This is a genomic window from Nonomuraea purpurea (assembly GCF_042650645.1).
Classification (GTDB): Bacteria; Actinomycetota; Actinomycetes; order Streptosporangiales; family Streptosporangiaceae; genus Nonomuraea; species Nonomuraea purpurea.
The window spans coordinates 113,715-169,041 of sequence record NZ_JBHSBI010000009.1; the positions used below are offsets into that span (position 1 = coordinate 113,715).

At 69.2% G+C, this 55,327-nt stretch carries 56 protein-coding genes, 3 tRNA genes and 1 pseudogene (1 of these 60 running past the window's edge); 26 read left to right on the forward strand and 34 right to left on the reverse strand.

The window, feature by feature from the left end; translation table 11 throughout:
- Position 1, forward strand: a 1-nt sliver of a protein-coding gene (locus ACFOY2_RS19215; RefSeq protein WP_379529424.1) for an ATP-binding protein. It extends 590 nt beyond the left edge of the window; a 1-nt sliver of its 591-nt coding sequence is all that appears in the window; its start codon lies beyond the left edge, outside the window; its stop codon straddles the left edge of the window (only 1 of its three bases is visible, at position 1).
- Between the two features lie 65 nt (positions 2-66).
- Positions 67-318, forward strand: a complete 252-nt coding sequence (locus ACFOY2_RS19220) for a hypothetical protein (protein WP_379529425.1) — start codon at positions 67-69, stop codon at positions 316-318.
- A gap of 237 nt (positions 319-555) precedes the next feature.
- Here the strand turns inward: ACFOY2_RS19220 and ACFOY2_RS19225 are convergent, their stop codons facing one another.
- Positions 556-1,584: a hypothetical protein gene (locus tag ACFOY2_RS19225; protein WP_379529426.1), complete on the reverse strand. Its 1,029-nt coding sequence runs from the start codon at positions 1,582-1,584 to the stop codon at positions 556-558.
- A 53-nt stretch (positions 1,585-1,637) separates the two neighbouring features.
- On the opposite strand from ACFOY2_RS19225, the gene ACFOY2_RS19230 reads away from it, so the two are divergent.
- Positions 1,638-2,420, forward strand: coding sequence for an endonuclease/exonuclease/phosphatase family protein (locus ACFOY2_RS19230; RefSeq protein WP_379529427.1), 783 nt, complete (start codon positions 1,638-1,640; stop codon positions 2,418-2,420).
- A 117-nt stretch (positions 2,421-2,537) separates the two neighbouring features.
- Positions 2,538-3,665, forward strand: coding sequence for a DUF418 domain-containing protein (locus ACFOY2_RS19235; protein ID WP_379529428.1), 1,128 nt, complete (start codon positions 2,538-2,540; stop codon positions 3,663-3,665).
- A gap of 96 nt (positions 3,666-3,761) precedes the next feature.
- Here ACFOY2_RS19235 and ACFOY2_RS19240 read toward each other — a convergent pair whose 3' ends face one another.
- The 3 genes from ACFOY2_RS19240 to ACFOY2_RS19250 all read right to left on the reverse strand — a co-directional run bounded on the left by ACFOY2_RS19240 (position 3,762) and on the right by ACFOY2_RS19250 (position 7,027).
- Positions 3,762-4,529, reverse strand: a complete 768-nt coding sequence (locus ACFOY2_RS19240) for a sirohydrochlorin chelatase (RefSeq protein ID WP_379529429.1) — start codon at positions 4,527-4,529, stop codon at positions 3,762-3,764.
- Between the two features lie 181 nt (positions 4,530-4,710).
- The gene (locus ACFOY2_RS19245; protein ID WP_379529430.1) at positions 4,711-5,643 is read right to left on the reverse strand and encodes an SPFH domain-containing protein; all 933 of its coding nucleotides are present in this window, start codon (positions 5,641-5,643) and stop codon (positions 4,711-4,713) included.
- A 58-nt stretch (positions 5,644-5,701) separates the two neighbouring features.
- Positions 5,702-7,027 carry an MFS transporter gene (locus ACFOY2_RS19250; protein ID WP_379529431.1) on the reverse strand — a complete coding sequence of 442 codons (1,326 nt, stop codon included), beginning with the start codon at positions 7,025-7,027 and terminating at the stop codon, positions 5,702-5,704.
- A 93-nt stretch (positions 7,028-7,120) separates the two neighbouring features.
- Here ACFOY2_RS19250 and ACFOY2_RS19255 point away from each other — a divergent pair, with 93 nt between their 5' ends.
- The 4 genes from ACFOY2_RS19255 (at position 7,121) to ACFOY2_RS19270 (ending at position 10,634) form a co-directional block, all read left to right on the forward strand.
- Positions 7,121-7,801: a GntR family transcriptional regulator gene (locus tag ACFOY2_RS19255; protein ID WP_379529432.1), complete on the forward strand. Its 681-nt coding sequence runs from the start codon at positions 7,121-7,123 to the stop codon at positions 7,799-7,801.
- 88 nt (positions 7,802-7,889) lie between these two features.
- On the forward strand, positions 7,890-8,837 hold the full coding sequence (locus ACFOY2_RS19260; protein WP_379529433.1) for a hypothetical protein: 948 nt from the start codon (positions 7,890-7,892) through the stop codon (positions 8,835-8,837).
- A gap of 5 nt (positions 8,838-8,842) precedes the next feature.
- The gene (locus ACFOY2_RS19265) at positions 8,843-9,802 is read left to right on the forward strand and encodes a hypothetical protein (protein ID WP_379529434.1); all 960 of its coding nucleotides are present in this window, start codon (positions 8,843-8,845) and stop codon (positions 9,800-9,802) included.
- Between the two features lie 202 nt (positions 9,803-10,004).
- Complete coding sequence (locus ACFOY2_RS19270) at positions 10,005-10,634, forward strand: alpha-ketoglutarate-dependent dioxygenase AlkB (protein ID WP_379529435.1); 630 nt, start codon at positions 10,005-10,007, stop codon at positions 10,632-10,634.
- Positions 10,635-10,646: 12 nt separating this feature from the next.
- On the opposite strand, the gene ACFOY2_RS19275 is transcribed toward ACFOY2_RS19270, so the two are convergent.
- The 4 genes from ACFOY2_RS19275 to ACFOY2_RS19290 all read right to left on the reverse strand — a co-directional run bounded on the left by ACFOY2_RS19275 (position 10,647) and on the right by ACFOY2_RS19290 (position 14,673).
- Complete coding sequence (locus ACFOY2_RS19275) at positions 10,647-11,528, reverse strand: alpha/beta fold hydrolase (protein ID WP_379529436.1); 882 nt, start codon at positions 11,526-11,528, stop codon at positions 10,647-10,649.
- Positions 11,529-11,623: 95 nt separating this feature from the next.
- Positions 11,624-12,508 carry a D-alanyl-D-alanine carboxypeptidase family protein gene (locus ACFOY2_RS19280; protein ID WP_379529437.1) on the reverse strand — a complete coding sequence of 295 codons (885 nt, stop codon included), beginning with the start codon at positions 12,506-12,508 and terminating at the stop codon, positions 11,624-11,626.
- A gap of 135 nt (positions 12,509-12,643) precedes the next feature.
- On the reverse strand, positions 12,644-13,822 hold the full coding sequence (locus tag ACFOY2_RS19285) for a glycosyltransferase family 4 protein (RefSeq protein WP_379529438.1): 1,179 nt from the start codon (positions 13,820-13,822) through the stop codon (positions 12,644-12,646).
- Positions 13,819-14,673 carry a sulfotransferase family protein gene (locus ACFOY2_RS19290; protein WP_379529439.1) on the reverse strand — a complete coding sequence of 285 codons (855 nt, stop codon included), beginning with the start codon at positions 14,671-14,673 and terminating at the stop codon, positions 13,819-13,821. The genes ACFOY2_RS19285 and ACFOY2_RS19290 overlap by 4 nt, the downstream gene beginning before the upstream one ends.
- A gap of 181 nt (positions 14,674-14,854) precedes the next feature.
- Here ACFOY2_RS19290 and ACFOY2_RS19295 point away from each other — a divergent pair, with 181 nt between their 5' ends.
- On the forward strand, positions 14,855-15,550 hold the full coding sequence (locus ACFOY2_RS19295; RefSeq protein WP_379529440.1) for a DUF6348 family protein: 696 nt from the start codon (positions 14,855-14,857) through the stop codon (positions 15,548-15,550).
- Between the two features lie 20 nt (positions 15,551-15,570).
- Here the strand turns inward: ACFOY2_RS19295 and ftrA are convergent, their stop codons facing one another.
- Positions 15,571-16,539 carry a transcriptional regulator FtrA gene (gene ftrA / locus ACFOY2_RS19300; RefSeq protein ID WP_379529441.1) on the reverse strand — a complete coding sequence of 323 codons (969 nt, stop codon included), beginning with the start codon at positions 16,537-16,539 and terminating at the stop codon, positions 15,571-15,573.
- Between the two features lie 95 nt (positions 16,540-16,634).
- On the opposite strand from ftrA, the gene ACFOY2_RS19305 reads away from it, so the two are divergent.
- Positions 16,635-17,093: a rhodanese-like domain-containing protein gene (locus ACFOY2_RS19305; protein WP_379529442.1), complete on the forward strand. Its 459-nt coding sequence runs from the start codon at positions 16,635-16,637 to the stop codon at positions 17,091-17,093.
- Between the two features lie 97 nt (positions 17,094-17,190).
- Positions 17,191-18,252 carry a LacI family DNA-binding transcriptional regulator gene (locus ACFOY2_RS19310; RefSeq protein WP_449290136.1) on the forward strand — a complete coding sequence of 354 codons (1,062 nt, stop codon included), beginning with the start codon at positions 17,191-17,193 and terminating at the stop codon, positions 18,250-18,252.
- On the opposite strand, the gene arfA is transcribed toward ACFOY2_RS19310, so the two are convergent.
- The gene (arfA, locus tag ACFOY2_RS19315) at positions 18,239-19,732 is read right to left on the reverse strand and encodes an arabinosylfuranosidase ArfA (RefSeq protein WP_379529443.1); all 1,494 of its coding nucleotides are present in this window, start codon (positions 19,730-19,732) and stop codon (positions 18,239-18,241) included. The two genes, ACFOY2_RS19310 and arfA, sit on opposite strands and share 14 nt — an antisense overlap.
- 253 nt (positions 19,733-19,985) lie before the next feature.
- Between arfA and ACFOY2_RS19320 the strand changes: the two genes are divergently transcribed.
- The 3 genes from ACFOY2_RS19320 to ACFOY2_RS19330 are packed head-to-tail and all read left to right on the forward strand — an operon-like array spanning position 19,986 to position 23,067.
- Positions 19,986-21,317: an extracellular solute-binding protein gene (locus tag ACFOY2_RS19320; protein ID WP_379529444.1), complete on the forward strand. Its 1,332-nt coding sequence runs from the start codon at positions 19,986-19,988 to the stop codon at positions 21,315-21,317.
- Positions 21,317-22,237: a carbohydrate ABC transporter permease gene (locus ACFOY2_RS19325; protein WP_379529445.1), complete on the forward strand. Its 921-nt coding sequence runs from the start codon at positions 21,317-21,319 to the stop codon at positions 22,235-22,237. Before ACFOY2_RS19320 ends, ACFOY2_RS19325 begins: the two co-directional genes overlap by 1 nt.
- A complete protein-coding gene (locus tag ACFOY2_RS19330; protein ID WP_379529446.1) occupies positions 22,234-23,067 on the forward strand; it encodes a carbohydrate ABC transporter permease in 834 nt (277 codons plus the stop codon). The genes ACFOY2_RS19325 and ACFOY2_RS19330 overlap by 4 nt, the downstream gene beginning before the upstream one ends.
- A gap of 89 nt (positions 23,068-23,156) precedes the next feature.
- Here ACFOY2_RS19330 and ACFOY2_RS19335 read toward each other — a convergent pair whose 3' ends face one another.
- Both ACFOY2_RS19335 and ACFOY2_RS19340 read right to left on the reverse strand, forming a co-directional pair.
- Positions 23,157-23,957: a hypothetical protein gene (locus ACFOY2_RS19335; protein ID WP_379529447.1), complete on the reverse strand. Its 801-nt coding sequence runs from the start codon at positions 23,955-23,957 to the stop codon at positions 23,157-23,159.
- A 166-nt stretch (positions 23,958-24,123) separates the two neighbouring features.
- Positions 24,124-24,714: a hypothetical protein gene (locus tag ACFOY2_RS19340; protein ID WP_379529448.1), complete on the reverse strand. Its 591-nt coding sequence runs from the start codon at positions 24,712-24,714 to the stop codon at positions 24,124-24,126.
- A gap of 288 nt (positions 24,715-25,002) precedes the next feature.
- Here ACFOY2_RS19340 and ACFOY2_RS19345 point away from each other — a divergent pair, with 288 nt between their 5' ends.
- Together ACFOY2_RS19345 and ACFOY2_RS19350 are read left to right on the forward strand one after the other, a co-directional pair.
- A complete protein-coding gene (locus tag ACFOY2_RS19345; protein WP_379529449.1) occupies positions 25,003-25,416 on the forward strand; it encodes a YciI family protein in 414 nt (137 codons plus the stop codon).
- A gap of 43 nt (positions 25,417-25,459) precedes the next feature.
- Positions 25,460-26,698 carry an RNA polymerase sigma factor gene (locus ACFOY2_RS19350; RefSeq protein WP_379529450.1) on the forward strand — a complete coding sequence of 413 codons (1,239 nt, stop codon included), beginning with the start codon at positions 25,460-25,462 and terminating at the stop codon, positions 26,696-26,698.
- Positions 26,699-27,135: 437 nt separating this feature from the next.
- On the opposite strand, the gene ACFOY2_RS19355 is transcribed toward ACFOY2_RS19350, so the two are convergent.
- The 4 genes and pseudogenes from ACFOY2_RS19355 to ACFOY2_RS19370 form a co-directional block, all read right to left on the reverse strand.
- On the reverse strand, positions 27,136-29,349 hold the full coding sequence (locus tag ACFOY2_RS19355; RefSeq protein WP_379529451.1) for an SUKH-4 family immunity protein: 2,214 nt from the start codon (positions 29,347-29,349) through the stop codon (positions 27,136-27,138).
- A gap of 139 nt (positions 29,350-29,488) precedes the next feature.
- Positions 29,489-30,022, reverse strand: coding sequence for an NUDIX domain-containing protein (locus ACFOY2_RS19360; RefSeq protein ID WP_379529452.1), 534 nt, complete (start codon positions 30,020-30,022; stop codon positions 29,489-29,491).
- Positions 30,009-30,929, reverse strand: coding sequence for a hypothetical protein (locus ACFOY2_RS19365; RefSeq protein WP_379529636.1), 921 nt, complete (start codon positions 30,927-30,929; stop codon positions 30,009-30,011). Before ACFOY2_RS19365 ends, ACFOY2_RS19360 begins: the two co-directional genes overlap by 14 nt.
- 129 nt (positions 30,930-31,058) lie before the next feature.
- A pseudogene (locus ACFOY2_RS19370) lies at positions 31,059-31,427 on the reverse strand (helix-turn-helix domain-containing protein); the annotation flags it as partial.
- Positions 31,428-31,609: 182 nt separating this feature from the next.
- Between ACFOY2_RS19370 and ACFOY2_RS19375 the strand changes: the two are divergent.
- Both ACFOY2_RS19375 and ACFOY2_RS19380 read left to right on the forward strand, forming a co-directional pair.
- A complete protein-coding gene (locus ACFOY2_RS19375) occupies positions 31,610-32,065 on the forward strand; it encodes a hypothetical protein (protein ID WP_379529453.1) in 456 nt (151 codons plus the stop codon).
- Between the two features lie 109 nt (positions 32,066-32,174).
- Complete coding sequence (locus tag ACFOY2_RS19380; RefSeq protein ID WP_379529454.1) at positions 32,175-32,696, forward strand: hypothetical protein; 522 nt, start codon at positions 32,175-32,177, stop codon at positions 32,694-32,696.
- A 202-nt stretch (positions 32,697-32,898) separates the two neighbouring features.
- On the opposite strand, the gene ACFOY2_RS19385 is transcribed toward ACFOY2_RS19380, so the two are convergent.
- Both ACFOY2_RS19385 and ACFOY2_RS19390 read right to left on the reverse strand, forming a co-directional pair.
- Entirely contained in the window at positions 32,899-33,384 is a 486-nt protein-coding gene (locus tag ACFOY2_RS19385; RefSeq protein WP_379529455.1) for a YxiG-like protein, read from the reverse strand.
- Between the two features lie 10 nt (positions 33,385-33,394).
- Entirely contained in the window at positions 33,395-34,174 is a 780-nt protein-coding gene (locus tag ACFOY2_RS19390; RefSeq protein WP_379529456.1) for a hypothetical protein, read from the reverse strand.
- A gap of 922 nt (positions 34,175-35,096) precedes the next feature.
- Here ACFOY2_RS19390 and ACFOY2_RS19395 point away from each other — a divergent pair.
- Together ACFOY2_RS19395 and ACFOY2_RS19400 are read left to right on the forward strand one after the other, a co-directional pair.
- Positions 35,097-35,612: a hypothetical protein gene (locus ACFOY2_RS19395; RefSeq protein ID WP_379529457.1), complete on the forward strand. Its 516-nt coding sequence runs from the start codon at positions 35,097-35,099 to the stop codon at positions 35,610-35,612.
- Between the two features lie 804 nt (positions 35,613-36,416).
- Entirely contained in the window at positions 36,417-36,584 is a 168-nt protein-coding gene (locus tag ACFOY2_RS19400; protein WP_379529458.1) for a hypothetical protein, read from the forward strand.
- A gap of 221 nt (positions 36,585-36,805) precedes the next feature.
- Here ACFOY2_RS19400 and ACFOY2_RS19405 read toward each other — a convergent pair whose 3' ends face one another.
- From ACFOY2_RS19405 to ACFOY2_RS19445, 9 genes are all read right to left on the reverse strand, one after another.
- Positions 36,806-37,000 (reverse strand): hypothetical protein, encoded by a 195-nt coding sequence (locus ACFOY2_RS19405; RefSeq protein WP_379529459.1) that lies wholly within the window; start codon positions 36,998-37,000, stop codon positions 36,806-36,808.
- Between the two features lie 395 nt (positions 37,001-37,395).
- A complete protein-coding gene (locus tag ACFOY2_RS19410; RefSeq protein WP_379529460.1) occupies positions 37,396-37,668 on the reverse strand; it encodes a hypothetical protein in 273 nt (90 codons plus the stop codon).
- Positions 37,669-37,809: 141 nt separating this feature from the next.
- Positions 37,810-38,415, reverse strand: a complete 606-nt coding sequence (locus ACFOY2_RS19415) for a DUF5753 domain-containing protein (protein ID WP_379529461.1) — start codon at positions 38,413-38,415, stop codon at positions 37,810-37,812.
- Entirely contained in the window at positions 38,331-38,666 is a 336-nt protein-coding gene (locus tag ACFOY2_RS19420; RefSeq protein WP_379529462.1) for a helix-turn-helix domain-containing protein, read from the reverse strand. The genes ACFOY2_RS19415 and ACFOY2_RS19420 overlap by 85 nt, the downstream gene beginning before the upstream one ends.
- Positions 38,667-38,679: 13 nt before the next feature.
- A complete protein-coding gene (locus ACFOY2_RS19425; protein ID WP_379529463.1) occupies positions 38,680-39,198 on the reverse strand; it encodes a DUF6879 family protein in 519 nt (172 codons plus the stop codon).
- Between the two features lie 499 nt (positions 39,199-39,697).
- Positions 39,698-39,772 (reverse strand) — tRNA-Val (locus tag ACFOY2_RS19430).
- A gap of 1 nt (position 39,773) precedes the next feature.
- Positions 39,774-39,847, reverse strand: a tRNA-Cys gene (locus ACFOY2_RS19435).
- Positions 39,848-39,873: 26 nt separating this feature from the next.
- Positions 39,874-39,945: transfer RNA gene (locus tag ACFOY2_RS19440), tRNA-Gly, on the reverse strand.
- Between the two features lie 42 nt (positions 39,946-39,987).
- The gene (locus ACFOY2_RS19445; RefSeq protein WP_379529464.1) at positions 39,988-40,623 is read right to left on the reverse strand and encodes an ACT domain-containing protein; all 636 of its coding nucleotides are present in this window, start codon (positions 40,621-40,623) and stop codon (positions 39,988-39,990) included.
- 83 nt (positions 40,624-40,706) lie between these two features.
- On the opposite strand from ACFOY2_RS19445, the gene dusB reads away from it, so the two are divergent.
- Positions 40,707-41,816 (forward strand): tRNA dihydrouridine synthase DusB, encoded by a 1,110-nt coding sequence (dusB, locus tag ACFOY2_RS19450; protein WP_379529465.1) that lies wholly within the window; start codon positions 40,707-40,709, stop codon positions 41,814-41,816.
- Positions 41,817-41,872: 56 nt separating this feature from the next.
- Here dusB and ACFOY2_RS19455 read toward each other — a convergent pair whose 3' ends face one another.
- The gene (locus tag ACFOY2_RS19455) at positions 41,873-42,652 is read right to left on the reverse strand and encodes a phytanoyl-CoA dioxygenase family protein (RefSeq protein WP_379529466.1); all 780 of its coding nucleotides are present in this window, start codon (positions 42,650-42,652) and stop codon (positions 41,873-41,875) included.
- A 41-nt stretch (positions 42,653-42,693) separates the two neighbouring features.
- Here ACFOY2_RS19455 and ACFOY2_RS19460 point away from each other — a divergent pair, with 41 nt between their 5' ends.
- Positions 42,694-43,764, forward strand: a complete 1,071-nt coding sequence (locus ACFOY2_RS19460; protein ID WP_379529467.1) for a helix-turn-helix domain-containing protein — start codon at positions 42,694-42,696, stop codon at positions 43,762-43,764.
- A 243-nt stretch (positions 43,765-44,007) separates the two neighbouring features.
- Here the strand turns inward: ACFOY2_RS19460 and ACFOY2_RS19465 are convergent, their stop codons facing one another.
- A complete protein-coding gene (locus tag ACFOY2_RS19465) occupies positions 44,008-44,502 on the reverse strand; it encodes a DUF2087 domain-containing protein (RefSeq protein ID WP_449290137.1) in 495 nt (164 codons plus the stop codon).
- Positions 44,503-44,519: 17 nt separating this feature from the next.
- Between ACFOY2_RS19465 and ACFOY2_RS19470 the strand changes: the two genes are divergently transcribed.
- The gene (locus tag ACFOY2_RS19470; protein ID WP_379529469.1) at positions 44,520-45,083 is read left to right on the forward strand and encodes a hypothetical protein; all 564 of its coding nucleotides are present in this window, start codon (positions 44,520-44,522) and stop codon (positions 45,081-45,083) included.
- A gap of 160 nt (positions 45,084-45,243) precedes the next feature.
- Here the strand turns inward: ACFOY2_RS19470 and ACFOY2_RS19475 are convergent, their stop codons facing one another.
- From ACFOY2_RS19475 to ACFOY2_RS19485, 3 genes are read right to left on the reverse strand one after another with little or no spacing between them, the layout of a single operon-like run.
- Positions 45,244-47,742 (reverse strand): DEAD/DEAH box helicase, encoded by a 2,499-nt coding sequence (locus tag ACFOY2_RS19475; RefSeq protein ID WP_379529470.1) that lies wholly within the window; start codon positions 47,740-47,742, stop codon positions 45,244-45,246.
- A 44-nt stretch (positions 47,743-47,786) separates the two neighbouring features.
- Positions 47,787-48,284, reverse strand: a complete 498-nt coding sequence (locus ACFOY2_RS19480; protein WP_379529471.1) for a GNAT family N-acetyltransferase — start codon at positions 48,282-48,284, stop codon at positions 47,787-47,789.
- Between the two features lie 25 nt (positions 48,285-48,309).
- Positions 48,310-49,581: an acyltransferase family protein gene (locus ACFOY2_RS19485; protein ID WP_379529472.1), complete on the reverse strand. Its 1,272-nt coding sequence runs from the start codon at positions 49,579-49,581 to the stop codon at positions 48,310-48,312.
- Between the two features lie 200 nt (positions 49,582-49,781).
- On the opposite strand from ACFOY2_RS19485, the gene ACFOY2_RS19490 reads away from it, so the two are divergent.
- On the forward strand, positions 49,782-51,017 hold the full coding sequence (locus ACFOY2_RS19490) for a sensor histidine kinase (protein ID WP_379529473.1): 1,236 nt from the start codon (positions 49,782-49,784) through the stop codon (positions 51,015-51,017).
- Positions 51,008-51,655 (forward strand): response regulator transcription factor, encoded by a 648-nt coding sequence (locus ACFOY2_RS19495; protein ID WP_357815992.1) that lies wholly within the window; start codon positions 51,008-51,010, stop codon positions 51,653-51,655. Before ACFOY2_RS19490 ends, ACFOY2_RS19495 begins: the two co-directional genes overlap by 10 nt.
- 129 nt (positions 51,656-51,784) lie before the next feature.
- On the opposite strand, the gene mihF is transcribed toward ACFOY2_RS19495, so the two are convergent.
- A complete protein-coding gene (gene mihF / locus ACFOY2_RS19500) occupies positions 51,785-52,090 on the reverse strand; it encodes an integration host factor, actinobacterial type (RefSeq protein ID WP_043641121.1) in 306 nt (101 codons plus the stop codon).
- Positions 52,091-52,581: 491 nt separating this feature from the next.
- The gene (locus ACFOY2_RS19505; RefSeq protein WP_379529474.1) at positions 52,582-53,844 is read right to left on the reverse strand and encodes an ROK family protein; all 1,263 of its coding nucleotides are present in this window, start codon (positions 53,842-53,844) and stop codon (positions 52,582-52,584) included.
- A gap of 23 nt (positions 53,845-53,867) precedes the next feature.
- Between ACFOY2_RS19505 and ACFOY2_RS19510 the strand changes: the two genes are divergently transcribed.
- A complete protein-coding gene (locus ACFOY2_RS19510; protein WP_379529475.1) occupies positions 53,868-55,211 on the forward strand; it encodes an MFS transporter in 1,344 nt (447 codons plus the stop codon).
- The last annotated feature ends 116 nt before the right edge of the window (positions 55,212-55,327 follow it).

The following is a 55,327-nucleotide window of genomic DNA, read 5'->3' on the forward strand; positions in this document are numbered from 1 at the left end:
ATGACCTCGCATGGGCAGGCTGGCGGGCCTGGTCGGATGCCGCCTGGGTGTTCTGGCACTCATGTCATGCCGCCCGCGTCGCATTGCGAGCTGTTGGAATGGACCGTTCCGGAACAGTCGGAGCCCGACGGGCGTGTCCTGCGGCGGACATGCGACTGCAAAGGGATCTTCTTCGAACTGCGACTGGTGGGCGACTGGGTGGTCATACGCCGGACTTGCCGTGAAAAGGGCGGCAACGTGATCGCGGAGACCGAGCGATGGCACGCCGGAGTGGCGGCGGCGCTGTGGAGCGCCTTGCTGATGGGCCACCTCAGATGAGGCTGGTTCGTGTCGAGCCCGGATGAGTCGCCGAACTTCGTCAAGTAGAAGGCCCGCGAGATGTTTCCGCCGTCAATCCGCTCCTCCAGCTCCTTGAGCAGTTCAGCTCCAGGACCGGGGAGTACGCGTGACTTATCAGCCAACGGTGCATGACCCTGGACGCGGATGGCGACATCGTTTGCAGGTCACGATCTTGGACGCCGGGGCATGACGGGGCAGCCCTCGGTCCGTCAGCCGTTAGGTGCTACGCGGCTTGAGATCCGCGTGTTTCAGCTCGGTGATGATGCGGTTGGCGCGACTGTGCAGCTGGTGGGCCTCGGACGGCTCGATATGGGCCAGGAGTTGGAGCGCCATCACGCGGAAGCGAAGCAGGCCTGCGTCGCCGGCCTGCTCGGCGGCGGCGCGGGCGTGGTGGATCGCGCGGTCGCGGTCGCCGAGCTTCCAGTGGCAGTACGCCAGCCCGTGATCGCGCCGGAACAGCGCAAAGGCAGCGGGGCTGTGGACGTTGATGGATCGATACAGCCGTGCCGCGGCCAGCAGACGCGGTTGCGGCCCGGCGTGGATCAGGCGATACGCGCGCTGGTCGGCCCAGCGCGCGTGATAGCAGTCCCGTTCGCCGCCGGGTGGCAGCCGCGCGACCTGCGCCCGCGCCCGCGCGAGGGCTTCGTCGGCGTGGGCCGCCTGACCGGCGTCCATCTCCAGCCGGGCCTCAAGCAGTGCGGACTCGACCTGCGCGGCCACGGCCATGTGCGCCGTCTTGAACCCGTGCCCCGTATCGGCCATGTGCGCGGTATCGACCACGTACGCCGTTTCGGCGGCATGCGCCAACCGCAGCCGGGCGTCTTGGGGGTTGCGTCGGCGCAGAGCGACCGAGGCCAGGCCGAGGTGGCCCCAGCAGGCGGCGGGCGACTCGGCGATTGGCGGCCGATCCCACAGCCGCAGCTGTGCCTCGCGCAGCGACAGCGGCAGGTCCGCGAAGCGGCCGTGGTACCGCCCCATCCAGCGCGCGGTGTCGTCGAGCGGTTGCGGCACGCCGAAGTAGTGCAGCAGCCAGCGCCCGTACTGCCCGCCGGATGCGTTGCCCCGGCTCCTGAGACGGCGCAGCCCGCGTTCGATCGTTCCCGGATCAATCGGCAGCCCCGCCCATGGCCCGGCGCGCCGCATGAGCGTGTGGGTCAGCGCGGTCCACCCGCCGTGCTCCTCCGTCAGGTGTTCGAGGTAGCGCTGCCAGGTGCAACCCATCGGGGAGGTTTCGCTCACTGCCATGTCCGTAATCGTGTCCTACCATGCTCCCGGGCCAGATCACTACCGTACGCCGCATGACGACCTTCACCGCCGTGACCTACAACGTTCTCGCCCAGTCCTTCGCGCACCCCGATCGCTACCCCCTCTGCCCTCCCGAGGCCCTCGACCCGGCCTACCGCCACCCCCTGTTGCGCACCCGCGTTGAGGGACTCGCCGCCGACCTGCTGTGCCTGCAAGAGCTTGAGCCCGCGATCTATGAGGGCCTGCGCGCTCGCCTGGAAACCACCCATGACGCGGCGTACGTGCAGCGCAGCCACCGCCCCGACGGCCTGGCCGTCTTCGCCCGGCGTTCCCTGTTCGGGGGATTCGAACACCATGAGCTGCACTTCGGGGCGCAGCGTCGCCGTGGCAACGACTTGGCGCTGATCGTCCGGCTTACCCTCGATGGCTTGCCGCTTCACATCGCGTGCACCCACCTGGCATGGCAACCCGAGTCGACGCCGCGCGGCGAGCATGTCGGCTACTGTCAGATGCTCGAACTCCTCGCGCACCGCGACGCCACGGCCCCGGACGACACCTGGATCTTCGCCGGCGACTTCAACGCCATATCGCAGAGCATCGTCATCGCGGCCGCGCTGGAGCTGGGGATGGACGAGAGCTGCCGCAGCCAGCGACCGTGGGACACCTGCGCCATCAACGGCCGACGGCGCAAGCTCGACTACCTGCTGTTCTCCACGGGACGACTTGAGCCGCGCCCCGGTGTTCTGCCCCAGCTCTTCCGCGATACCGCACTGCCGTCCCTGACCGAGCCCTCGGACCACCTGCCGCTGCGCGTCGACTTCTCGCCAATCCCGTGACCAGGGGAGGGGCGTGCGGGTTGACCAAAGATGTAAGGCCGTACATCGATGGATGTACCCCCTAATTCGATCGCCGGGACGATCGAGGCGGCCCTTCCAGGCGGCAGCCTTGACAGGGTGAGCAGACGGATTGACGCACTCGACGTCCTACGCGGCGTGGCCATCATGGGCACGCTCGGCACCAACATCTGGATCTTCACCGCGCCGGGCGGCCCCACGGAGTTTCTCCAGTTCGGGGGCGGGGCCGGAGCGGCGGAGACGTTCCTGCGGTTCCTGTCCAACGGCAAGTTCCTCGGCCTGCTGACCCTGCTCTTCGGCGTCGGTCTCGAACTGCAGTACCGCAGCGCGGTGCGCAAAGGCATGACCTGGCCCGGCAGGTACCTCTGGCGGGCGACGCTGCTGTTCGTCGAGGGCGCCCTGCACTACGTCCTGATCTTCGAGTTCGACGTGCTGATGGGCTACGCGATCACCTCGATGATCGTCGCGTACCTCGTGGGCCGCAGCTCCCGCGTCGTCACGGCCTGGATGGTCGTCGCGGGATCGTTGCACGTCGCGATGGTCTCCGTGCTCACGCTGGCGCTGCTGACGACTCCGAACGGCGGGAGCATGCCGGGGACCTATCCCCAGGGCAGCTGGCTCGACCAGGTTCACGGCCGTCTGCAGAACGTGCTGCTCTTCCGTTCGGAACTGGTCTTCATCGTGCCGATGGGCATCGTGCTGTTCCTGCTCGGCGTCCGTCTCATGCGCGCCGGCGTCTTCGAGGAGCATGGCGCGGGCCTGCGCAGGAAGCTGATCGTCGTCGGCCTCGGCTTCGGCGTGCCTGCGAACCTGGCCACCTCCTTCGCGGGGTCCGGCTGGTTCGCCGTCGACCGCTACCTCCTCGCGCCGCTGGTCGCCCTGGGCATGCTCGGGCTGGTCACCTCGATCGTGCTCGGACTGCGGGGCGAGCCGGGGGTGGTCAGGAACGCGATCACGAACGTCGGGCGTACCGCGCTGTCCTGCTACGTCTTCCAGAACCTGGCGGCCAGCGTGGTCTGCTATGGCTGGGGCCTGGGCCTGGCGAGCCGGTTCGACGCGCTGCGGCCCTGGTGGGTGCCGGTGGTGTGGGCGGCGATCTGCCTGCTGTTCGTGGCGTTGTCGTCGCTGTGGCTGCGCCGCTTCAGCCGGGGGCCGCTCGAACTGGCCTGGCAGTGGGCCTACCAGGCCCCGTTCAAGAAGCGCGCCGTCACCACCCCGGTGGGCTGACCACCGCGACGTCGGCGCATGTCGGCCTCCATGAGGTCACGGAGGCCGAGGTGTGCGCGGACGGCGACGCGAGTCAGGTGATCTCGACCAGCCTTGTCACGTCGCGAGCTGACTCCCGTAGGCTCGCGCGACGAGCTCCGCGATCGAGCTGTGCGCGCCGAGCGGCTCACCGTGCCCGGCGTTGACCGCGGCGGCGGCCTGGACGACGAGGTCGCGCGGGGCCTCGTGGCCGATCATGCAGGGGGCGATGGCCAGACGCTCGGCGCCCGCCGCGCGCAGGCGCTGCGCCGCGACCGCGATGCCCGGCTCGCTGTCCAGCGAGGCGGAGACGACAGGCAGCGTGAGTCTGGAGGCCAGCAGCACCGCGGTGGCCTGCACGGCGTGCACCGCCCGCTCGCCGCCCACGGTGGCGAGGATGACGGCGTCCACCGGGCTGGAGACGTTCAGCAGGCGGACGCGGTCGGCCCTGGCCAGGCCGCGCTCGGCCAGCTTGATGTGCAGCGCCTCGGCCAGCAGCGGGTGCGGCCCGAGCGCCTCGGTCACCACGGCGCCGGAACCGGAGGCCGCCACGGCCTTGCCGATCTCGGCCAGGACGATCGGGTCGTCCCAGGTGAGCAGCGGCACGACGACGGCGTCGCGACCGGAGGGCAGGGAGTCTGCCAGGTCGGTGACGCTGGTCAGGCGTACCTCGATCTGGGGGTTGTCGACGCGTACCACTGCCGCGATCTCTTCGGCCACGCCCGAGGCGTCGCCTGGGGTGGCGAGCACGAGCACGGGGGCGTCAGGCGGCAGGGAGGTGGGCACGGGACGGCGGTGACGACCGCCGCCCGGCCGGGGGGAACGTTCACGTACAGGCAGGCTCACAGGCGGGCATTTTATGCGCATTCGGTGGCGGTTGTTCTGGGAATCGATGGCGATTACGTCACAACCCAGTACCTATGCTCGAGACCACTTCGTGATCACCAAATAACGTGACTTATCGGCATAAATCGGACCACCTGAAGGTCGCCGAGACGACGGCCTGACGCGCGGCCTGACGCGCGGCCTAACGCGAGGGCACGACCACCGCCTGCGGGTTGCCTGGGGCGTACACGGTGATGCCCTGCGGCAACGACTTGAGCTTGTCGATCTCGGCGCAGGCCGGGCACTTGTCGTAGCCGTCCTGCCTGGCCCGGTTGGCGTCCGCCTCGGCCTCGGCCTGCTCGACCTTGGCCTGGGCCTCCGAGACGGCCGCCGTGGCGGCCAGCGAATCGTTGACCGCCTGCTGCACCTCCTGCGGCAGCGTCACCTTGGCCAGCGTGAAGCGCAGCCCGGTCAGGAACGGCCCGCCCAGCGTCGTGGGCAGGTCGCGCGCCAGCGAGGCGTTGACCGCGTTCTGGACCCTGATGATGCTGGCGTTGCTGTCGCTCGCCTTGAGGTCCGTTTCCTTCAGCAGCGAACAGGACGGCACCAGTTCGGCGCAGCGCATGGCGCCGATCTGCCCGCGCAGCGCGTTGTCGACCACGGGACGGACGGCCTGGCCGAAGAAGGCGGACCAGCCGTCGTCTCCGTCCCACGCGTAGAGCGCGCGGTCGTCCTGGGCGCGGTAGGTGCGGGTGCCGTACTTGTCGTCGAACGTCTTCAGCGTCTCGTGGTCGGTGTTGAGCTGGAAGTACAGGGTGCCTTCGATGCCGAGGTTGACGCCGTCGCTGCTCGGCACGGTCACCACGTCCACGCCGAGCGTGGTCGCCCGCTTGGCGTCGGCGGTGATGGTGTAGAAGCGCTGCTGCGCCGGATAGAGGTGGAGCGACGACCACATGCCGGTCCAGGTCAGGCCGGAGCCCGGGTCGATCACCTGGCGTACTTTGTTGTCGTCGAACAGGCCGCCGTCGCGGACGACGGCCGCCTCACCGCCGCTCGTGCTCTTCAGCCCCCCGATGCCCCCGATGAGCAGGGGGACGGCGAGCAGCGCGGCGATGACGGCAAGGGCGATTCTCATCCGATACCCTTCCGCGCGGGCGGCGTTGGCAGCCGCCGCCCGCGACTTTCGCGGCGATTCAGGCGAACGGCCCCACGTGGCGGGGAACCGTGGTCTCCGCCGGCTCGGCGGAGAGGTCGACGTCGCGGGTCTCCGGGGCGATGGCCAGGCCCAGGGCGGTGATCGCCAGGGCGATGACCACGTAGACCGACACCGCGATCGTGCTCTGGAAGCTCTTGAAGAGCTGCAGCGCGATGATCGGCGCCAGCGCGCCGCCGACGATGCCGGCCACCTGGTAGCCCATCGAGGCGCCGCTGTAGCGCAGGCGCGTGCTGAACAGTTCGGCGATGAACGCGGCCTGCGGGCCGTACATCGCCGCGTGGGTGATCAGCGCGACCACGGCCGCCAGCGTGATCAGCGGGAAGGATCTGCTGTCGAGCAGCGGGAAGAACGCGAACGCCCACACCGCCGCGCCCACCACGCCCGCGAGGTAGACCGGGCGCCTGCCCAGCCGGTCCGACAGCGCGCCGAACAGCGGGATCAGCGCGAGTTGCAGCGCCGAGCCGATCAGCACCGCGTTCAGTGCGACCGAGCGGTCGAGCCCGAGCGTGCCGGTGATGTAGACGATGATGTAGGCGGTGAAGATGTAGAAGGCCACGTCCACCCCGATTCGGGCGGTGAACGCAGACAGCAGCGCGCGCGGGTGCGTGCGCAGGACCTCCACCAGCGGCATCCTCGCCTTGGCACCCTGCTGCTCGACCTCGGAGAACAGCGGCGACTCGGTGACCTTGAGCCGCACCCACAGGCCCACGAACACCAGCACGCCCGACAGCAGGAACGGCACCCGCCAGCCCCACGACAGGAACGCCGCGTCGGACTGGAAGAAGGACAGCAGCGTCAGCAGGCCGGTGGCCAGCACGTACCCGGCGGGCACGCCGACCTGCGGCCAGCTCGCGTTGAAGCCGCGCCGCCGGCCGTCGCCGTGTTCGAGCGACATGATCACGGCGCCGCCCCACTCGCCGCCGAGCCCCATGCCCTGCACGAACCTGAGCAGCGCCAGCAGGATCGGCGCGGCCACGCCGACGCTCGCGTAGCCGGGCAGCACGCCGATGAGGAACGTCGAGACGCCCATCAGCAGGAGCGTCACCACCAGCACGGTCTTGCGGCCGGCCCGATCGCCGAAATGGCCGAACACGACGCCGCCGAGCGGCCGGGCGATGAACGCCACGGCGTTGGTGGTCAGCGACGCCAGTGTCGCGTTGAACGGATCGAGAGACGGGAAGAACAACTTGGGGAAGACCAGGGTCGCCGCGGTGGTGTAGAGGAAGAAGTCGTACCACTCCAGCGACGTGCCGATCAGGCTGGCGAGGATCACCCGCCGGGTTTGTTGCGTGGAGCCTGACATCCGATCGCTCCTTGAGTTGAAGAGGGATAGCTCTCAACATAAGAATCGTTGAACAATTCGACAAGAGGTTTGCTCCATGATTCCCTGTTAAATGTGGATAACGAGGTCGCTGATCTTTCCCAGGATCGGCCCCGGCTGGGGCGCAGCAGCACGGCAGAGCGGGTGGCCGACATCCTGCGCGACCGCATCAGCGAGGGCTTCTTCCGCCCAGGCCAGCGGTTGTCGGAGGAGGCCATCTCCGAGGCGCTCGGCGTCTCACGCAACACCCTGCGCGAGTCGTTCCGGCTGCTCGGCCACGAGAGGTTGCTCGACCACAAGCTCAACAGGGGCGTCTTCGTCCGCCTGCCCTCCGTCGAGGACGTCGCCGACCTCTACCGGGTGCGCCGCGTGCTGGAGGGCGCGGCGGTGCGCCGCGGCCCCTCCGAGCGGGCGCTGGCCGTGATCACAGAGGCCGTGCGCGACGCGGAACGGGCCGCCGACCAGGACGACTGGCAGGGCGTCGGCACCGCCAACATCCGCTTCCACCAGGCGCTCGTCTCGCTGAACGAGAGCCCGAGGATCGACGAGGCCATGCGCCAGCTCCTGGCGGAGCTGCGGCTCGTCTTCCACGTCATGGAGAACCCGCGCGCCTTCCACGAGCCGTTCGTCGACCGCAACCGCACGCTGCTCGGGCTCATCGAGTCGGGCAGCCCCGACAAGGCCGCCGCCTACCTGGACGACTACCTCGACCACGCGGAACGGCTGCTCGTCCACGCCTATGAGCCGAACCGCTGACGCGGCCCGCCTCGCGGGTGTGGCCGACCTGTGACCAACCCAACACATCGCGTCGGTGTCTAACGGGGTGAGCGAAAGGATCTCACCCATGAGGCACTCCTCAGCGACCGTGGCGCTCCTGGCGTCGGCGGTCATCGGCGGGCTGGGGCTCACACCCGTCGCCGCCCACGCCCAGAGCGCACCACCGGTGGCCCGCGCGGCCTGGATCAAGAGCTGCAAGGAGACCCCGTGCGGGCGCTGGCAGCTCGTCCTGCGGGACGGCAGGACCGTCCCCGTGCGCGACGCCGCCGCCACCAAGCCCCGCAGCGAGGAGCCGGGCGCGTTCGCGATCAGCGCGAACGGCCGCGTGCTCGCCTACGAGCGGACCGGCGACCACCGCGTGGTCGTTCAGCGCGTCGGCGGCGGCCGGCTCAGAGAGCTCCCCAAGATCTCCGGCGACTACGGCCTGACCCTGTCGCCCGAGGGCGGCAAACTCCTGATCGACTACTTCGACGAACCCGAACGCCGCCCGTCCAAGGTGATCACCGTGGCGACCGGCAGGACGACGACGCTGCCGGCCGCGGAGACGCCGTACGGGTTCAGCGCCGACGGCGACGAGGTGCTGACCACGCGCCGGCAGGCCGACAACACCACGGCCATGTACGCCCGCGGCCTCGAAGGCGGCACGCTTCGTCAGACGCCGCCCCAGGTGGTCGCGGGCGCCCTCACCTTCGCGCTGGCCGCCGACGGCAAGACGGTGGCCGTGTTCACCTCGGGCGACGCCGAGACCAGGCGGCCGCCCCGGGTGCGGACCTACGACCTGGAGACCGGGGCGCTGTCGGAGGCCGCGGACCTGCCCTTCAAGACCGAGGCGCCGCCGGACGTCGCCGTGTGGGACGCCGACGGGCGGCTCACCGTGACAGAGCGCGTCGGCGAGGACGGCGAACCGACGGTGGTACGGGTGCTCACCGTCGACCCCGCCTCCGGCGCCGCCACGCAGAGCGACAGATATCGGCTCACCAAGTCCCGCTACGGGGCAGTCATGGCTGGGGAGTGACGCACATGAGAACCACGATCCTCACGACGACGCTGGCGGCCGGCCTGCTGCTGGCCCTGACCCCGTCGGCCGCGCAGGCGAACCCGCACCACTCCGACAGCATCCGCTACGCCTCAATCAAGGGCTGCGCGGACAAGAACGGCGCCGAGTTTCCCTGCGGCCCGTGGCGGCTCGTCATGCACAGCGGCAAGCAGACCATCCTGGACGACGCCCAGGGCGTCGCCCGCAAGAAGAACGGCGAATCGGGCCGCTACTACCAGGCGCCGATCGCGGTCAGCGGGAACGGCCGGAGCATCGCGTACTTCACCAAGTCGGGACGGCCGGCCGTGCGGACCGTCGGCGGAGGGGTGAAGGTGTTCGCCAAGGACGCCCTGCCCCGGGTGGACCAGTGGAAGGTGTCCTTCGACCTGTCCGACGACGGCGCCAAGCTGGCCGCCGTCATCGAGAACGCCCCCACGCGGATCTTCGACACGGCCACCGGCGAACGGCTCGGCACCGTCCCGTCCCGGGCGACCCTGATGGGCTTCAGCGGCGACGGGGACGAACTGCTCACCTCCATCGAAGCCGACGAATCGGTCACCGACCTGGTCGTCTACAGCGACCGCGGCCGGCGACTGGCGCGGGCGACGCCACCGCAGGTCATCGGGGTCAACGGCCCCCAAGCCCTGGCAGCCGACGGCCGGACCGTCGCCGGCGTGGTCACCGGGAGCAAGCCGGAACTGGTGACGTACGACGTGGAGGACGACCGGATCATCGACCGCAAGAAGATCAAGCTGCCCGAGGGCGCCGTCAACATGATCGACTGGACCGGCGACACCCAGGTGACCCTCCACCTGACCCGCGAGGTGTCCGGCTCGACCCGGATGACGATCGTCCAGATCGACACGGAGACGGGCGCCGTCAAGGTCCGCGACCGGTACACGCCCCTCAAGGACTCGTTCGTCTTCGCGGCCTGCGGCGGCTGAACCCGCCGCCGCCCGTGTCGGGACGTTAGGACGGCTCCCCCTGCGGGAAGAATTTCGACGATTACGCTGAGTCGGCATTTCGCCCGCTCAGACGAGCCCGGCCCGTACGGACTGCGTACCGCGCAGGCCGGGCTCGCACTCCCCGACGGTCGTCGGCCACCCACTCGAATGAGTGTTTGAAGTGTGGCATACACTCGGCCCTATGAAAGCCGCGTTCCAAGCATCTCTGCTCGACCTCGACGCGGAGCTCGGGGTCGAGCCGCTCGGCGGCGCGGTCCGCAGGACCCACCTCGGCCGGGGCGCGTGGATCGACCTCTGCCCCGGCTGGTTGTCGGGGGCCGACACGCTGTTCGAACGGCTGGCGGAGGGCGTGCCGTGGCGGGCGGAGCGGCGGCGCATGTACGACCAGGTCGTGGACGTGCCCCGGCTGCTGAAGTTCTACGACGAGGGCGAGCCGCTGCCCGACCCGGTGCTCGACGACGTCAGAGGCATGCTCAACGCGTACTACGAACAGGAGCTGGGGGAGCCGTTCCGTACGGCCGGGCTCTGCTTCTACCGTGATGGGCGCGACAGCGTGGCCTGGCACGGCGACACGATCGGACGGGGCGGCACCGAGGACACCATGGTCGCCATCGTCTCGGTCGGCAGCCCCCGGCCCCTCCTGCTGCGCCCGCGCGGCGGCGGCCCGTCGATCCGGCGCGATCTGGGGCATGGCGATCTGATCGTGATGGGCGGTAGCTGCCAGCGGACGTGGGAGCACGCCATCCCCAAGACCGCCCGTCCCGCGGGGCCGCGCATCAGCATCCAGTTCCGCCCCCGCGGCGTCCGCTGACCGGCCGTTCGACTACCCCAAAGGATCGACACCGTCCATGGCCAGGAAGTCGGTGATGAGCCGGTTCACGCGGTCCGGCGTCTGACGGCTGGACCAGTGGCCGACGCCCGCGAGCACTTCCAGCCGGCAGCCGGGGATCAGCGCGGCGGCGGCCCTGGTGCGTTCCGGGTGCACGCCGATGTCCTTGTCACCCTGGATGAGCAGCGTGGGGGTGGTGATCTCGGGCAGGCGCGGGCGGAGGTCGACGCGCATCCGGAGGGGCCCGATGGAGGCGTTCTGCCAGTCGGAGGAGCCTCCGCCCGCCTCGCCGACCTCCTCGGCGATCTCGTCCACGACGTCGTCGAAGTCCCACACGGGCCCGGCGAACAGCGCGCGGCGGGCGAACTCGGCGATCCGCGCCCTGCTCCTGAACGCCGCCGTGGGCAGCGTCCTGTTCAGCAGGGGCAGCTTGGCGGTGAGCCAGAGCAGTTGGTGCACGCCGGGCGGGAAGGACAGGATTCCGGCCGGGGCGAGCGCCACCAGCCGCTCCACGCGTTCCGGATGGTCGATGGCGTAGGCGAGGGCGAGCGCGCCACCCTGGGAGAGCCCCACCAGGGTGGCCGAATCGAGGCCGAAACGGTCGAGGACCTCGGTGACGCAGCCCAGCATGCGCTCGTGCGTGGCCCTGCCGCTCCAGGGGTGGCTTCTGCCCTGCTTGGGCCAGTCGAGGGCGAGCACCTGGTGCCGTTGCGCGAGGACGGGGATGAGGTGGCGCCAGCTCAGCAGCGCGTTGTCCACGCCGGCGCCGCTGAGGAGCAGCACGGGGGAGCCGTGGTCGCCGGCGCTGTAGACGTGCAGCCTGCCTTCTGGGCAGGGCAGGAACGTGCTGCGCAGGTCGTCGGGCGGCTGGGTCATCCCTCACCCCTCCCGGCCCCGGCCTCCGCGCCGGCGTCGGAGAGTGCGGGGCGTGTGGGGGAAGTCACGTTTCCGGACGATACCGTCATCGGCCGTCAGGCGGCCTGCCGGGTCGCTCCCCAGGACAGCAGCTCCTCGGCCGTGGTGAAGCGCCGGCTGGAGACCGACTCGTCGAGCAGCACCCCGACCAGCCGCCGCCCGTCGTGCTCGCCCGCGAACGCCAGGCAGAACCCCGCCGCCCGCGTGAACCCGGTCTTGAGCCCGATCGCCCCCGGCGTGCCCAGGAGCCGGTTGGTGTTGCGCCAGCTGTAGGAGCGGTGCTCGCCGTCGGCGTCCACGCTGTGGCGGGCGGTTCCGGCCACCTTCTTGATCAGCGGGTTGCGGAGCGCCTCGGCGGACAGCTTGGCCTGGTCCCGGGCGGTGGAGTAGCCGTCGCCCTTCGGGGTGGGCAGGCCGTCGGCGTTGACGTAGTGGGTGTCGTTCATGCCGAGCTCGCGGGCGGTGGTGTTCATCTTGGCGACGAAGCCGTCGACGCCGGGCCCGTACGTGCGGGCCAGGGCGTGGGCCGCGTCCGCGCCGGAGGGCAGCATCAGGCCGTACAGCAGCTCGCCGACCGGCAGGCGGTCGCCGGGGCGCAGGTCCGCGGTGGTGCCGCCCCCGTCCTCGGCGTACGCGACGTCCGCGGACTTGATCTGCACCATGTCCGAGGGCTTGGCGGTCTTCAGTACGAGATATGCCGTCATCGTCTTGGTGAGGCTGGCGATCGGCATCCGTTCGCCGGCGTGCTTGCTGAAGAGCACTTCGCCGGACGAGGCGTCCATGAGGACGGCGGCGCGGCCGTACACCGTGGGCGCGTCCCTCTGGACGGTGGCGGCCACGGTGGCCGGGGCGGGCGCCTGCGCGTAGGCGGGTACGGCGAGCCCCGCGACCACGGCGAGGGCGCCTGCCACGCCGGCCAGACGAGCTTTCCGGTTACGCATAGGGACAGGCTGCCGCCCACTTTGGGATGCCTTTGACGAAATGACCACTATTTCGTGAAAAGCGCCTCAAAAACCTAGATGTAGCCGGAAGAAACGAAAAGGTAGATTTTTTCGCGGAAAGTCAAGAAAGCCCCGTCAGCGGCTGCTCCAGAAGTTGTCCACCACCCGCTCGCCCTGCATGAGCTCCGAGAACAGATCCTCCCAAAGCGGCATGATCAGCTCAGGCGCGTACGCCCGCGACGTCTTCCACGCCGCCCTCCCCATGCGCAGCCGCGCCTCCCGATCGGCCATGACCCGCTTCAACGCGAGCGCCAGCGCGTCCACGTCCCTCGGCGGCACCAGCACCCCGTCCACCCCGTCGCTCAGCACGTCACTGGGGCCGGTCGGGCAGTCGAAGGCCACCACCGGCAGCGCGTGCGTCATGGCCTCGATCATCACCATGGGCAGGCCCTCGAAACGCGAGCTCAGCGCGTACACGGAGGCGTCGGTGAGCTCCTTGTCCAGCCGGTCGGTGCGCCCCGCCAGCGACACCTGCCCGCCCAGCCCGTACCGATCGACGAGCCCGCTCAACTGGGTCCCGCGCGGCCCCGTGCCGAAGATGCGCAGCCGCCACTCCGGATGCTCCGCCACCACCTGCGCGAACGCCTGGATCAGCAGATCGAACCCCTTCTGGGGCACCAGCCGCCCCGCCGCGACCACGACGGGATTGACCTGCTGAGAACGCTCCTGCTCGACCTGGTCCACCGCGTTCGGGATCTGCACGATCGGCGTGCCGGGCAGCAGCCGCTGGTACTCCAGCCGGTTCGTGCGCGTCAGCACGGTGACCGCGTCGAGGCGGCCGTAGTGGCGGGCGATCTCCCTGCGGATGGTGTCGGGATAGGCCGACAGGTTCATGTGCTCCTGGGCGACCCTGATGACGCCCTTGGGCGTACGGCGGGCGGAGATCAGGCTCAGCGCGGGCCGGGTGGTGACCAGGACGCCCTCGCGCAGCCGGGAGACGTACTCCATGGCGGCCCACTCCACCCGCTCGGTGAAGTAGTCGGCCGCGAACTCCCCGCGCGGGACGATCTTGCCGCGTACCCGGCGCCAGGCCCTGCGGCCGATCGAGTCCGGCTGCCGGCCGCCGCGCTGGTCCACCAGCGTGGTGAGCGAGATGCGCGGGTCCAGCCGGAACTGGGGGGTCTCGCGCCGCCGTACCAGGCTGACCAGCGTGACGTCGTGTCCCGCGGCGGCCATGGCGTTGGCCTGGTTGACGACCGTGCGGATCGTGCCGCCCATGCCGAAGGCGTGCAGCATGAGGTAGCGGATCTTCACGTGAGGTACCCCCAGGTCCGGCAGATGGGTTTCAGCACGTCCGGGATCTCCTCCTCCGGCGGCAGCGCGCGCGCCGGCTGGACGGTGCCGGACCGGATCTTGTCGCGCCAGTCGCCGAGGCCCTTCTCCAGCACCCGCTGCTCGCCGTACGTCAGCATCCTCGGCTCCCACGCCAGATCCAGGAACGCGCAGATCTCGCGGGTCACCCGCTCGGGCTCCGCGCTGAGCTCCTCGTACCTGACGGTCAGTCCGGGCAGCGCCGACCTGGCCCGCTGCACCGCCTTCATGTAGCGCAGCGCGTCCAGGGCCGCCTCCTCGGGGGTGCGCCTGCCGGGGCTCGCCTCGTGCCAGGACGTGGCGATCGAGGCGGGATGGCGCAGCAGGAAGACGAACCGCGCGTCGGGCCAGCAGGTGGCGATGCGCTGGAAGGCGAAGGCGTTGGCGGGCGTCTTGTCCACGATGAACTGTTTGCCGCTGCGGACCAGCTCCCTGTGCAGGACCCGGTCCCACAGCAGGTGCTCCAGGTCGGCCTGGTTGTGCCCGAGCGCCGCCATCGCCCTGCCGGCCAGAGCCGTGTCGAACTGCACCCGCAGCCGCCGCACATGCAGCTCGTGCGGCGCGTGCAGGGCCGGGTGGGCGTTCAGCATCGAGCGCAGCAACGTCGAGCCGGACCGTACCGGAGACAGGAGGAACACGGGGGATTGGAGCAGCCGGTCGGTTTGCGGATCCACGGGCGGTCTGACCTCGGGGACGGGCGGCGCCTCCGCCCCTGACACCGCTTTCCCTACCCGTTCGATCTGGAATCCGGTGAACCTGACCAGCGCTTTGTTCATCTTGCGCTGCCAGTTCATGCCGAGGCAGACTACCGGCCCTTCCTGGCAGTTGCCTGGCAATGCCTCTTTCGCCACCCATGCCCTCGGGATGAAGAAGCGGGCAGACAAGATCAAGAGCGTTAGCCTGATGGTGGGACTTGGGGTGGTCTCGACCGGTTGGGGCAGAGTCGCACGGTCGGGTTGATGAGAGGGGCTGGGGATGGGCGAGGAACGGCTGGGCGACGACGCTCTGCTGGGGAGGGTCGCGGGCAGACTGGCGACGGCCACGGGCTGGGCGTGGCAGGTCGAGGGCGACAGGGTCACAGGGCCGGGGACGGTGGCGGTGGCGCTGGGCGACGATCACACCGCAAGCGCCGACCACGTCGATCTCGACTTCGTGCTCAACGTGGACCGGCCCGAGGACACCACCATCGCCGACTGCGTCGTGGGGTACGGCGGCACCACCGAGGAGGTCGCGGACCGGGCCGTCGGGATATGGCTGGACACCACCGGGAGCGCGGTGCTGGAGTTGCTGACGCAGGAGGGGCGCTTCGCCGGCCATTTCGGCTCGCAGGATCCGGACGGGTTCCCCGGGTGGCACGCCATCCACGGCGGCATCGTCGGATGGGGGACCGGTGACCACCACGACCTGGTGCAGGACTGGGCCGTGCGGCACGTGCTGCTGCCGCACCTGGCTCCGGCGCTGAAGGAGACGTTCGAGCGCGATCAGCTGGTGGGCCTCAAGGCGTTCTTCGGCGGGGGTGACGGACGCGAGATCGCCGAGATCAGGGTCAACGGCGTCCGCCACGAGGCGGGCTCGCGGGCGCTGGCCGAGCTGGAGTGGCCACGGCCCGAGGACGGCATGTCGTACGCGCGCACGTTCGTCCTGCTCGTGCACGACGAGGGCGGTGAATGACCGGGGGAGATGTGGTCAGGTCAGCGGCCGAACGCCTTGCGGTAGGCGGACGGAGAGGTGCGCATGGAGCGGCTGAAGTGGTGACGGAAGGTCACCGGGCTTTCGAAACCGACGGCGGCCCCGACCTTCTCGACCGGCACCGTGGACGACTCCAGCAGGGGCAGGCTGGCCGCGATCCGCTGCGTGATCACCCAGCGCAGCGGGCTTGTTCCCGTCCTGCGGTTGAAATGCCGGACGAAGCCGCGCTGTGACATCCCGGCGACACGGGCCAGCGTGGCCACCGTGATCGGCTGGGAGAGATTGGCCAACGCCCATGCCATCGCCCTCGCCACGGCGTCGTCGTCCTTGACGGGGGCGACCGCGGCCTCGACGAACTGCGCTTGGCCTCCCTCACGGTGCGGCGGCACGACCAGCCTCCTGGCCACCGTGTTGGCCACGCCCGGGCCATGGTCCCGGCGGACCAGGTGGATCAGCAGGTCGATGCCGGCCGCGCTGCCCGCGCTCGTCAGAACGTCGCCGTTGTCCACGTACAGCACGCCGGGATCGACCCTGACCTGAGGAAAGCGTTCCTGCAGCAGCTCGGCGTACCTCCAGTGCGTGGTGGCCGGCCGGCCGTCCAGGAGCCCGGCCGCCGCGAGGGCGAAGGCCCCCGAACAGATCGACACGATGCGGGCGCCGCGCTCGTGTGCTCGTCGCAACGCGCCCACGAGCGCGGGAGAGACCTCGGCGCGGACGTCCGGCACGCCAGGGACGATCACCGTCCGCGTCTCGGCGAACGTGTCCAGCCCGTGCGTCGCCTGGACGGTGAAGCCGCCGACCGCCCGCAACGGACCGCCGTGCTCGGCGCACACCACGAGGTCGTACCACGGGACGTCCAGCTCCGGCCGAGGCAGCCCGAAAACCTCGACGACGCACCCCAGCTCGAAGGGGCTCATGCCGTCGAAGGCCAGGACCGAGACGGTGCGGTTGCCGTCATAGCGCTGGAGCATGGCTGGATATTAGCGGTATTGGGCATTCAGGCCACTCGTGAGGGCGTGGGGGAGGGCGGCACCATCGGGGAAACGAGTTGGAGGGAGTCCCGACCATGTCCGCTGTTCTCGCTACCGCGGCCGCCGACCCGGCCGCCGCCGTCGCTCATTTCTCGGCCCGTCTGGTGTTCGAGACGGATGTGTCCGATGTCCACGCCGATCTCGCCGCGGGCGACCCGCGCATCGTGGTGGTCGACTCGCGCAGCGTGGAGAGCTGGCGTCAGGGCCACATCGACGGTGCGCTTCACCTGCCCACGGCGGAGATCGCCGCCAGGGCGCCATCGGTCGTCCCCCGCGACGTGACCGTGGTGACGTACTGCTGGGGGCCCGCGTGCAATGGCGCGACGCGGGCGGCGCTGGAGTTCGCCAAGCTCGGCTATCGCGTCAAGGAGATGATCGGCGGCTTCGAGTACTGGGCGCGCGAGGGCTTTGCCGTCGTGACCGTCTCCGGTGTGGACAGACGCCCCGCCGACCCGCTGACGGCTCCCGTCCACGCCATCGCCTGCGGCTGCTGAGCGGGAAGACGTCCCCCGGCGTTTCCCCTGGCCCCACGTTCGCCGGCGCGCTCGTCCCCTCAGCCTGTTAGCGTTATCGCTTAGGGGGTGAGGCGGGGTGAGATCCAAGTCCGGCAGACCTGCGGTGCTCATGGATGTCGCCATGCTCGCCGGCGTCTCGGCCATGACGGTCTCCCGTGTGCTCAACGCGCCCGACATGGTACGCGCCGAGACCAGGGCCCGGGTGCTGGCCGCCGTGCGCGAGCTCGACTACCGGCCCAACCAGGCCGCGCGCCAGCTCGTCACCGGCCGCTCCGGCGTGCTCGGCGTAGTCAGCATCGACACCACGCTCTACGGCCCCGCCACCACGCTCTACTGGATCGAGCAGGCCGCCAGGCACGCCGGCTACAACGTCAGCATCGCCAGCCTCAGCTCCCTCAACCGGGGGTCGATGGAGGAGGGCGTGGAGCGGCTGCGCGCCCAGGCCGTGGCCGGCGTGATCATCGTGGCGCCGCACGAGTCGGCCGCCGACGGGCTGCGCAACCTGTCGCCCGAGATGCCCGTCGTCGCGGTCGACGCCGGCGACGACATCCCCGTGCCCGTGGCCAAGGTCGACCAGCGGGCGGGTGCGATACGGGCGACCAAACACCTGCTCAGCCTCGGCCACGAGACGGTCTGGCACGTGGCGGGGCCCGCCGACTGGCTCGACGCCAACGGCCGCATCGAGGGCTGGCGCGGCGTGCTGGAGGAGGCGGGCCGGCCGGTGCCCGAGATCCTGCGCGGCGACTGGAGCTCGCGCTCCGGCTACGAGCTCGGCCGCAGGCTGGCCGCCGAGCCCGAGGTCGGCGCGGTGTTCGTGGCCAACGACCAGATGGCGCTCGGCGTGCTGCGGGCGCTGCGCGAGGCCGGTCGGCGGGTGCCCGAGGACGTGAGCGTGGTGGGGTTCGACGACATCCCCGAGTCGGCCTACTTCTGGCCGCCGCTGACGACCGTGCGCCAGGATTTCGGCGAGGTCGGCAGACTGGCCTTCCGGCTGCTGCTGGACCGGATGGAGGGGGCCGGGCCCGACGCGCGGCGGCTGGTGGAGCCCGAACTGGTCGTCAGGGAGAGCACGGGTGCCGCCCCCAGGCCAGGAGGAACCCGGGGGCGGCAGTCTCGGAAGGGCGCTAGGCCAGCCTGATCACGTTCCACGAGACCGGCGGCAGCAGCACGCGCATCGGGTCGTGCTCGACGTTCTCGTTCGGGCGGGGCGCGATGCGGTCCGGGTCGTCGGCCGTGTTGCGCGCGTACACGTCGGTGTCGCTCAGCGTGGTCGCCTCGACGATGCGCGCGCCGCCGAGCGCCCGCGCGTCGATCTCCAGCGACAGCGGCTCGTCGGTCGAGCGGTTCACGGCGAACAGCGTCGTGCCGCCCTCCTCCGAGTGCGTGGCCACCGCGTGCACCAGCGCGACCTCGCCGTACTGTGCCGTCTCGTACGCGGGCGAGACCGGTTCGACCCGCAGCACGTCGCCCGCCGCGAGCCGGGAGGCCTGCGCGAACGGGTGGAACGTGCTCTGCCGCCAGGCCCGCCCGCCGGGCTCGGTCATGATCGGCGCGATGACGTTGACGAGCTGGGCCAGGGACGCGGCCGTCACCCGGTCGCTGTTGCGCAGCAGGGTGATCAGCAGGCCGCCGAACGCCACCGCGTCCGCCAGGTGGTAGTGGTCTTCGAGCAGGCGCGGCGCGACCGGCCAGTCGGTACGCGGGTCGTTGTCCTGGCCGCGTGAGATGTACCAGATGTTCCACTCGTCGAAGGAGATGTCGATCTTCTTGCGGGACTTCAGCTTGGCCCCGACGTGGTCGGCGGTGGCGACGACCGAGGAGATGAAGTACTCCATGTTGGTCGAGCTGGCCAGGAAGCTGCCCAGGTCGCCGTCCTTCTCCTCGTAGTAGGCGTGGCAGGAGATGAAGTCGACCACGTCGTAGGTCTCCTCCAGCACCGTGGCCTCCCAGGCGCCGAAGGTGGCGATGCCGGAGCCGGAACTGCCGCAGGCGACCAGTTCGAGCGAGGGGTCCACCATGCGCATGGCGCGGGCGGTCTCGGCGGCCAGGCGGCCGTACTCGCTCGCGGTCTTGTGGCCGATCTGCCAGGGGCCGTCCATCTCGTTGCCCAGGCACCACATCTTGATGCCGTGCGGCTCCTTGGCGCCATTGGCCGCGCGCTGGTCGGCCAGGGCCGTGCCGGACGGGTGGTTGCAGTACTCCAGCAGGTCGAGCGCCTCCTCGATGCCGCGGGTGCCGAGGTTGATCGCCATCATCGGCTCCACGCCTGCCTTGCGGCACCAGCGGACGAACTCATCGACGCCGACCTCGTTCGTCTCCGTGCTGTGCCAGGCCAGGTCGAGGCGGCGCGGGCGCCGGGCGAGCGGGCCGACGCCGTCCTCCCAGCGGTAGCCGGAGACGAAGTTGCCGCCGGGGTAGCGGACGGTGGAGATCCCCAGCTCGCGCGTCAGGTCGAGCACGTCGCGGCGGAAGCCGTCGTCGTCCGCCGTGGGGTGGTCCGGCTCGTAGATGCCGGTGTAGACGCAACGCCCCAGGTGTTCGATGAACGTGCCGAAGGTGCGACGGCTGACCGGGGCCACCTTGAACGCGGGATCGAGGGTGAGTTTTGCCTGATGCACGGAGATGGCTCCTGATTTCGGGGGCGTTACGTGATCCAGATTGTTAGCGATAACAAGGGAGGGGGTCAAGGGGTGCGGGGTCGCGCCGGACGGTTCGGGACCGCCCGTGCCGGGCCCTTGACAGCCCTGGTGTTACCGCTAACACTCGGGTAACTGCCGGGTCCGGGCGGTCCGCTTCTTCGCCGCGGCGCCCGGCCGCCCTCCGATGTCAGCGAGAAACATGGCCAGGCAACAGCGGTAGGAAGAGGCCATCGTGCAAGCTCCCCCCGACATCTCCCGCCGGAACCTTCTTGGTGGTGGCCTCGCCCTGGTCGGCGCCACCGCCACAGGCTGCGCCATCCCCGTGGGATTCGGCTCCTCCCAGACGCGCGTCCGATACTGGCACTTCCTCACCGCCAGCGACGGCAGCATCATGAACCAGATGGTCAAGGCGTTCGCCAAGGACAACCCCGACATCTTCGTCGAGGAGAACGTGCTCGCCTGGGGCGAGCCGTACTACACGAAGATCGCCATGGCGGGCGCCGGAGGCCGCTCGCCCGACCTGGCCACCTTCCATCTGGCCCGGCTGGCCGGAATCGGCGCCGGAGACATCCTCGACCCCATCGACCTCGACCTGCTGGCACAGACGGGCCTGCGGGCCGCCGACTTCAGCCCGCCGATCTGGGAACGGGCGCACCTCGACGGCGTGCTGTACGCCATCCCGCTCGACGCCCACCCGATGGTGCAGTACTACAACACCGACATCTGCGGCAAAGCCGGACTCCTCGGCCCGGACGGCAAACTGCGGCCCACCAAGGGCGTGGACGAACTGCTCGCCGCCCTGAACAAGGCCAAAGCCGTCATGGGCGGCAGACCCCCGCTGGCCTGCGACACGCTCGGCCTGGGCACGGTCGGCCCGTGGCGCGTGTGGTGGACGCTCTACTCGCAGACCGGCGGCACGCTGCTGTCCGACGGCGGCACGAAGATCACGATCGACGACACCAAGGCGCTCGACGCGCTGCGGCTCATGCACCGGCTCGCGCGGGAGGGGCTGAGCGACACGCGCACCGACTACAGCGCCTCCGTCGCCAGCTTCACCAACGGCCTGGCGGCCTTCCTGTGGAACGGCGACTGGGAGACCACCGGCCTCAAGGAGCGGGGGACGCCGTTCAGCATCACCCGCTTCCCCAGCGTCTTCGGCGGCTGGTCCGCCCAGGCCGACTGCCACGCCTTCGTCCTGCCGCACCAGCGCTCCCGCGACCCCGAGGTCGAACGCGCCACCTACCGGTTCATCGCCTCCCTCGTGCGGCACAGCGCCGACTGGGCCGTGGCCGGCCACGTGCCCGCCTACCTGCCGACCCTCCAAGAGCCCGAGTACCTCGCGCTGCAGCCCCAATCGGAATACCGCTCGGTCGTCACCGACGTCGCGCTCGATCCGCAGGTGTGGTTCGCCGGCTCGGCCTCGCGGTTGTGGATCGAGATCGGCGACGCGTTCTCGCCGGTCATGACCGGCCAGCGGACCCCCGAAGAGGGGCTGGCCGCCGCCAAACGCGGGCTGAACCGCCTGCTGTCCGCCCCGAACCCCTTCCCGGAAGAGGAGGGCTGATGGCTACCACCGTCGCGGCGCCCACGACCGCCGCCCCCGTCGCCGAGCCCAAGGTCCGGCGGAGCTGGACGCAGCACGGGCTGCTGTTCGTGGCCCCGTTCCTGCTGATCTACGTGATCTTCCTGGTCTGGCCGACGCTGCTCGGCCTGCGGATGAGCCTGTCGAGCGTCAACATCGCCGGCGGCAACGACCACTTCGTCGGATTCGACAACTACGCCGAGGCGTTCGCCGACCCGCGCATGTGGCGCTCGCTGTGGAACACGCTCGTCTTCACCGTCCTGAGCACGATCCCGCTGGTGCTGCTCGGGCTCCTCTTCGCGCTGCTGGTGCACCACCTGCGCTTCGTTCAGTGGTTGTGGCGGCTGTCGTTCTTCGGGCCGTTCCTGCTGCCGTCGGCCGTCGTGTCGGTCCTCTGGCTGCAGATGATCTACCCGCCCGACTACGGTCTGCTCAACGGCACGCTCGGCACCAAGACCCTCTGGCTCGGCGACCCGTCCGTCGCCATGTGGTCGGTGGTGCTGACCACGGTCTGGTGGACGGTGGGCTTCAACTTCCTGCTCTACCTGGCCGCGCTGCAGTCGATCCCGCACCACCTGTACGAGGCCGCCGCCATCGACGGCGCCTCCGCCTGGGACCGGCTGCGCTCCATCACACTGCCCATGCTCCGCCGGACCACCGCGCTCATCGTCGTGCTCCAGCTCGTGGCCTCACTGAAGGTCTTCGACCAGATCTACCTCATGACCGGCGGCGGCCCCGAGGACGCCACCAGGCCGATCATCGAGTACGCCTACGACGTCGGCTTCACCGGTTACCGCGTCGGCTACGCCTCGGCCGTGTCGTACATCCTCTTCGTCCTGATCGTCATCGTCTCCCTGGCGCAGCTCCGGCTGTTCCGCAAGCGCGAGGAGGAGGTCTCATGACCAAGCGATTCGGTTTCAGCCAGATCGTCCTGCTGCTGGCCGCGCTGGTGCTGGCCGTCATCTGGCTGGCCCCCATCGCCTGGGCCGTGGCCACCTCGCTCAAGCCGGAGGCCGAGACCACGGTCGTACCGCTCCAGTGGTTCGGCAGCGAGATCACCTTCGACTCCTACGCGCTGGTGCTCGGAACCGGCGGAATCGTCAAATGGGCGATCAACTCCACCGTCACCGCCGTGATCGTGACGTTCATGACCGTGCTGTTCTCGGCGATGGCGGCCTACGGGTTCGCGCGCACCCAGTTCAAGGGGCAGCGAGTGCTGCTCGGGGTGATCCTGGCCGGGATCATGGTGCCGCCGCAGGTGCTCGTCGCGCCGCTGTTCGCCGAGATGGTCAGCTTCGGCCTGATCGACACGTGGTGGGCCGTCATCCTGCCGCAGGTGGCCGCGCCGCTGATCGTCTACATTCTGTTCAAGTTCTTCCAGGACGTGCCGCCCGAGCTGGAACAGGCGGCTTTCGTGGACGGGGCGGGCCGGTGGCGGGTGTTCTTCACCATCGTGCTGCCGCTGTCCCGTCCCGTGCTCGCGGCCGTGTCGATCTTCACCTTCATCAACACCTGGAACAACTTCCTCTGGCCGTTCCTGGTCTCCACCGACCCGAACACGATGACGCTGCCCGTCGGGCTCGCGAACGTCGTGCAGGGCACCTTCGGCCTGCGGTACGCGCAGATCATGGCCTCGGTGGTGCTCGCCGGGTTGCCGCTGCTGGTTGTGTTCGTGCTGTTCCAGCGGCAGATCATCCGGGGAGTCGCCCACACCGGCCTGGCCGGCCAGTGACGTTCCTCCAGAAGGATCGCCGCCTTCATGACACGGAAACGCCCCGGTGGTCCGTGGTGACAGTTCGCGACGGGATCGCGGTCGTCACCTCATCGTCTGGCGGCCGGCTGCACGATGTCGGGACCTCCGGTGTGCGGCGTTGGAAAGTACCCAGGGTGCGGCTCCGGCAGCGCCGCCACACACGACGCGGAACATGCATTCACCAGGAACGGCAGCACGTCGGTGCCGATGCGGCGAGAGATCCAGACCTGGTGAAGCTCACCTTGGACCGGCCCGTCGCAGATGCTGCAGGTCCGCACCGCGTCGGCGCCCCACACGCCCGGGTCGAGCGCTGCGAAGTCTGCCTCTCCTGCGCCGGTCACCGGCCGCAGCTTCGGAAACGGTGGCCGGAACTTGAAATTGCCGTAGAGGACGCGGGTGCTCACCGTGCTGTCGGCCAACTTGGCGCATCTGGTCAGCTCATACGGATACCAATGCAGTCTGTGGGAGGTGTAGGGCTCGAAGACCTCAAGGCTCGTCATGGCCCCGATCTCGGGCGGGATGCGAACCAGATTTGTGCCGTAGAGCACCAGATGCTTGACAGCCGTCAGCTTCGCGATCGCCGGCGGTAGCGTGACAATCTGCCGCCGCTCGGGCGCGCTCAGATCCACGAACGGCTTGAATACCGTCCGTCCATCCGCAACCGCCTCGTCGATCAGCGCAAGTAGATGCCGCCAGCCCGCCGCCTCGGTGTCCTGCCGGTCCCCGTGGAAGGAGACGGCCGCAGGCCGGGTCGCGACCGAGTGGCCGACGCACCCGCAACGATCGCGGGCAGGCCCGCCCGCACCGGGTCCGACCGCATCCGCAAAACGGTTGGGAAACAGCTGCGGCATGATCTCGTCTGGCCCCATGGGCGGAGCCTACCGGGACCTCATCGACCTGACACGCCCGCGCGTCGGCACGTCCGGGTGCCGACTCGATCCGCTTACCATGACACCCCATAGCGCGCGGCCGGCGGTAACCGTCTCTGGCTTGCGCGCCAGGCAGCGGGAACCGCCATCAAGTCGGGCGATCGAGTTACCCGAACTCCTCATCGCCGGCGAGCTCGACATTGCCGGGAGTCACGTCGATGACGCCGTCACCACCAGGGCGGCGAAGCTGGTAGCCGACGAGCTCGCTCGTCCGGAGGTTGACCTTCGCCGTGGCCACCACCAACTCGGTGCCGGCCAGTTCGCCGGCAAGGACACGGACCCGCACGCCCGGCATGAAGCCAGAGGCGCCGTCGAGCGGCGCGGCAATCGGATCACGCCAGTGCGGTACCGTCCGGCGCGACTCCACAAGCAGTTCCATCGGGTGATGGTATTCGTCGGTGCCTTCCCTGACGTCGAACCCGGCCGCGTTCAGGATCGCCGCAATCGCATCGTTCATGGCCTCGATCGCGGTGCCCCGGTATTCCAGCGAAGGATGCCGCTCGTCGCCTCGATAGGCGCCTCGGCGGAGCGCGGCCATGCCGGCTGCCGTCAGCTTCCGGCCCGGTTTCCAGCTCACCCACACGCCTTCGTCGACTTCGATCTGAACGCCGCCGTGGCTGCCTTCGGGGCCGAGCACAGGGAGCCCGACGTTGGTCAGCTCATCCCGGATCGACTCCACAAGATCGTCATCTGACACGGACCCACCGTATGCCAAGCGTCGTGCCCGAGACTCCCCGATCGTCCAATCCTCAACCGTGGTCGCACCGGGGTACATCCGCTCATCGGCAGAGGCGTTGATCACGAGAAACAACGTTCACCGCAGCAGGTCACCCCGCCGCGCGACCTGGGCATGTTCCGCGTCCCGTGACCAGCGCACATCGGCGACGTGCGTTGGGCGACTCCCGGCACGTCCCGAACTCCCGGATAGTGTCGACATCGGCAGGTCCGCACCGACGTCCCAGTTGAGCGACGGAGCGGCCGTCGCATGAGACGAGAGCTGAAGGCCATGAAGTACGTGATCCTGATCCACTCCAATCCGCAGCCGTGGGGGCACCCCACCGGCGACTACCTTGCTGCCTACCAGGAGTTGCCCGATGGCGTGCGCGAGCGGCTGAACGCCGAGTTCGAGCAGGTGATGTCCGAACTGCAGGCCAACGGCGAACTGCTCGGCGGAGAGGCACTCGGCGACCCCGCGGCCGCACGACTGTACCGGTGGCAGGACGGCAACCCGCTGGCGAGCGACGGCCCATACTCGGAGGCCAAGGAGCATCTGGCTGGGTTCTTCCGCATCGACGTCGAGAGCCAGGCCCGCGCAGAAGAGGTCGCCGCGAAGTTCGCCGGCCCCGAAGAGACGGTGGAGCTGCGGCCGGCGATGTGGCCGGGCGGCGACGACCAATAGCGATCTCAGGCAGGTCGTAATGGTGCGGGGGATACTCGCGGACGTGTGGCGTCGGGAGGCGCCACACGTCCGCGGCGCGCTTGTGCGGAGGTACGGCGACCTCGGCGACTGCGAGGACGCGGTCCAGGAAGCTGCGGAGGCCGCTGCTTCTCAATGGCCCATCGGTGGGGTTCCCGACAATCCGAGGGCGTGGCTGATCAGAGTCGCCTCGCGGCGCCTGATCGACCGGGCGCGGGCCGACTCGGCCCGCGCCCGCCGCGAGGCGCTGGAAGGGGCACGACAGCCGGATGACGCCGGCTTGGCGCCTGGAGCGGACGAGGATCCCGCAACTGAGGTCGACGACACGCTCCGGTTGTTCTTCCTGTGTTGTCATCCTGCGCTGAGCAGGCCGTCACAGGTGGCGCTCAGCCTGCGGGCGGTGGCCGGGTTGAGCGTGGAGCAGATCGCGACCGCCTACCTGGTGCCGGTCCGCACTATGACCCAGCGCCTCAGCCGCGCCCGCGCGACGCTGCGTGGCGCAGGCGCCCGGTTCGCGATGCCGTCGGACAAGGAACTGCCGGCCCGGGTGGCAGCTGTGCTCGACGTCTGCCACCTGGTGTTCACCGAGGGCTACACGCGCACCTCCGGCGGGACCCTGGTCGACGTCGAACTCGCCGAGGAGGCGATCCGGCTCACCCGTCAGGTGCACGTTGCACTGCCCGACCACGACGAGGTGTCCGGCGCGTTGGCGCTGATGCTGCTCACGCACGCGCGGCTGCCGGCGCGGACCGACTCTGCCGGTGATCTGGTGCCGCTCGCCGAGCAGGACCGCTCCCGCTGGCGGAGCGACCTGATCGCCGAGGGTGTCGCGCTGTTGGCGCAGACACTGCCGCGGGGGCACGTCGGCCGTTACCAAATCCAGGCGGCGATCGCCGCGGTGCACGCGGAGGCATCAACCTACCAGGCCACCGACTGGATGCAGATCAGTGTGCTGTACGACATGCTGAGCCGAGTTGCCTTCGGCCCGACTGTGACGCTCAACCATGCCGTCGCCGTTGCGATGGCCCACGGCCCGACGACCGGCTTGGCCCTGCTCGATCCGCTGCTGACCGATCCCGCGATGCAGCGGCATCACCGGCTGCATGCCGTACGCGCCCATCTGCTGGAACTGAACGGCGACGTGGAGGCCGCGGCCGAACATTACCTACGGGCCGCGCAGCTGACGACGAGCCTGCCGGAGCAGCGCTACCTCAACCGGCGACTGAGCCGGCTAGCGGCCCGTCACGCAACCTTGGATGGGTAACTGGTCCAGCTTGGATGGGTGAACTGGCGGCGAAACTGGTCTTCGGCTGGGCACGGGCGTTGCGCCGGCGGATGTAGGCGCCGATCGCCGTAATAGCGCGGTGGTTTGGTCGGGAGTGAGGGTTCCGGCGTCGAAGATGAATGTCAGGAGGTCGTCCCATGGGCCGTGGGGCGCCACCCAGTCCACGCACACCAGCAATGGCCGGAGGTCAGGATCGGTCATCGTGTGCCGAGGACCTCGCCAACCTCGACGGCATGCGGCTGGCCTTCATCATCGGCGCGGTGCTGTCCGTGGTGGTGGTCGTCACCGCCTTGCTCCTGCCGGCCCGAGCGGACAACGCCGGCGAGCTGGAGGAACCGAGCCGATGAAAACCGGCGTGACGGGCGGGTCGTAGCCATGTGGGGCCGATGTCGGCAGCATCCACGTACTGACGGTGACTACGTCAGCAGTGTGTAGTCGAGCAGGGTCACCGGCCAGAGCCGGTCGTCGCCCGCCATCGTCTGCGGCTCGTAGGTGTGCAGTTCCAGCACGAGGTCCTCGGCGCACCAGTACGCCGCGTCGAAGTGCGAGCCCTCGTCACACCACAACCTGCGCTCTCGGTGAATCACATACGCGAAGTACGCGTACGACTCGATGCTCCGGTGGGCCACGAGGGCGCTCTCCAGCCCTTCGGGAACCTCGTAGACCAGGCCGGTGCCACCGTCCAGCAAGAGGCACCAGGTGTGCAGGTCGTCGAGCATGAACACGGTGCCGAGGTCTCCGGGCAGGCCGACGCAGGCGCGCAGTTCCCGCAGATTCTCCTCGCTCCACCACTCGGTGACGGGCTTGACCTGGAAAGGGCCATCCTGGAACACCCCGTTCACCGACAGGCCGATCTCGGCCAGGAAACGGCGGGTGGGCTCGTGGGTGATGGCGGGATGGATCTCGTCCGGGCTCAGTCGGGTGACGCCTGCCTCGCCGTACAGGCTCTCCAGCAGGTCGCGCGTGAGTGTGATCGGGGGCCGCACGAGCGGCAGCGGCGCGATGGGCTCGACGGCACCGGCCAGGCGTTCGTGCCCGGCCAGGTGCCGGCGTACGTACTCGGGAGGGGACAACTCCGACGAGTTCGGCCATCCGCGCGTGACGGCCACCAGGCCGCGATGTGCCTCGGGGGACGGGGGCCCGCCCAGCGCGGGCAGGGCCGCGGCGTAGGCGGGCAGGTCGGGTTCGGCGAGCGGCAGGTGGGCGACGGCCTCCGCCACACCGCGGGCGGCTGTTTCCGGATCGTCGCGGTGGAGGCCGCAGTGGAGCAACCGCCAGAGGTAAGGGGCGATCGGGGCGCGGGCGAGGGCGAGCGTGCCGACGGCCGCGCGGGCCGCCGGGGACAGGGTCTCCAGCCAGGCGGAGGCCACCCGCTCCGCGATGGGCAGATCAGGCCGCGTGTCCGCGCCCTGGACCCGGGCGGCGAAGGCGGCCAGCACGGGTGACGGGTAGACCTGGTCCGCGGTGAAGGGAGTGTGCCCGGTGCTGCTGGCCGTGTACCACTCGGCGAACGCGTCACGGTCGGTGCAACGCGAATCGTCCAGGTTCAGTGCGAAGTACGGAGTGTCGCCCGATAGGGCGGCGGCATCAGGGAGCTCCACGAGGAGGCGTACCCGGGGGTCGTCGGCCAGCGGCCGGACCAACTCCGCGAGCAGCCGCTCCGGGTCGGCACCATGGTGCGGGTCGGCGAGTGTGATGAGCACCGGCCGGTCGAGCGCGGCCAGCAGTCCGGCCGGATCGGTGACTGAGCGATCGAGCCCGAGTTGCCGGGCCAACTCGCTCACGGACGTTTCGACGTCCATGTCACGCAGCCAGACGGCGGCTTCCGAATCGTCCGGATAACCCGACCACCCCTGAACGGAGGAGCGGCTGAACCAGGCCAGCATCCAGGTCTTCCCCGCGGCGGCCGAGCCGGTGACCGCGCACACGCGCGGGCCGAACGGGTCCTCGCGCCAGCGCACCAGCGCCTCGGCGGCGGGCGCGCGACCCCCGGTGACGTCGCGGCGGATGCCCCGATCGGGCCGGCGTTCCAGCCAGGCGGGCCGGTCACCATCGAGGTAGTCAGGAACCCCGGGAACGGAGTCCAGCCTTCGGACGATCACCCGGGTACGCCCGACGACGACCGCGTGGAAGTCCGTCATCTGCGCCGCGGTCGCGGCCCACTTCTCCCGCACCTCGCTCACGCAGGGCCGGTCCTTGTGCCGGATCAGTCGCATGTCGTGACCGCCGTGCTCGCCGGAGAGGTCGCGCAGATGCTCGAAGAACACGCGCTGGGCCTTCCGCATCACCCGGACGTGGTCACGCAGCAACTCGGCGTCAGGCCCTTCGCCCAGCTCGGCAACCACCTCGTCAAGGAGATCAAGCCGCAGGTCAGGCCAGGGCAGGCCGACGGCGCGAAAGGCACCGGAGAGGTCTTGGGGGAGGTGGGTGGGAAGCTTCATGATCTCGGCGACCCTAGCATCCGACCCGTATTCCGGTTTGTCGTGCGTACAGGGTGCCGGCGACAGCCAGGCCATCCCGGCGCAGCCCCGGATCATGTCCCTGGCGGGGAACGACCCGATGGCCTCCAGAAGCCGGGTGTGGTCGATGCGGTCGAACGCCGCCGCCAGGTCCGCATCCAGTACCCACATCCGTTTCGCCAGCTTCTGACTGGTGGCCTGGAAGATGGACTGGATCGCGTCTTGGCAGCTCCGGCCTCGCCGGCCAGTGACGTTCCTCCAGAAGGATCGCCGCCTTTGTGGCACGGAAACGTCCCGGTGGAGGGCAGGGCTATGGGGTGGGGTGGCCGTTGTGAAGGTAAGCCACGGTGCCGCTCTCGGCTGCGGTGATGGCCGCGCTCAGGCGTGCCCACACGTAGGGGCGGAGTCGCTGCCGGGCGTGGGCGGGAGTGCAGAACTCGAAGGCGGCCAACTCGGTGTCGGTGATGCGCAGGGCGGTGGTTTGGTCGGGAGTGAGGGTTCCGGCGTCGAAGATGAATGTCAGGAGGTCGTCCCATGGGCCGTGGGGCGCCACCCAGTCCACGCACACCAACGCCATACGTTCGGGGAGGCGCAGGCCGAGTTCTTCGGCGAGTTCGCGGCGTAGCGCGTCGATGGGTGGTTCGTTGGCTTCGACCATGCCGCCGGGGGTGTCCCAGTCGGGTTTGTAGGTGGGGTCCACGAGCAGGACGCGGCCGTCGCGGTCGCGGATCAGCGCATCGGCGGCGACCCGTTTACGCGCCTGGCGGGCGTTGCCTTCGGCGAGGCGCGCGTGCCACGCGGCGGGATCACGCTCATACAACGGCCGGAGGTCAGGATCGGTCATCGTGTGCCTTTGGTGGTGTCTCGGTGAGCCACTGATACCACCAGGCGCGTTGTCGCAATGCCTCGGTCAGAGACTCAACGACGGTGCACGCGATGGGGGCGGTGTGGGGTGTCAAGAGCGCGCGGAGTTCGCGAAGCTGCTGAATCACCAGGTATGAGCCCAGCGTTTGGGTGGAGTGGATCACGTCGGTGGCGACAGCGCACGCCTGGTCCAGCTTCCCCTGACCGATAAGAGCGCTGGCCAGAGTGAGATTCCCGAACGCGCGAGAGCGGATACGACCGGCGGGGCGCAGCTCCAGGACACGCTCGGCGTAGCGTTGGGCCGCCGGGAGGTCGCCGAGCTGCCGCATGCAGCGGGCGGCATCGCAGGCCAGCGCTCCCTGATCAAAGGAGGACACCCACGGCGACGGGGCTTCATGGTGGGTTTCCTGTAGTGCTGTCTCGGCGCGGGCCAGCAGCGCCCGCGTCTCCCGTGGCCGGCCGAGGGTGGCTTGGCATCGGGCCTGTGTGGCCAACAGTTTCGCCTTCAGATCAGGGTTACGCGGCCCGGCGGCCAGTGCCCGCTCCGCCGCCTGAGCCACGCCGATCGCCTCTTCGGGACGTGCCTCATGGTGGGCCAGGTGCGCGACGCTGTTCAGCACGTGAATACCGAGATGCCGATCTGGCCCGACCGTGGACAGATCCCACGCCCGGTGAAAGTGCCGCCGGGCGTCCTCGTCGCGTCCGGCCTCGTGTGCCATCCACCCCGCCATCTCGGTCAACGCGGCAGCCGCGGTGAACGCCCTCGCCCCTTCACCGCCAAACAGGCGTGGGGCCACCTGGTCGCGCAGATAGGCCGTGACGGTGGCGTACAGGTACGTGCCCCCGATTCGGGCGTCCATGACCCGCCATCCCTTCATCACCGCCATGTCATCACCAGCCGGTCCCCCAGGCAACACCCCCACCGGCACCGGCACTGGAACCGGGGCAGGGGATTGGGCGTGGGCTGGTGGGTGGGCAGTGCGTTGCTTCGGTACCTGAAACCACAACAGCGTCGGAGGGATGTCAAGCAGTCGCGCCCACTGAGTCAGTTTGCCGAGGTCGCTCATCGGCGGACCGTTCTCGATCCGGGAGAGTTGGGGTTGCGTGATGCCCACCCACGCCGCCACGGTCTCCTGCCGGAGTGGGCGGCCGTGATGCGGGTGAGCCCGATAGGCGGCGATCACTCGCCCCATATGCCATCTGCCCAGCGCCGCTCGCACACCGGGGTGGTCCCAGAACTCCGGCGGCACACTCGGCGGCCCCTCGGGTACACCGCCGGTGCTGCGCGCGCCGGTGGTGCAGGCCGCGCACCGCTCCGTGGCGTTGTCCCGCGAAAGCCTCGTTGTGTCGCATGCCCGGCAGCGTCGAGCATTCGTGTCCGTCATCTGGGATCACCGCCACATCGGATACGTAAATCCCTGCGCGTCGAATGTAACCACGCGCTCACGCTGCGAATCCAGATATGAGTCTGAGCGCATATCCATATGCCCTATTAATCATGGCCGCACGCCAGCGCCGCCGGTCACCGTGGGAGCACGCCCAGCCGACCAGTACGGAGGCAGCAACAGTGACCGCACACCTTGAACCATCGGAGCCGATGATCGGCGAGGGACAACCGCCGGCCGACGACCGCCCCATTGCCGGGGCCGGTCTGGTCACGCATCCGGGACCGCTGCCCGGACTGGCCCACTCATCGCGACGGTTGGCGGTGGGGTACGTGTGGCTTCGGTCCGACATCGACGCCGCCGACAGCGACCAGCTTGCAGCCCGGTTGTCGGCGTTCGCGGCCCGGTCCGGGCTGCACCTGGTCGACATCTACACCGACCGGCACCCGTTCCGCCGGTCGGCGTTCGGTGCCCTGCTCCAAGCTCTGTGCAGCCCCGACGTAAACGCCGTGGTGGTCCCCGCACCTGATCACTTCTCGGAGTTCAACGGCGTCTACCAGGCCATGCGCGCCCTGATCGAACTGGAAACCGGCGCAGATGTCCTGGTGATGTCCCAGACCACCGAGGCCACACCATGACCGCGCCACCGGTCTTGAATGCGGTCCACGACCGGCGCTTTTCCGCCCCCGCCCGCTTCCTCCGAGAAGCTGAACCGTTCCTACTCCCCGCCGAAGAGCGGGGAGCGTCGTGACCGGCCGGTTCGCAGCGGTGCCGCCCACTGTGGGCCCAACCTCGGAAGTCACCCTGCTGGCGCTACACACCGCGATCACCATCGGTGCACAAGTCGCGAGGACCGCCGCCCGGCTGTGGGGTATGCCCCACCTCGAACACGTCGCCGAGCAGGTTGCCGCACATTTGATCGCCCGTGCGGTAAAGACCACCGGCCACCCCGACCCGCACCCCCGCTACAGCGAGATAGATCCCGCCGCCCTCGCCGTGGTCGGGGTACGGGTTCACCGCCGCGCCGACGCCCTGATCATCGACGTGTGGGACAGCGACCCCACCCCACCGGACAGCACGCCACTTGACCACCACATGAGCGCCGTGTGCGGCCTGGCCCGCCGCTGGAGTTCGTATCCCGCGCCGTGCGGCGGAAAAGTCGTCTGGGCCGAAATCGCCGCGCCCCGGCCGCACCCGGCCGCGTCCCAACCCAGCGGCAACTTACTCGAAGACCCCACCGGCACCGGCTGCGCCTGCCACGCCGCGTAATCCGATCGGGAGACAGCGACCAAGCGCTTTCCAACCTGCTGAGCACTCGAAGAGGATGACGACGGCGCGGCTACCGACCAGTGTGCGGGCTCGGCGCGGTCACTTAGTGTCGGATCTATGTCAGATCTCAGGACCCGTGCGACAGATCCGGCTCGGGAGGTGGGTGACACTCCGGCTAGATGATCTGTCGTTCTGTTGGTGTCTATTGAATCGGGAATTTGTGGTCTGGTCCCTGTGATTCGTGCGGGAGTTCTTCGATTTGCAGGTCGGAGAAGATCAGGGTGAGGTCGTGCGCGTTGGTTTGGATCCGGACTTCATGGAAGTCGATGCCGATGGCTGCAGCCCAGCCCCGGGCGGTTGGTGAGTCGGCGATGAGCGTGGCTCCCGGGTAGAGCACCTGCCAGTTGACTCCCCAGACGTATCCGTCGAGGTCGGCGCCGGTTTCGTAGGTGATGAGCCGGTCATCGAGAGACTCGCGCCAAGTGCCGGCCGGCACGGTTGTGGCGCAATTGGCCTGCACGCAGTGGCGGAACAGGTAGCGCAGCGTCGTTGGCGCGATCCCGGTTCCGGGGTCGGCGGTCGCGTGGATCACGAGTTGGTAGTCGCGCATGTAGTCCACGAAGCCGTGCTGGAGCAAGGCTTGGTCGAAGATCTCATCCAGGGCCTGTTGCAGCTTCACCGGATCCATGAACGGAGTTCTACCCGCCCGATGTGATCTTCTGTTGGTGCCGGGGCTTGCGGACTTTGAACCGGGCGATGGGTTTGGTGGTGGTGCGGGCGACCTCGGCGATGAGCTGGTCGGCATGGGTGATGCGGAAGGTCCCGTCGGTGTCTTCGATGGTCACGGTCGCTCCGGCATGGCCGACGCGGATGCGCTGGTCGGCGATGGAGAGTTGGCCGCGGCTGCTGACGCGCCGCTGCACGAGGACCGGTTCTATGGCCGGTTGGAGTTCGGGTCCGGCGGGGCGGGCATCGCGCAGGTGGGTTATCTCGTCGCTGGTGAGCGGGTTGGGCAGGGTGCGCAGCAGCGTGTGCCCATCGGCCAGGTGCAGCACAGCGCCGTCGATGCGGACGGTCAGCCGGTGTCCCGCGAACTGGTAGCCGACCAAGTACTGCCGCCCGCCAAGGGCGACCAGGCCACTGGCATTGATGGTCCGGTTGGCCTCGACCACCTCACCGACGCCGGGGCGGGCCGGCTTGGCCGCAGGCAGGATGCGGGCGCCGCCATCTGCGATCAGTTGCCGCAGGTGCCGAGGCGTGAGCTGGGACGGGACTTTCTTGATCCTTACCCCGGCGGCCAGCAGTTCGACGGTTCCGGCATCGGCCCGCAGCGTGATCGTGACTCCGGCCCGGTGTGTGTCCAGCCAGAGCTGCTGTCCGCAGACGGCCAGGTTGCCCGAAGCGGGTACGACCCGGGTGAACTCGACGGCCAGGTCGACCGGGTCGATCCTGTCGGTCGACATCACCAGCTCCGTCATCTCGGCCTGCACCTGCGTAGCAGCTGAGGTCGTGACCATCGCTGACTTCAGTGCTCACCGTACGGGGCTGGGGCAATTGCTGCCGCAGCCCCTCCTACGTGGGGCTTTGCCGTCGGATGACCGCGGCTGAGATGGCGCGAGAGTTGACGACAGCAGTGACGACAACGTCGGCCACCACGAACACACGAGGCAGTTTCACGCCACTGCTGACCTCGGTCGACAGTACGAGAACCTGGGCAAGATTCCAGTGATTTGCTGCGAGGCTGCTGACGATGTCGACATAATGGATCTATGGGAGGTCGTGCGCGCCGCCGGAACCGGCGGCCTACAGGAGCGCGGCCTCTCGACGCCCTCATCCCAGGCCTAGCCGCGATGGGAGCTGCGGCCGCCGGCTTCGACGAAGCACCTACGCCGTCCCAAGTTGTGTTCATGTTCTTCTCCGGCGGCATGACAAGCTGGATCGCCTGGCGTGCGGCACGGTGGCAATTCGGCGATAAACCGCCACCCAAGCGTGGTGTTGCCCTAAAAAGATTTGACATTCGAGGTAGCGTTGGCCTGCCCGAAAACAAGAGGTTGGCAACACTGGCTGCCTGAAACTCCCTGGCCACAGCTTAGGTTCGAAAAGAAATCCGAACTTCGCCGTCTCGCCATTTAGAACTGACGAATATTTTCTCCAGGTCATGGAGATAGCCAAATGGGTTGGCCGTGATCCGGTCGAGCGTATTCGCCAGCAGATAAGTCCGGTGGAAGCGATTGTCTGCAAATTCCTTGCTGAGGTTCCGCATGGCGCACTCCGGGGCCGATCGACGCACTTGACCACGGCAAGGCGTTCGCTGTCATCCTTGACGACGTTGACCACGTCCAGCAGGCCGCAGCCGGAGGCGGCGGCCGAGACCCCATCAAGCTCGCCACTCAGGAGGCCATGCAGGCTCTGCAGGTCGCTGCGGACGCCCATGTCGGGTCCAAGATGCTGGCCGGGGTCCTGCCCCTGAACAAGGTCACCTTCCCCGCCCTGGGAGGCGCCCCCGGCGACCCGTTCAACGAGCTGGTGGATTACAGCGTGGTCCTGGACAACGCCGACGTTCCTGCCCTCGGCCGGTTCGCCGTCGTCCGGCCCGAGGTCAAGGCGATGATCCTGAAGCACGACAAGTTCATCGCTAGCTCCTACGGCTCAGCCCAGCCGATCCAGAACGGTGTCATCGGCAGCATGGCCGGGTTCACCATTGCCAGCACCCCGCATCTCCCGGCGGGCGTGAACATCATTGCTGGATCGCCCATCGCCACCACCTTCGGTGACCAGCTCGTCAACATCGAGTCCTTCCGGCACCTCACCAAGTTCGGTGACGTGGTGCGTGGTCTGCACGTGGCGGGTGCGAAGGTCATTCGCTCGGAGCGCTGCTCATCGCCACCGAGAGCTGATCAAATTGCGAATGGCTGACATGATGTCGATCATTGCCGCACTGCCCCGAGTTTATTCCTACGGATGACTCGAGGCTTTTTCCTTGAGAAGAAGAGGCCCCGGCCATGAGATAGCCGGGGCGGACCTCAACGACCCTCAGGGTCGGCACGTCCTTTCCTCTTTTCCTTCGTTCTCCTGTGTTGCCCTGTCGCTCTAAGGGCACTTCGTCGGCGTTTCCTGGTGCCGCGCAACGTTGTGTGGTGTCCCACTTTATGTCCCTTTTCGCTGGGCTCGGCCTTTTCTAGGGCAGCACCCGCGTGGGGACCTAGCACCAATTTGGACTTGAAGACCGACAGGAAGCTCCACTCCCACTCGACCGTGCTCCGCCTCGCGACCTCATCATTCGTAGGTCCCAGGAAGACGAAGTAGATCACGACCAGCGGGAGGATGCTCCCGAGACCAATCCCGATTGCGAGATTGGCCATGGGTCGATCTAGCCCCTCATCTCCTCATTCCGGCCCTTCATGGACCTCACCCCCTTCACCAGGTGAGTTCGAGCATACCTTCGTACACACCAGAGCGTGCGCGACTCAGGTGGAATGGGGAGAGCGGTTGAGGGGTCGCTGCGGGCGTCTTCGCCGGCACTCTGCGGCCTACTTGGGTAGCACGGCGTGGAGGAACCCGCACACACGAAGCCGATGCCGACACCAGCGATCGCCTCCCGCCGCGTCTTACTACCTGAGCGAGGAGGAGTGGGACGAGGTTGACGCGTCCACGCCTGAGCCTGAGCCGGTTGCCCCAGCCGTTGAGGAACCGGCCGCCGAGACGGTCACGGAGAACGCGGTGCGGGTCTTCCTGACCACCCCGGCCGGAACCGAGATGCTTCAGGAGATCCTTGCCGTGATGATGGCCGAGCAGGCGCGCCCGGCTCCCAAGCGGCCCGCGAGGTCGCGCAGCAGAGCCAAGAAGGACGCCGGAACGCCGGTGCCAGTCTCTGAGGTCGCGGCCTGACCGTAGTGTTGGGGACCGAGGTCCGCTTCGGACCTCTCTGCCGACCCGGTCGGGAGTGAAGTTGGAGTTCAACCTCTCTTCCGGTCCAGCCGATCGGTACGTCAACGCCTGCGCCGGTATGTGAAATCGGTGACATACACCGAACACGGTCCGGAGCGGTCGCCCCGCCCGGACCCCCTCGGTCCAGGGCGGGGCTTCCTTTCTCTTCTACAAGTCTCCCCTCAGGAGTTGTCCTCGGCCGCCGACTGGTCGGCCACGGACTCCTCCTCGACCTTCACGGCCTCGGCAGGGTCCTCGGCCGCGTCGGGGAAGAGGCGGCCGTTCCGGACAGGATGGCCAGGGGCCTCGCTTCCTGGGGGTCCAGGCGGGTTACCCCCGGCCGTGCCCCCTCCGACCACATACCGGGGGTAGCTCATGCGACCTTCAGGGCCTTGACCTGCGCCTCATCCATGACCCCTCCAGCCCAGATCCAAGGGCCGTGTTTGTGGCCAGCCGCCACAGGGCTGAGCCCATCGAACCCTCCGTCCTTCGCCGCCCCCTGGAACACCTGGTATGCCAGCGCGGAAGTGAAGACGTGCTGAACGGACTTGCACACCAACCCGGTCGTGGATCTCGATGGTGATTTGCTCGCCCTCACGCTGCGGCTTGAACAAGCCCTGGCAGACCTCGTACTTCCAGTCGCACCAGTACTTGGCGCTCATCAGGGCCAATCGCTCGGGGCAGGTCAGGTCGCAGAGCTGGACCTGTGTGGTCCTGCCGACCCGGCGAACGGCCAGGGTGGAATCGAGGGAGGCGGGTGTACTGGGCTCTGTCATGATCGATCATCCTGTGCGTCGTAACCGGGTATGAGGGCGGGTATGCCCACGGGCTGCTCGGCCGGTACCTGGTAAGGCTCGACCTGTGCAGAGGGGACAGACACGTGATAGATGCCGCCGTCCTTGCTGACCGTGACCGTGGCCACCATGTGCCCGCTTCGGTAGACCTCCAGTAGCGCCAGCGCCTCAGGAACCCCCGGGTAGCCGAAGCCCAAGCGGAGGCGGATGAGCTGGAGCGCGAGGTAGGGGATCTTCCGTTCGCGTAGCACAGCGGCGGCGATCCCCAAGAGGTCCGGTGCGGTGTCATCCTCGGCGGCAGGAAGGTGAACGTCCTCTATCGGGCGAACCCTCTCCGTTGCTGTCTGTCCGGTGGCATGACAACGACCGTAGAAGTCAAGCCAGAGCAGGGGCTATGAGATTTCCCGAGATTGCAGCAGGCTCCGTGCGGCATCTATCTCTGCTCGTGCGGCCTGGCCGTAGACGGCTTGCGCCTGCAACAACTTGAAGATCCGCAGGTAGGTCTCTATCTCAATGGGACGCTTGGTGCGGTAGCCCCCGGTCCAGTGCTCGCTGCGCACCAGCGACTCGTCATACATGTAGAAGCCCTCTCCCGGCCAGATGGTGCGCAGCTGGCCGAGAGGGATGATGCCCAACGCCACGTTCGCGAAGCTAGCCGCGCGTTCGACGTAGTCGAGCTGATCCAACATCACCGCGACGCTGCCGCGCTGGGCGTAGAGCGCCCCGGCCTCGATGACCAACGAGAACATGCACTTGCCGGACTCAAGAATGCGCAAGCGGTTCAGCCGCCCTTCGACGGCCTGGTCTATGTCGTCGGTCAGCCCGTGGAATCGGGACCCGTCTTCGATGACGGCCCGCGTGTAGCCCGGTCTCTGAAGGAAGCCGGGAACGGTCTGCGGCTCGTAGGCGCGTATCAGCTTGGACTGTTCGTAGAGCGGCTTGATTCGGTCGCTCTGCTGCTGGAGCCCGGCGCGCTCGCTTGCCGGTACTCCTCCCACATCTCATCGATTTGTCGGTGGGCAGCGATCAGCTCAGGGACTTGGTCCTCGGTGTCGCACGCGCGGCACCAGGCCCGTATGTCGTCCTCGGTGGGATTCTGCCGTCCCAGTTCGATCCGGGAAATCTTGGAGTCGCGCATCCCGGATCGAGCTGAGAGCTGACGGCCGTTGAGATGGGCGTCCAGGCGCAGGCCGCGCAGCCTCTGCCCGAACGCCTTACGGGCGGCTTGGACCTGGTCTTGTTCGGACAAGGGCGGGACGCTGTCAGGCGGGCCGGTAGTCGCGATGCGGGACGGCCAGGTCCCACAGCGCCGAGAATGCGTCAGCGCACTGCTTGACGACGGCGGGGTCTTGGTAGAGCTGGATCTCGGCGCGCTTGTCCGTTCCGTCGAAGACGTTGAACACGACCATCTCGCCGTCGAGCATCCAGAAGTCGTTTCCCGGCAGGCTCAGCGTCGAGGTCAGCCGTCGCGGCACCCAGCGCAGGTCTTCCCCGGCCTCGACCTTGAGCCCATTCGTCGCCTCGAAGCACCACCGCTGGTAGGCTGAGAGAGGTTCCGCCACCACGCACAGACGACGGTACGTCCTCCCCTCGGCAACCCCGGCCCTGACCCGGTCGCACCACGGCTTGAGGACGCGAGGGACCTCCTCCCGGTCGCCCGTTTGCCAATTGGCAAACAGCTCGGCGTCGATGCCGTAGTTGTCCCGCATCTCGACGTGGAGTGCTTCCCGGCTGATGCTGTTGACCAGATCAGCCCGTTCCTTGGGGGAGATCAACTCCATAGTGCTCCCTCACGTACTTCCGGACGAATGCATTCACGGTGCGCTCGGACAGTTCCCCCGAACGTCTCATCTTCCCCGAGCCCGACGAGCTGTGCTCCTACTTGAGGCCCGCGCTTCTTGACCTGGACCACCCACGAGTCCCGGTCCGTCCGGTAGAACGTCTCGCACTCGTTGTCCTGGTTGGAGTCGGGATCCTTGCAGTAGCGCTAACGGAGAGATCGTCCCCACCACCGTAGGATTGCACGAGATTTCGCCCTCCTGGTCTACGCCGTGAGCCCCCCAAGAGTCACGCGAGGGATGCGCAGAGTCAAGACGCCGGTACAACGATCTGACCTGGGGATCTAGCGACTGTGGGAGGGTCAGCACGAAGTCAGCACCTGTGCTGGCATTTACGGCAATCAACCACAAACAACAAGAAGCCCCAGGCTCGCGGTTGTGGCCGTGAGCTGGGGCTTTGTCTTGCGTTTGACCAGGTCAGGCCTGGTCTGCTATAGCAGCCTGGTGGACGATACTGGGATTGAACCAGTGACCTCTTCCGTGTCAGGGAAGCGCTCTCCCGCTGAGCTAATCGTCCTTGGAGGTGGCGACGGGATTTGAACCCGTGTGGACGGCTTTGCAGGCCGCTGCCTCGCCTCTCGGCCACGCCACCGAGTCGAAAATCCTCGAACCCTTCCGAGCGGAAGACGGGATTCGAACCCGCGACCCTCACCTTGGCAAGGTGATGCTCTACCACTGAGCCACTTCCGCGTTGCTGCGTAACTAACTCTAGCGGGTTTTCCGACCAGATCGTCACTTGCGGAGCTGGCGAGCCACGCTGCGTTCGGTGGCGGGCAGGCTGAGGAAGATCTCCAGGATCCTGGTGAGGCGGTGGACCTCGATGCGGTGGAAGGCCGGGCCCTCGGAGCGGGCCAGGAGCAGGGTGAGGGCCAGGGGTGGGAGCGGGGCGTAGATGACGTGCAGGTCGCCTTCGAGGGTCATGGCCGTCGGGCGCGACGGGGTCACGTCCGGGAGGCGCAGGTCCTGCGGGGCGCGCCAGCTCGCGTACACGACGCCGTGCTCGGCGGCCGTGGCGGCCCAGTCGGCGCTGAAAAGGACGGGCAGCGAGTCGATGAGCGTGGTCAGGGCCCTGTCGCCGGCGGTGGTGATGTACTTGAGCACTTCGAGTTCCGGGTAGGTGCCCGGAGCCTCGCGGGTGGTCCAGATGCCCTCGACCGTCACGTCCTCGACGCTCTGCAGGCTTTTCAGCAGGGCCTGCCTGGGCGTGCTCTGCGGCGAGAAGATCGTGATGTCGTCGACGGCCATGCCCTCGCCCCGGTCGAGGACGATCACCTGAGTGATGTCGGCCCCGGCCTCCCCCAGAGCCTTGGTGACCTGGGCCAGGGAGCCCGGTTTGTCGGGCAGCGCGACGCGTACTCGAAGAAGCACTCCATCTCCTTCACTGCAGGTGCCGCTGCTCAGCCTAGCTGCGAAATACCGGTTGCGGCCTGACCTGCGCTACAACTGGTCGGGTGAAGATTGGGCCGATTGGGGTGTGGCCGCCGGTGGTGCTCGCGCCGATGGCGGGTATTACGAACGCGCCGTTCCGTGTGCTCTGCCGCGAGCAGGGCGCGGGGCTGTTCGTGTGCGAGATGATCACGACGCGCGCGCTGGTCGAGCGCAATCCCAAGACGCTGCGGATGATCAGGTTCGCGGAGTCGGAACGACCCAGGAGCATCCAGCTCTACGGGGTCGACCCCGACATCGTGGGGCGCGCGGTCGAGATGATCATCGAGGAGGACCTGGCCGATCACGTCGATCTCAACTTCGGCTGCCCGGTGCCCAAGGTCACCAGGCGCGGGGGCGGGTCCGCGCTGCCGTACAAGCGCAATCTGCTGCGGCGGATCCTGCGGCAGGCGGTCGCGAACGCCGGGCCGCTGCCCGTGACGATGAAGATGCGCAAGGGCATTGACGACGATCACCTGACATTTCTGGACGCGGGGCGGATCGCGGCCGAGGAGGGCGTCGCCGCCGTGGCGCTGCACGCGCGTACGGCCAAGCAGCACTATGGCGGCGTGGCCGACTGGGAGGCCATCGCGCGGCTGAAGGAGGCCGTCCCGGAGATCCCCGTGCTGGGCAACGGCGACATCTGGTGCGCCGACGACGCCGTCAGGATGGTCGCGCGGACCGGATGCGACGGCGTGGTCGTGGGGCGGGGCTGTCTGGGGCGGCCGTGGTTGTTCAAGGACCTGGAGAACGCCTTCAACGGCAGCTCGGAACGGGCCCGGCCGACGCTCGGCGAGGTGGCCGGGGTGATGGCCAGGCACGCAGAAGGGCTGACGGAGTGCTTCGACATCGAGCGCTACGCGGTGGCCGATTTCCGCAAGCACGTCGGGTGGTATCTGAAGGGGTTCACGGTCGGGAGTGAGCTGCGGCGGGAGCTGGCCACGGCCGAGTCCCTCGACGGGTTGCGCGAGGGGCTGGCGAAGCTGGAGCACGATCAGCCGTGGCCGCCGAACACGGACACGCCTCGCGGGAAGTCCGGGGAGCGGTCCAAGGTGCTGCTGCCTGATGGGTGGCTCGACGATCCGTGGGATTGCGTGGTGCCGGACGAGGCAGAGTCGGATATATCCGGCGGCTGAGTGGCTGGGCAACCCAGGTGCCGGTGGGCTTGGTGCGGTCGGGGTTGTGGTGGGGGTCAGTGCGGGCCGGTGATCTCGGTGCCGCACGGGCCGCCGCCCACGGCAGGCTCCAGGACGATGCGCTCGCCGGACATCGTCATCGTCGGGTAGTACTCGGCGATCCGCTCCGCGGAGCGTCCCACGTAATGGCAGATGAAGCTGCGCCTGAACCGGTCGGACGTGCTGTTCGGCTCCGAGCCGTGCACCAGACTGCCGTTGAAGAACAGCACGTCACCGGGGTTCATGTCGACGGGCGCCCGCTTCAGGCCGGGCGGCGGTGGCACGTACTCGCGGGTAAAGGAGACGTCCTGGTCGGCGTCCTCGGGGCAGAACAGGTCCATCAGGTGCGTCCCGGGCACGACTTCGAGGCCGCCGTTGGCCCGGTCGACACGGTCGAGCGCGATCCAGGCGGCCACGCACGTGCCCGGTTCGACCCGGAGGTAGAAGTTGTCCTGGTGCAGCGCCTGGCCCCTGGCGCCCGGCGGCTTGAAGTAGAACATGCTCTGGGCTGCTATCGGCTCCTCGCCGAGAAGGTCGCGGAGTATGGCGGCGATGCGGGTGTCGAGCAGGTACCGCAGAGCCAGGTCGTTCACCAGGTGCGGATGCATGATCCGCGGGTATTCGCGCAGGATGTCGTACGGCTGGCCGGGCTCCTGCGGCTGCGGCGCGAAGTGCCCGGGGATCGGGCCACGGGCGTGCAGCGCCATGAACTCGTCGCGCAGTCCGGCCACCTCTTCGGGTGCGAGGAGAGCGGGCACCAGCAGGTACCCCTGTTCGTGGAAGTCATCGAGCCTCATGTCTTCCACGCTAGGCGGCGCACTCGTGGGACGGTATGCCTGTGACCGCTGAGAACATGTCCGTTCCTGCTGCCGAGCTGACGATCGTGGGCCACTACGACAAGGCCCCCGGGTACGTCACGCGCCGCCCCACCGGCTCGCCGAGCTGGCTGCTGCTGTGGACGGAGGCGGGAGAGGGAGCAGTCTCGCAGGGCGGGACGGCGTTCACCGTGCGCGCGGGCGACCTGGCCGTGCTCGCCTCCGGGGTGGCCCAGCACTATCGGGCCGGGGCGCGTGGGTGGCGGTTCTGGTGGGTGCACTTCCAGCCGCGCCCGTCCTGGCTGGCGTGGCTCGGGCCCTACGCGGGGGACGACGGCTGCCACCTGGTGGCGGGCGTGCCGCAGGGCGTGCGCGAGCGCATCGGCCTGGCCTTCGAACGCGCCCTCGCCGACGCCCGCTGGGCACCCGGTACACCCCTCCCGCCGGTGACGTCCAGGGGTGCGGCGTCAGCGGACCACGTCTCTGGACCGGCGCCCTCGGCGGTGGGGCGGGCGTCCCCGGGGAGTGTCGTGCCCGGAAGCGGCGTGGCGGAGGGCGGCGTACCCGGAAGCGGTGTGGCGGAGGGTGAGGTGGCGGAGGTCACCACAGCGGTCGGGTTCGCGGTGGGGCGTGGGTTTCGTGCTGAGGTGCGGGTGCCGGCCGTTGTCGTCGCCGGGGCCGCGCGGGAGCTGGTCATGGGGGCAGTTGAGGAGGTGCTGGTGCTGGCCACCGCGTCCGCGCGCCCCGAGGGGGCCGAGGAGGGGGATCAGCGGGTACGCCGCGCGCTCGCGATCATCGCCGCCTCGCCCGGTGCGCCGCATTCGGTGGCCTCGCTCGCCCGCGCCGTGGCGCTCTCGCCCTCCCGCTTCGCCCACCTGTTCGCCGAGGAGACCGGCCAGGCCCCGATGCGGGCGGTGCGCCAGGCCCGGGTACGCCACGCGGCCGGGCTCCTGGAGGTGACGGACCTGGACGTCGGGCAGGTGGCGGCGGCCTCCGGCTTCGTCAGCCCGTTCCACTTCAGCCGGGCCTTCAGCCGGGAGTACGGGCTGCCGCCCCGCGACTACCGAGCCCGCCTCCGCCCGCCCGGTGGTTGACGCGACCTCCGGTGGGCCAGGGTCTCGGCATGCATCCGGTTCCATCGCCCGCACGTCCCGCCAATGTCGGTGGCCTGGTCGTCACCGTGCGTGAGCTCCCGTAGGTGATCGTGCCCGAGCCCCGGCAGCGGCGATTGCCGGTCCGGCGGGGGACGGGAACGATCACCCCTCGGTTCGACGCGCGCAGGCCGATCATCGGATCCGCCGGCGCGGAAGATCGTCGCAGTCTTTTCCGGGCAGGGCTCAGATCTCCACGTGGCCGCCGCTGCGCCAGTAGACGTTGTCCTTGCGCGACAGCAGCCCTTCGTCCACCAGGTAGCGTCGCAGCGCCGCGTAGTCGTCGTGGAAGGCCCGCAGCGCCACGTTCACGTCCTTCTCCGGGTAGCGCACGCCCGGCTCGAAGACCATCACGATGTAGCGCAGCACGATGAGGCGCTTGTCGCGCTTCATCCCCATCGTGGTCAGCCGCCCGTCGACCAGGAACGTGCGCAGCACGCGCTCGTCGGCGCTCAGCGTCTCGGCTGGTTCGGCGTGTGCCCGGAGCAGTTCCCTGAACTTTTCTGGCGTGGCCCGCCATTTGCCGTTTTCGCCGCATTCGGCCAGGCCGCCGCTGGCCAGTCGGTGCAGCGTCTTGGGGGAGTGCCCGTCGGTGACGCCGAGGACCAGGGCGGCGAAGCTCTTCAACGTGTCGTCCTGGGAGAGCAGCCCAAAAACGCGCCTGATTTCGTCGTCGCTCACCCGTACCATTTTGTCCTATGATCACAGCTCTTGTGGTGGCGGCCGCGCTTGCCATCCCCGGCAACTTCCTGCTGTACGAGAAGGCTGCGGCGAAGAAGGACGACAACCCGGAGACGAGTTGGTCGGCGAGTGGCAAGACGTCGGCCAAGTTCGTCGTCAACCCGTGCCAGAAGGCCGGGCTCGGCCAGGCCGGGCGCAGGCAGGCCAGGACGCTGATCTACACGGCGGTGCCGGACTACGCCAAGGTGGAGCAGGTGATTCTCTACTCCTCGCCGGCGGCGGCCGGCAAGGCCCTGCGTGACCTGGAGGCGGCCGTACGCGCCTGCTCGCGTTCCGGCTACCGCTTCTCCGCCTCCGCGGTGAGCCTCGGCGACAAGGCGCTGGCGATCACCGGCCAGGCCTACCAGGGCCGCAAGCCGGCCGTCGGGGGAGACCGGTCCATCGTGACCCGCCGCGCGAACGCGCTGCTCCTGTACGGCATCGCCGGCGAGTGGGGCAAGCCCGCCAAGGCCGATTTCCAGCAGCAGACGAAGGACACCAAGCGGATGCTCGCGAAAATCTGCACCATCGCGAACTGCTGATTTCAGGAAATGTCTCGATCTCGGGACATGGTCATGACCTGTTCCTGACCATTTCGACCGGACACTGAATCGACAAGCCTGTGCCGGGACGCCCTTGCCAGTCCGTTCCGGCACAGGGCTTGTCACATCCCCGCGGACATCCCGGTCGCGAACCGCCGCTCTAAAGCCGGTTGAGGCCGATCACGTGCAGGACCGCGCGGCCCTCCTCATCGGAGCCGGCCAGATCGACCTGGGCGTCGATGCCCCAGTCGCCGTCGCCGGCCGGATCCTTGATCGTCTGGCGGACCTTCCAGAGCCCGCTCTCCTCCTCGATCCGCAGCAGCGCGGGCCCGCGCGCGTCGGCGTTCGTGAAGATCTCCTCGTGCTCGTCGTAGTACGCGTCCAGCGCCGCGCCCCAGTCGACGTCGGGGGCGAGCTCCTCCAGCTCGTCCTCCTTCTCGATGGCGCAGAGCTCGACCAGCCGGAACATCGCGTTGCGCACCAGCACCCGAAAGGCCCGCGTGTTGGCCGTGACGGGCCGGACCTTGGTCTCCAGCTGCTCCTGCCGCTCCAGCGCCTCGGCCGGGTTGGTCAGCTTCTCCCACTCGTCGATCAGCGAGGAGTCGACCTGGCGGACCAGCTCGCCGAGCCACTCGATCAGGTCGACCAGGTCGTCGGTCTTCAGGTGCTCGGGCACCGTACGCGACAGCGTGCGGTAGGCGTCGGCCAGGTAACGCAGCACCGTGCCCTCGGAGCGGGCCAGCTCGTAGACCTGGATGTACTCGCTGAAGGTCATGGCCCGCTCGAACATGTCGCGCACCACGGACTTGGGGCTGACCGTGTAGTCGCCCACCCACGGGTGGCCGTGCCGGTAGGTCTCGTAGGCCCCGAGCAGCAGGTCCTGGAGCGGCATCGGGTACATGACCTCGGCGAGCTGCTCCATGCGCTCTTCGTACTCGATGCCGTCGGCCTTCATCTGCGCGACGGCCTCGCCACGCGCCTTCTTGAGCTGGGCCGACAGGATCTGGCGCGGGTCGTCGAGGATGGACTCGACGATCGAGACCAGGTCGAGCGCGTACGCCGGCGACTCACGGTCGAGCAGGTCGAAGGCGGCCAGCGCGAACGTCGACAGCGCCTGGTTGAGCGCGAAGTCCTCCTGCAGCTCGATCGTCAGGCTGGCCCGCCGCCCCTGCTCGTCGGGCTCGGCGAACTGCCGCACGATGCCGCCGGCCAGCAGCGACCGGTAGATCGCGATGGCCTGGCTGATGTGCCGACGCTGCCATTTGCGGTCTTCGTGGTTGTCGGTCAGCAGGTGCTTCATCGCCTGGAAGCAGTCGCCAGGACGGTTGATGACCGCCAGCAGCATGGCGTTGCTGACCTTGAAACGCGAGTTGAGCGGCTCGGGCTCGGCCTCCTGCAGCTTCTGGAAGGTGTCCTCGCTCCAGCCCACGAACCCCTCCGGCGGCTTCTTGCGCGCGTAACCGCGCCGCCGCTTGGGGTCGTCGCCGATCTTGGCCAGCGCCTTGGCGTTCTCGATGTCGTGCTCGGGGGCCTGGCAGGCGACGTAGCCGATCGTGTCGAAGCCCGCCCGGCCGGCCCGGCCGGCGATCTGGTGGAACTCGCGGGCGCGCAGGCGGCGCACCTTGTTGCCGTCGTACTTCGACAGGGCCGTGAACAGCACCGTGCGGATCGGCACGTTGACGCCGACGCCGAGGGTGTCGGTGCCGCAGATGACCTTCAGCAGGCCCGCCTGGGCCAGGCGCTCGACCAGGCGGCGGTATTTCGGCAACATCCCGGCGTGGTGCACGCCGATGCCGTGGCGGACGAGCCGGGACAGCGCCCGGCCGAACCGGGTCGTGAAGCGGAAACCGCCGATCATCGCGGCGATCGCCTCTTTCTCCGCCTTGGTCGCCATGTTGATCGACATCAGCGCCTGGGCCCGCTCCATCGCCGCGGCCTGCGTGAAGTGCACGACGTAGACCGGCGCCTGGCCGGTGCTGAGCATCTCCTCCAGCGACTCGTGCAGCGGCGTCATCCGGTAGGAGTAGACCAGCGGCACGGGCCGCTCGGCGTGCTTGACCACGGACGTCGGCCGCCCGGTGCGCCTGGTCAGGTCACGCTCGAACATCGACACGTCGCCGAGCGTGGCCGACATCAGGATGAACTGCACGTCGGGCAGCTCAAGCAGCGGCACCTGCCACGCCCAGCCTCGGTCGGGCTCGGCGTAGAAGTGGAACTCGTCCATCACCACCTGGCCGATGTCGGCGGCGGCGCCGTCGCGCAGCGCCACGTTGGCCAGGATCTCGGCGGTGCAGCAGATGATCGGCGCGCCCGGGTTGACGCTCGCGTCGCCGGTCATCATGCCGACGTTCTCGGTACCGAAGATCGCGCACAGGTCGAAGAACTTCTCCGACACCAGTGCCTTGATCGGCGCGGTGTAGAAGGTGCGCATGTCACGCGTCAGCGCCGTGAAGTGGGCGCCCGCGGCCACCAGCGACTTGCCCGAGCCCGTCGGCGTGGCCAGGATCAGGTTGCTGCCGGAGACGACCTCGATGAGGGCCTCCTCCTGGGCGGGATAGAGGGTGAGCCCCCGTTCGGCGTTCCAGGCCACGAACGCGTCGAAGATGGCGTCCGGCTCGGCGTCGATCTCTTGGGGCAGGCGGTCAACGAGAAGGCTCACGTATCTATCCTGCCGAAGTTTGCCGTGTGGTCGAACCGGGGGGCCTATCTCAGATCGAGCTGGAGCAGCACTGTGTCGATCCAGCGCCCCTGTTTGAACCCCACCGCCTTCAGCCGTCCGGCCTCCTCGAACCCGAACGCCGTGTGCAGCCGCGCCGACGCCGGGTCGCCCGAGTCGGCGATCACCGCGATGAGCTGCCGGGCCGAGATCTCGCCCGCCCGCGTGATCAGCTCGCCGAGCAGTTTGCGCCCGAGCCCGCGCCCCGTCATCCCCGGCGCCAGGTAGATCGTGTCCTCCAGCGTGTGCCGGTAGGCGGGCTTGGGACGGTACTGGGCGAGGTAGGCGTACCCGGCGACCTGGCCGTCCACCTCGGCCACAAGGAACGGCAGGCCCGCCCCCGCGAGGCCCGCCGCCTTGTCCCGCCATTCCCGAAGGCCCGGCGGAGTCTCGTCGAACGTGGCCAGACTGCCGGTCACGTAATGGGCGTAGATGTCGGATACGGCGGGCAGGTCGGCGTCGGCCAGATCACGGATTTTCGTCATGAGGCCACATTCTCCTGAACGGCACTTACGTCCGCGTTCTGGGGCCGGTCAACAGCAGCCCGCCGACCAGCGCCAGCACCGCGATGAACGGCCATCCGCCGGGCGCGAACCCGCCGACCGTCAGCGTCAGCACCCCGGCGCCGACCAGCGCGGACGCGGCCAGCGTGCCGCCCCACCCGGTCGTCCCGTACGGCAGCGCGGGCGGCGTCTCGAACCTGGCGAACCACTTCACCAGCGGCCACATGACCAGGCACAGCAGCCCGAACCAGAGCGGCCACCCGGCCAGCCAGAACGCGCTGCCCGGCACCGGCGTGTCGATGCCCAGCAGGACGACCACCACCCCGGTCACCGCGAACAGGGCCGGCATGTGCCACAGGTACACGGTCATGATCCGCGACCCCGCCCAGGCCAGCAGCCGCTCGGACGGCAGCCGCACCAGCCACGGCCGCAGCAGCGCCGCCAGGCCGATCTGCCCGAAGGACACGGCGAGCATGGCCAGGGTGGGCGGGGCCATGTTCGAGATCTCGGCGCCCGGCAGGCCGATCATGCTGCCCGGGTAGGGGCCGAAGGCCACCAGCAGCGCCGCCGTCCCGAACCCGGCGACCGCCATCAGCGCGGGAAGCCGCAGCCTGCCCTCGGCGTAGAAGAAGCCGAGCTGGTGCACGGTCAGCCAGACGAACACGATGTTCAGGTAACCGACGGCGTCGAACCCGGTGGAGAAACGCGCCACGTCCGTCAGCACCGCCCCGGCGGCCAGCGCCGCGGAGACGAGCGCGCCGTAGCGTTCGTGCAGGCGCAGCGCGTACGGGGTGGCCGTGACGGCGATCAGGTACACCGCGAGGAACCACAGGAGCTGCCCGGTCAGCTGCGTCCCCACCTGAAGGGGCTGCTCGGGCACGCCGAGCGTGAGCAGTATGTGGGGCAGCGGCAGCCACACCGCCGCCAGCGGGAGCAGCGGCCAGGCCAGGCGCCGCAGCCGGGTCGCGATCCAGCGCCGCGGGTCGGCGGCCCTGCCGGCACTGATCGCGTTCGCCGCGCCGCCCGCGAAGAACACCAGCGGCATCACCTGGCTGATCCATGTGACCACCCACACGCCCGGCGTGGCCAGCGCGTTGCCCGTCGTCAGCCGGACGCCGTCATAGGAGATCACCGGGATCGTCCAGTGCTGCAGGACGATGAGCGCCATGCCGAACACACGCAGCAGGTCGATGAAGGGATCCCGCGCGGCCCGGCGCGCGGCCGCCGTGCGGCGCGGCGCAGGGGTCGCGCCAATGGGACGGTCCAGCAAGACGGTCATCAGGAAGCCTCGTTTTTCGCGGGGGGAGCGGATGATTCAAGGCTTCCGTCCCGGGGGGCGTCGCACATTGCCGTGGACCACCGTCTTGAGCGGGGTGAGGCACCACCTCGCGTGGTAGGGCTGGCCCTACCCCCGTACACCGGCGCACAGGCTCGTTCCGCCAGCGGCCAGGCCATACCTTTGATGCCATGCGCTCCCGGATGAGGCGTGTCCTCCTCGACTCCCGCTACACGCTCGTCGGCTTCCCGACGACCATCATCGGCTTCGTTCTCATGATCGCGGGCTTCGCCGCGGGCGTGGGCACCGCGGTCGTGTGGATCGGCGTGCCGCTGCTGGCCGGCACCCTGATGGTCGCGCGCGGCTTCGCCGACGCCGAGCGCGGGTGGCTGTCGCGGGTGCTGGACCGGCCGCCCGTGCGCCCCCGTTACAAGCAGCCGCCGCCCGGCGCGGGCCGCATGCGCCGGCTGGTCAACCCGCTGACCAGCGGGCAGTCCTGGCTCGACCTGCTGCACGGCGTGCTCAACCTGCCGTTCGCGATCATCTCGTTCGTGCTCACGGTCGTGTTCTGGGCGCTCCCGCTGGCCGGGCTGACCTGGCCGGTGTACGGCTTCTTCACCATGCGCATCCCCGGCAGCGTCGAGCTGCCCGAACTGCTCGGCCTGGGCGACAGCTACTTGGTCAACTCGACCTTCTACTTCGGCATCGGCCTGATCTTCCTGCTGCTCATGCCGCTCACCATCCGCGTCTCCGCGCTGACCAGGGCCATGCTCGGACGGGGGCTGCTGACCGGCGTGGCCGAGCTGCAGGAGCGCATCGACGACCTGGCCCAGGGCCGCGCCGCGGCCGTGTCCGCCGAGGCCAACGCGCTGCGCAAGCTCGAACGCGACATCCACGACGGGCCGCAGCAGCGCCTGGTCTCGCTGGCCATGGAGCTGTCCAGGGCGCAGCGGCAGATGACCAAGGACCCCGACGGGGCGCAGGCCACGCTCACGTCCGCCATCAGCGCCACCCGCGAGACGCTCGACGAACTGCGCGCGCTCTCGCGCGGCATCGCCCCGCCGATCCTGTCCGACCGCGGCCTGGCGCCCGCGCTGGCCGCCCTGGCCGGGCGCTGCACCGTCCCCGTCGACCTGGACGTGCAGACCGTCGAGCGCTACCAGGCGGCCGTCGAGAACGCGATCTACTTCGTCTGCGCCGAGACCCTCACGAACGTGGCCAAGCACAGCCGGGCGACCGTCTGCACCATCCAGCTCACCCGGATCGGCGACGTCCTCATGCTCACGATCGGGGATGATGGTGTCGGCGGCGCGCACGTCGCCAAGGGACATGGCCTGGCCGGGCTGGCCGACCGGCTCCGCGCCGTCGACGGGGAGCTGACCGTGCGGTCGCCCGACGGCGGGCCCACATTGATCGTGGCGGAGGTTCCGTGCGGGTAGTCGTGGCCGATGACGCGGTGCTGATCAGGGAGGGCCTGGTCAGGTTGCTGGAGGAGTTCGGCTGCGAGGTGGTGGCGACCGTCGGCGACGGCGACGCTCTCGTCGAGGCCATCGCCGAGCACAGACCGGACGTGTCGGTGGTCGACGTGCGCATGCCGCCGTCGTTCACCGACGAGGGCCTGAAGGCGGCCGTCGAGGCCCGGCGTAGGGTGCCGGGCGCGCCCGTGCTGATCCTGTCGCAGTACGTCGAGGTCTCCTACGCCGACGACCTGCTGGCCGACGCCCGTGGCTCGGTCGGCTACCTGCTGAAGGACCGCGTCGTCGACGTGGACGAGTTCTTGGAGGGCCTGCGGCGGGTGGCCGCGGGCGGCACCGTGTTCGATCCGCAGGTGGTGTCCCAGTTGATGGTGCGCAGGCGAAAGGACGACCCGCTCGCACAGCTCACGCCGCGCGAGCGCGAGGTGCTGGGGTTGATGGCCGAGGGGAAGTCGAATCCGGCCATCGGGCGGCAGCTCGTGATCAGTGACGGAGCCGTCGAGAAGCACATCAGGAGCATCTTCAACAAGCTCGGTCTCTACGCGGATGACAGTGACCAGCATCGCCGGGTGCTCGCCGTACTGACCTATCTGCGTTCCTGACCGTTCTGACCCCTCAGCGTGGCCCCGCCGGGTCGAGCGGGGGCGGCTCCGCTCTCCGGCCCCTCCTGGCCTGTTGAGGGGTCGCTGGCCGGTCCGCGCGCCGCTGCGCGCGGACCTGGCCGCTCGGGTTTAGCCGAGCGCGTCGACCAGCTTCTTGCGCTGCTGGGCGCCCAGGCCGCCGAGGCGGCGCTTCTCGTCGACGCCCGCCTCCTCCATCAGCGCGGTGGCCTTGGCCGGACCGACGCCCTTGACGGCGCGCAGCGCCTGAGACACCTTGATCTTCTTCGCGATGTCGTCGTCACGCTCCAGCAACTGGGCGAAGGTCAGCTCGCCGGCCTTGACCTTCGCGAGCAGGGCCGTGCGGGCGGCGCGGGCCTCGGCGGCCTTGGCCAGAGCCGCCTGACGCTGCTCGGGGGTGAGAGTGGGAAGTGCCATTCTGTTCTCTCCTCGGGGAGTTACGTTCGGGATTTCGTTTCCCGTGGTGCAGTGGCTAATCATGGCGGATACCAGCGGTGCTTGTTGCGGAAAGCGCCCGCTCAACGCGTTCTTCGCCTCGACTCGGCCCCTCTGGGGTGGGTCCGGGCCTGCGCGGGCGTGCCCCGGGGGAGCAAGGCGACGCGTGCCATGCGCACTTTCCCCACCGTAGCCCCCGAAGCCCGACATGCCACCGCCGAACCGGATAAATCGGGCACCGGCCTCCGGCTTGCGGCGGCGGGACTCGCGGCGAGCCTCCGCACCCACTCTGAGCTGGGAATACGCTAATCGCCCGAGTGTCGCCGCGACTCCTCGGGCGACCCGCTCGGGTGGGTGGGCGTGCCTGTTCTGGACGCCCGGACCATGATTCTTTCGTGTGCCGGGCCCTCCACGCCAACCGCGGCACCGAGGGGCCCGGCGAGAACTCCTGAGGGTGCCCTGCGCCGGGGTGGTTATACGGGGTTTTTCCTGCTTGGCGTGGAATGCGTCACATTCTGCTGGTCGGGCGTGTCGCGACCCTGGTCAGGGGGGTTCTCGCGCCACCGGTCGAGCCCCTCGGGGGTGAGGAAGGCGTCGAAGACCGACTCCATCGCCCCGAGGAGCGAACCGCGCCAGCCCAGAGCCGAGCCCTCGATCCTGGGCGGGTGGTCGCGGCGGATCTCCATGAGGCCCGGTTCGCAGGATCGCCACAGCGCCCGTCCCGCCCGCTCGTACACCTCCGGGCCATGGCCCGACAGCGTCACGACCTCCGGGTCGTGGGCGTTCACCAGGGCGGCGATGCCGCGTCCCAGCGCCCTGGCGGTCTCCGCGACCGCCGCCTCGCTGGTGGCCAGCACGTGCTCGGCCTGCTCGCGGCCCCTGCCGCCGCCGTAGGCCAGGCCCACGTGGCGCAGGAGGGCGTTCGCGCCGACGTCCATGCCCCAGCAGCCGACCGCGCCGCACAGGCAGGGTCTGTCGCCTCCGGTGAGCGGCATGTGCCCGAACTCGGCGCCGGTGCCGCCCGCGCCGGACAGCGGGCGGCCGTCGACGACCAGGACGCCGCCCAGGTCGAAGTCGACGTGCAGGTGCAGGCCCACCCGCACGCCCTGCAGGCGGCCCCGCCGGGCTTCTGCCAGCGCCGCGAACGCGGTGTCGTTGCCGACCACCACCGTCACCGGGCCGTTGACGCGGTCGCCCGCCGTGACAGGGGCGGGGAGGCCGAGAAGGCGGGGGACGTTCACCGAGCGCCAGCCCAGGTGGGCGATGTCCACCAGACCGCCGTGGCGGATCGGGCCCGCCAGGGCCACCCCGACCCCGATGACGCGGTGCCGGAAGCGTTCCACGCAGGCCGCGATGGCCTCGCCCAGGGGGCCGAGCGCGCCCTCGGGAGTGCCGTCGTGCGGCCGCACCTCGATGACGGTGGTCCGGCCGCCGAGCTCGCAGGCCGCCAGCTCCCAGGCGTCCTCGCGAACGTCCACCGCCAGTGCCAGCGGCCCGCGCGGATGCGGACCCGGCACCTGCGTGGGCCGCCCGCGCACGTGCTCGGGGGCGGGCTCCTCGTGCAGCAACTCGTCCTCGGCCAGCCCGGCGACCAGCACGGAGGCCGTTCCTCTGGCCAGACGCAGGTCGCGGGTCAGTTGCGACCTGGTACGGGTGGCTCCGCAGTCGTGCACGGCGCGCAGCAGCCGTACCCGGTTGTGCGCGCGTAGTTCGCCACTGGTCGTAGCACCATTCACGGACCACAGCTTATGCTCTAGCCGTGAACAAAAGCCTCACTGATGCCAGACGGGCTCGTGTCGGAGTTTTCGGATTCTTCTTCCTCGCCGGTTTTGTCATGGGTCTGTGGGCGGCCGGGCTGCCGTCGCTGAACGACCGGCTCGACCTCGGCTTCGCCAAGCTGGGCACCGTCCTGCTGCTGATCTCCGGCGGGGCCCTGGTGTCGATGCTGCTGGCCGGGCATCTCGTGGACCGCTTCTCCAGCCGCCGGGTCTGCTGGATCGCCGGGCCGTTCTCCGGGCTGGTGCTGCTCGGGCCCGCGCTCGCGCCGTCATACGAGATCCTGGCGGTCCTCGCGGTGGTGTTCGGGATCGGGCTCGGCGTCACCGAGGTCGCCATGAACGCCCACTCCGTCGAGGTCGAACGCCGCTACGGACGGCCGATCATCTCGGCCTTCCACGGCACGTGGAGCCTCGGCGGCGCCGCCGGAGGCGGGCTCACCTCGCTCGTCCTGCAGAGGGGGCTGGACCCGCAGGCGCTGCTGATCGCGGCCGCGCTGGTGGTGCCGTTCCTGTACGTGCCCGCCGCCCGGCTGCTGCTTCCCGACCCGCCCGCGCACGACTCCGCCGAGTCCGGCTCCGGGGAGACGGGCTCGCTGCGCTGGGGGCTCATCGCGCTGCTCGGGCTGGCCGCGTTCGCCGGGCACCTGAGCGAAGGGGCGGCCATCGACTGGGCGGCGCTGCACGCCCGTTCGGTGCTGCTGACCGACCCCGCCCTGGCGCCGCTGGCCTACACGATCTTCTCGGTGGCCATGACGACCGTGCGGCTGCTGGGGGACCCGATCAGGAGCCGTCTCGGGTCCGTGCGCACCATCCAGTTCGCCGGGCTGTTCGCCACCACCGGGTACGTCCTGGTGCTCGCCTCCCCCTCGGTGGGGGAGTCGCTGCGGGTGGTCTGCGCGTGGACCGGGTGGGCGCTGACCGGCGTGGGGCTGGCCACGGTGGTGCCGGTGCTGTTCAGCGCGGTGGGCGCGGCCGGCGGGCGCGTCGGGCGGGCGCTGGCCATGGTGACGGCGTTCGGGTACAGCGGGCTGCTGCTGGGGCCGGCCGTGCTGGGGTACGTGGCGGAGTCGTCGTCGCTGCCGATCGCGCTGATCATCCCGGCCGTCCTGGCCGCCGTCGTCACCCTCGCCGGCGCCCCCGCCATCCGCGCCCTCCTCCGCCTGTCACCCACCCCCGGCTCCCTTTCCGAGGCTGAGCGCGCACGTGCTTCGGACCCGGCGCCTGCTTCGGGAGCCGTACCTCCTTCCGGGGCCGCCCCTGGTGGCGCACCCGAGGGTCTGCGTGCTTCCGACCGGGGGCCTGAGCCCGAACCGGCCCGCGACTGACTGAGCCGCTGCCTCTTCGGGGTGGGACGGTACGTGGGAGGCCGGCCGGCCGGCCACGTCGCCAACCCGTCCAGGGCGGTTCGGTAAAGGGGTGGGTTTGCCGGGAATTGCCCTGA

Coding starts and splice junctions, on each gene's coding strand:
- ACFOY2_RS19220 (WP_379529425.1), top strand. CDS start 67: ATGCCGCCCGCGTCGCATTGCGAGCTGTTGGAATGGACCGTTCCGGAA.
- ACFOY2_RS19225 (WP_379529426.1), bottom strand. CDS start 1,584: ATGGCAGTGAGCGAAACCTCCCCGATGGGTTGCACCTGGCAGCGCTAC.
- ACFOY2_RS19230 (WP_379529427.1), top strand. CDS start 1,638: ATGACGACCTTCACCGCCGTGACCTACAACGTTCTCGCCCAGTCCTTC.
- ACFOY2_RS19245 (WP_379529430.1), bottom strand. CDS start 5,643: ATGAGAATCGCCCTTGCCGTCATCGCCGCGCTGCTCGCCGTCCCCCTG.
- ACFOY2_RS19250 (WP_379529431.1), bottom strand. CDS start 7,027: ATGTCAGGCTCCACGCAACAAACCCGGCGGGTGATCCTCGCCAGCCTG.
- ACFOY2_RS19260 (WP_379529433.1), top strand. CDS start 7,890: ATGAGGCACTCCTCAGCGACCGTGGCGCTCCTGGCGTCGGCGGTCATC.
- ACFOY2_RS19265 (WP_379529434.1), top strand. CDS start 8,843: ATGAGAACCACGATCCTCACGACGACGCTGGCGGCCGGCCTGCTGCTG.
- ACFOY2_RS19270 (WP_379529435.1), top strand. CDS start 10,005: ATGAAAGCCGCGTTCCAAGCATCTCTGCTCGACCTCGACGCGGAGCTC.
- ACFOY2_RS19275 (WP_379529436.1), bottom strand. CDS start 11,528: ATGACCCAGCCGCCCGACGACCTGCGCAGCACGTTCCTGCCCTGCCCA.
- ACFOY2_RS19280 (WP_379529437.1), bottom strand. CDS start 12,508: ATGCGTAACCGGAAAGCTCGTCTGGCCGGCGTGGCAGGCGCCCTCGCC.
- ACFOY2_RS19290 (WP_379529439.1), bottom strand. CDS start 14,673: ATGAACTGGCAGCGCAAGATGAACAAAGCGCTGGTCAGGTTCACCGGA.
- ACFOY2_RS19295 (WP_379529440.1), top strand. CDS start 14,855: ATGGGCGAGGAACGGCTGGGCGACGACGCTCTGCTGGGGAGGGTCGCG.
- ftrA (WP_379529441.1), bottom strand. CDS start 16,539: ATGCTCCAGCGCTATGACGGCAACCGCACCGTCTCGGTCCTGGCCTTC.
- ACFOY2_RS19305 (WP_379529442.1), top strand. CDS start 16,635: ATGTCCGCTGTTCTCGCTACCGCGGCCGCCGACCCGGCCGCCGCCGTC.
- ACFOY2_RS19325 (WP_379529445.1), top strand. CDS start 21,317: ATGGCTACCACCGTCGCGGCGCCCACGACCGCCGCCCCCGTCGCCGAG.
- ACFOY2_RS19330 (WP_379529446.1), top strand. CDS start 22,234: ATGACCAAGCGATTCGGTTTCAGCCAGATCGTCCTGCTGCTGGCCGCG.
- ACFOY2_RS19335 (WP_379529447.1), bottom strand. CDS start 23,957: ATGGGGCCAGACGAGATCATGCCGCAGCTGTTTCCCAACCGTTTTGCG.
- ACFOY2_RS19345 (WP_379529449.1), top strand. CDS start 25,003: ATGAGACGAGAGCTGAAGGCCATGAAGTACGTGATCCTGATCCACTCC.
- ACFOY2_RS19355 (WP_379529451.1), bottom strand. CDS start 29,349: ATGTGGGTACTGGATGCGGACCTGGCGGCGGCGTTCGACCGCATCGAC.
- ACFOY2_RS19360 (WP_379529452.1), bottom strand. CDS start 30,022: ATGACCGATCCTGACCTCCGGCCGTTGTATGAGCGTGATCCCGCCGCG.
- ACFOY2_RS19365 (WP_379529636.1), bottom strand. CDS start 30,929: ATGGCGGTGATGAAGGGATGGCGGGTCATGGACGCCCGAATCGGGGGC.
- ACFOY2_RS19385 (WP_379529455.1), bottom strand. CDS start 33,384: ATGGATCCGGTGAAGCTGCAACAGGCCCTGGATGAGATCTTCGACCAA.
- ACFOY2_RS19390 (WP_379529456.1), bottom strand. CDS start 34,174: ATGACGGAGCTGGTGATGTCGACCGACAGGATCGACCCGGTCGACCTG.
- ACFOY2_RS19395 (WP_379529457.1), top strand. CDS start 35,097: ATGCAGGCTCTGCAGGTCGCTGCGGACGCCCATGTCGGGTCCAAGATG.
- ACFOY2_RS19405 (WP_379529459.1), bottom strand. CDS start 37,000: ATGAGCTACCCCCGGTATGTGGTCGGAGGGGGCACGGCCGGGGGTAAC.
- ACFOY2_RS19425 (WP_379529463.1), bottom strand. CDS start 39,198: ATGGAGTTGATCTCCCCCAAGGAACGGGCTGATCTGGTCAACAGCATC.
- ACFOY2_RS19455 (WP_379529466.1), bottom strand. CDS start 42,652: ATGAGGCTCGATGACTTCCACGAACAGGGGTACCTGCTGGTGCCCGCT.
- ACFOY2_RS19470 (WP_379529469.1), top strand. CDS start 44,520: ATGATCACAGCTCTTGTGGTGGCGGCCGCGCTTGCCATCCCCGGCAAC.
- ACFOY2_RS19480 (WP_379529471.1), bottom strand. CDS start 48,284: ATGACGAAAATCCGTGATCTGGCCGACGCCGACCTGCCCGCCGTATCC.
- ACFOY2_RS19485 (WP_379529472.1), bottom strand. CDS start 49,581: ATGACCGTCTTGCTGGACCGTCCCATTGGCGCGACCCCTGCGCCGCGC.
- ACFOY2_RS19490 (WP_379529473.1), top strand. CDS start 49,782: ATGAGGCGTGTCCTCCTCGACTCCCGCTACACGCTCGTCGGCTTCCCG.
- mihF (WP_043641121.1), bottom strand. CDS start 52,090: ATGGCACTTCCCACTCTCACCCCCGAGCAGCGTCAGGCGGCTCTGGCC.